Raw genomic sequence first — 45329 nt, forward strand, 5'->3', positions numbered from 1 at the left:
AATTCAATGAAGAAGATAATAATTTTACTATAGAAGGCATAAAGGTTGGGTTTAAAGATAAAAGGGTGGAAAAAGTTAAAAAAGTCCAGGTGAGTATAAATGAAAATGATAATAATTCAGAAGAAGATGAACTATCAAAGAATATAAGAAATTATTTAAGTGAAGAATTGGAACTTTCAAAGGATATAATTTCAGTAAATAAAATGTGAGGAGGGAAAATATGAATTTAAAAAAACTATTGGAGAAAATCAAGGAAGACTTTGAGAAGAAGGGTTCTAAAAATATAAAAGCAAATCTACTTATAGTTTTTTTAATAGGTGTTTTAATACTAGTTACTTCTAGTTTCTTTAAAAGTAGTAGTACTATAGGAAAAGAAGAAGCAGAAGATAATAAAGAAATAGAAGAAGTTCAGGGAGAAGTATCTATAAAAGATATTAATAGAAATAAAGAAAAGCAATTAGGAATAGAATTAAAGCAAATACTAGAAAAAACAGAAGGCATAGGAAATGTAGATGTTATGTTGTATTTTTCAGAAGGTGAGGAACAAGTGCCGGCCTTTAACATAAACGACTCCACTAATTCAACAGAAGAAACGGATAATGAAGGTGGGAGAAGAAAAACAACACAAAAAAATAATGGGAATACAGTAGTTACCACCAATAAAGGAGAGAAGACAGAACCTTTAATACTAAAAACTAAAAAGCCTGAAATAACTGGTGTGCTAATAGTAGCAGAAGGGGCTGAGAATAAATTAACAGAGTATAGAATTAAAAAGGCGGTTATAAATTTATTTAATATACCAGAAAATAAGGTAAATGTATATCCTATGAAAAAATAGTATATATTTTAAATTAAAAGCATATAATTTTGTAGAAGAATAGATAGGGGGAATTTTCATGAATAAAAAACAAGCTGCAATTATTACGACTTTAGTAGCTCTTATAGTTTGTATGGGACTTCTAGCAACTTGGCTTAATAATCCACTTTATGTACAAGAAGGTGGAGATAAACCTGCAATAACTTTTAAAAATGTTGGCAATAAGAAAAAAGAAGTGGAGACTGGTAATTACTTTGCAGAAGCTAAATTAGTAAGAGACAATAAGCATAATAGTACATTACAAAATTTTAAGAGTATAATGGAAGACAAGAACATATCTCAAGAACAAAGGGATAAAACTGCTAATAAGTATGCATCTTTAGCTCTAGCAGTTAGCCAAGAAAATAAAGTAGAGTTAACACTTCAAGCTAAAGGCTATGAGGATGCAGTTTGTCTTATAGGAGACAATAGGGCCAATGTAGTAGTAAAGGCTAAGGATAAATTAACAGATAAGCAATTAAAAGAAATTCAAAGTGTAGTTGTAAATGAATGTAAAATAAAAGATGTTGAAATTCATACAAAGGAATAGCTAGATTAATTGTAAAAGAAAATGGTATTTGATATAATATATGATAAGATATAGAAAAACCTTTTACTAGTGTAGAAGACGATGAACTAGGGGGTAGAAAGTATGGAAAAAAACACAAAAAAAGATGTGGATATGGGTATAGTGAAAATATCAGATGAAGTGGTAGGAGTAATAGCAGGTCTTGCAACTACAGAAATTGAAGGAATAGCTGGCATGAGTGCAGGTCCTGTAGAGGGAATAACTCAAATTCTAACAGGAAAGAAAAATCTATCAAAGGGAGTTAAAGTAACTGTTGGAGAAAATAGTGCAACTATAGATTTATATCTAGTAGTAGAGTATGGTATAAATATTCCAGAAGTTGCATTAGGAGTTCAAGAAAATGTTAAAAAAGCGGTAGAATCCATGACAGGTTTAAATGTATCAGATATAAATATTCATGTTCAAAATGTAATTATTCCAAAATTAGAACAAGATTCCATAGAAGAACCTGAAGAGTAAAAAAACCACCCTCTGATTTCAGAGGGTGTTTCCATTTTGTAAATAAATTAGTATAATGGATAAAGTGAAACTTAGTTTAGATGGATTTTTTGACGCTATCTGAGCTTTAGATAATAATCTTAAAATGAAGGAAAAATAGGAGGAAAACTATGAAAAGAAAGAAATCTAGAGAAATGACAATGCAATTACTATTTGAAATGATGATAAAGAAAGAAAACTATGTGGAAATAATAAATACTTTAAAGGAAGCCTTAACAGAAGAAGAGGATATAAATAGTATTTTAGGCGAGAAAAAAGAAATGGATGAGGAAAGAATAGATTTAGACGAAGTGGATTTAGAGTATTTAATACATACATTAAAAGGTGTAGAAGAAAATTCTAAGGTTTTAGATGAACATATTGAAAAATACTTAAAAAACTGGACACTAAATAGATTAGCTAAAGTTGATTTAGCTATATTAAGATTATGTTCATATGAAATTTTATTTAGTAATGAAGTACCAGATAATGTGGCAATAAACGAGGGAGTGGAATTAGCTAAAAAGTATGGAGATGACAAATCACCAGCCTTTATAAATGCTGTTCTAGATAAAATTGCGAAACAAATGTAATAGGAGGCACTAACAATGGCAGTAGCTATAGATGGAAAAAGAGTTTCAGAAGAGTTAAGAAAAGAGTTGAAGAACTTCATTGATGAAAGAGTAGAAAAAGGTTTAAAGGTACCTTGTGTATCAAGTATATTAATAGGAAATGATAAAGGCTCTCTTTTTTACATAAAAAATCAAAGGAGAATATGTAAAGAAATAGGAATAGAGTTTAAAAATATAGTTTTAGAGGAAAATATAGAAGAAGATAAAATAATAGAAGTAATAGAAGATTTAAATAAAGATGAAAATGTACATGGAATTATACTTCAAATGCCTCTTCCAAAGACATTAGATGAGGAGAAAATAGTAAATAAGATATGCCCATCTAAGGATATAGATGGTCTAACAGATATAAATGCAGGAAGATTTTATAAAGGAGAAAAATGTTTTATACCATGTACAGCTCAGGGAATAATAGAAATAATAAAAAGTACCAAGGAAAGCATATCTGGTAAAAAGGCAGTAGTTTTGGGAAGAAGCGTTATAGTTGGAAAGCCTGTAGCTCAACTTTTAGTAAATGAAGATGCTACAGTTACCATTTGTCATTCAAAAACAAAGGATATAAAATCTCTATGTAAAGAAGCTGATATAATTGTTTCAGCTATGGGTATACCTAAATTTGTTAAGGAAGATTTTATAAAAGATGGTGCCATAGTAATAGATGTAGGTTTCTCAGTATTAGATGGCAAAATGGTGGGAGATATAGATTACGATAATGTATTTAAAAAAGCTGGATTTATAACACCAGTTCCAGGAGGTGTAGGTTCAGTAACTCCAACAATGCTTATAAAAAATTTATGTGAGGTTTTTAAATAATGTATATAAAGGTTCTTTCTGTAACGGATATAAATAATTACATAAAAAACACCATGGATAATGATTTTATATTAAATAATGCGTCTATAAGAGGAGAGATATCTAATTTTAAAATTCATTCCTCAGGACATGTTTATTTTTCTATGAAGGATCAGTGGAGTAAAATAAACTGTGTAATGTTTAGAAGTGCAGCAAAAGGGTTAAAATTCTTACCAGAGGATGGAATGAAAATTATTGCAAATGGAAGAATTTCTGCCTATGTAAAGGACGGATCTTATCAACTTTATTGTGATAAATTGGAATTAGAGGGTTTAGGAGAATTATATATAGCCTTTGAAAAACTAAAAAATAAATTAGAAAAAGAGGGGCTTTTCAAAGAGGAATGCAAAAAAAGCTTACCACAATATGCTAAAAAGATAGGAGTAATAACTTCTGAGACAGGAGCAGCTATAAGGGATATAATAAATGTAGCCACTAGAAGAAATAAAAATTGTGAAATTCTAATTTATCCCTCCTTAGTTCAAGGAACTAATGCTAGTTCTGATATAATTAAAGGTATAAAAGAATTAAATAAAGTAAAGGATTTAGATGTTATAATTTTAGCACGTGGTGGAGGTTCTATAGAAGAACTATGGGTTTTTAATGATGAAGAGTTAGCAAGAGAGATTTTTAAATCTAAAGTACCAATAATTACAGGGGTAGGTCATGAAACTGACTTTACCATAGCAGACTTTGTAAGTGATAAAAGAGCTCCTACACCTTCTGCTGCTGCAGAAATAGCTATAAAAGATTTGCAGGAGTTAAATAGTAGACTGGAAAACTATAAAAACGCATTAAACTATTATGTTTTAAATAATTTAAAAGAAAAATACAACAAATTAGATAGGCTTAAACTTTCTATGGAGGGAAATAGTCCAGAAAGGATTATAATAAATGAATATAATAAAATTGATTTTATTATAAATAAACTAAATTCATATATAAAAATAGAAGTAGATAAGAGGAAAGAAGAATTATCAAGAATGTCAATTTTACTTTCCTCTAATAATCCGTTAAATATATTAAATAAGGGTTATTCTGTCATTCAAGATGGAACAGGAAAAGTCATAAATACCATTAAAGAACTGGATAAAGAGAAGAAAGTAACTATTAATTTAAAGGATGGGAAAAAAGAATACCAAATTCAGTGAACAACTTTAATTAATGAACAATGAAGGATGATTTTCTTCCACAATTATTCATTGTTCATTATTAGTTATTCATTAACAAAAGGGAGTGTTATTGTGGCCGCAAAAAAGGATAACTATGAAGGATTAATAAAAGAATTAGAAGAAGTAGTTACCCAAATGGAGAATGGGGAACTTTCATTAGATAAATCTATGGACCTATATGAAAAGGGAATAAAACTCAGCAATAAAATTTACAAAATATTAAACGATGCAGAGGGAAAGATAAAAATATTTACAGAAGAAGGAGAGAAAAACTTTTTACAAGAGGAAAAGAAATAATAGTTTATAATAGGAGGTTAAGTTTTTGAATTTAAATTCATATAAAGATGAAGTAGACACATGGTTAAAAGAATACTTTAAAGATAAGGGAACTTATAATAAAAGTGTGTATGAAGCTATGTCCTATAGTGTAAATATAGGGGGAAAGAGAATACGACCTATATTAGCACTAATTACGTATAAAATATACAATAAAAACTACAAAGAAGCCCTTTCAATAGCTTGTGCAATAGAAATGATACACACTTATTCATTGATACATGATGACTTACCATGTATGGATGATGATGATTTAAGAAGAGGCAAGCCAACTAATCATAAAGTTTTTGGAGATGGATTAGCAGTTTTAGCAGGAGATGGATTATTAAATGAGGCATTTAATATTATATTGAAAAACGGTTGCCAAAAAGGTATGACATGGGTTGAAGCTGGATACGAAATAGGAAAAGCTTCCGGAGTTGAGGGAATGATTGGAGGTCAAGTGGTAGATGTTTTAAATACAAACAAAAGTATAGAAATTGAAGAACTTGATTATATCCATGAAAAAAAGACTGCGGCTTTAATAACAGCGTCTATAATGACAGGGGCAATTCTTGGTGAAGCCAATGAAAAAGATACAACTATTTTAAAGGAATTTGGTAAAAAATTAGGTTTGGCTTTTCAAATAAAAGATGATATCTTAGATATTGAAAGTGATACAAGAAAGCTAGGGAAAACCATAGGAAAAGATAAAGAACAAAATAAAAATACTTTTGTTAAATTTTATGGATTAGAAAAATGCAAAAAAATGTGTAAAGACTTAACAAGTAGTTGCATAGAATTATTACAAAACATGAATAAAGACACTAAAGAATTAGAAGAAATCACTTTATATTTGTTAAATAGAGATTTTTGATAGAATATAAACTTTTTTATTAATTGACTTTAATTTAAAAATAGGTTAGAATTATGAACCATTGATTATAAGTTTTATATTCAAATTTAATTTTGACTGTAAGTGAAATTTATGATATTTTTCTAATAGGAAAAGGTGGCACAGTATTCTAGTCAGGTAAGTATTTCTTGAAGGCGGGGCTAAAAATCCGCCAAAGGGCATATCGATGAAGCTTCTGGTGCTGGCTTATGACGCCCAGTTATGGGCTGGTGCTGGGAGTAAGAAGGATGGGGCGGCCGCAATGGCATGCGCAACTGACCCTACCTTCATGGAGACCATTAATTGTGTTTTAGGTTAGTCGCCTATTGTACGATAATGGATTAAACCTGTATTGTGGTTAAAAGCTATGTGCAGTGTAGCCTGCCTTGAGTGATGTAGGGAGAGGTAATATCAACTTTAACCTTTGGCCAAAGGTTAAAGCTCTTGGTTACTGAAACCTACATTGCAAAAGAGGCTAGAGATATACCTAACTGTCGAGGAAATCTCCTAGACTGTTCCATTTTGTATGAAGTGAATTAAGGATTATAGTGCGGACTAAGTGGTAATCCAGTCCTACTTATTGGTAACAAAGTAGATAGGGTATTAAAGGGAAACCGTCAAAATGGCGACATTTTGGTTACTCTATGGGAAAGCCTACTGGACCTAAGCCGTAAGGTTTACTTAATTTACTGCCACTTTTTTCTGGAAAATTTATGGAGGAGCTAATTGGATAAGATAGTTAAGTCGAATAATAAAGAAAAGAAAAATGGTAAAAAGAATTCTAATAGTAAATGGATAGTTACTATTATATTTTGGACAATATTAATATCTGGAGGGGTAAGCCTTCTATCTGATATGCTACTAAGAAATGTAAATATATTAGTAGCTTTTATTATATTAATTTTTATTATTTCAATAGGTATAATTTTTGATATAATAGGGGTAGCGGTAACAGCTGCTGAAGAAAGACCTTTTCACTCTAAGGCTTCTAAAAAAGTTCCAGGTGCTAAGATAGCTGTTAAGCTTATAAGAAATGCAGATAAGGTATCAAACTTTTGCAATGACGTAGTAGGTGACGTTTGTGGAATAATAAGTGGTACTACAGGAGCTGTGATAGTTTCCAAGATTATAAAACAGACAGCTGGGTTAAATGTGACTTTAACCACTGCTATTATTGGATCTTTAATTGCAGCTTTAACTATAGGTGGCAAAGCCTGGGGTAAAAGTTTTGCAATAAAACAAAGCGAAATTATAATTGACAAGGTATCTAGAATAATTTATATTGTGAAAAAGGAACGATGATAATGATTAATACTCTTGATAGGTACAAAGATGTTTATGATATAAAAAATATGTCTTTAGATGAACTAAATTTATTATCTAGAGAATTAAGAAATTTTATAATAGAAAGTGTTTCTCAAAATGGAGGACATCTTGCTTCAAATCTAGGTGTAGTAGAATTAACTTTAAGTTTATATAATGTATTTGATTTTTCTTATGATAAATTAATTTGGGATGTAGGACATCAGTGTTATGTACATAAAATACTCACAGGAAGACGTAGTGGCTTCCAAAACCTTAGAAAAATAAATGGATTAAGTGGTTTTCCAAAGAGGTGCGAAAGTAAATTTGATCATTTTGAAACAGGTCATAGTAGTACCTCTATTTCTAGTGCTCTAGGTATGGCAAGAGCTAGAGATTTAAAAGGAGAAAACTATAATGTAGTTGCTGTAATAGGAGATGGAGCTTTAACAGGGGGAATGGCTTTAGAAGCCTTAAATGATGTTGGAGATAATAAAACAAAATTAACAATAATTTTAAACGACAATCAAATGTCCATAGGTAAAAATGTAGGTGGATTATCTACATATTTAAGTAGTTTAAGAATAGATCCAAATTATAATAAATTTAAAAGAGATGTGGAGGGAATTATAAAAAAAATTCCTAATATTGGAAAGGGAGTGGCTAAAAACTTAGAAAGAGTTAAAGATGGAGTAAAACAAGTACTTGTACCTGGAATGCTTTTTGAAAATATGGGTATAAAGTATTTTGGACCTATAGATGGACATAACATAAAACAGTTAAGTAAGGTAATGGATAAAGCTAAAAATATGAAAGAACCTGTGATTATTCATGTTGTAACTACTAAGGGGAAAGGATATAAATTTGCAGAGCAGAATCCAGATAAATTTCATGGAATAGGTTCTTTTGATTACATGACAGGTTGCTCTAAAAAAAGTAAAGGGGTTACATATTCTAAAGCTTTTGGAAAAGCTATGGTAAGTATTGCATCTAAAGATAAAAGGGTAGTTGCTATAACTGCTGCCATGAAGGATGGAACGGGATTAAATGAGTTTTCAAATAAATTTAAAAATAGAATCTTCGATGTAGGTATTGCAGAGCAACATGCCGTTACTATGGCAGCAGGCATGGCAACAGCAGGATTAAGACCAGTCTTTTCAGTGTATTCTACATTTTTACAAAGAGCCTACGACCAAGTATTACATGATGTATGCATACAAAACTTACCCGTAGTTTTTGCCATAGATAGGGCTGGATTAGTTGGAGAAGATGGAGAAACTCATCAAGGAGTTTTTGATATGTCCTATTTATCTCATATGCCTAACATGACTATAATGGCTCCTAAATGTGTAGAGGAATTAGAATTTATGTTAAATTGGGCATTAAGCCAAGAGTCGCCTATAGCTATAAGATATCCCAAAGGTGAAAGTAGACTAAATTTAAAGCCTATTAAAAATTTTCAAAAAGGTAAATGGGAGGTTTTAGAAGATAAAGGCAAAATTTCCATTATTGCTACGGGCAGAATGGTGGAAAAGGCATTCAATGTGAAAGAAACTTTAAAGGAACGAAATATAGATATAGGTTTAATTAATGCTACATTTGTTAAACCTATTGATAAAGAGATGTTAAATAAAATAATAGATGAAGAAAAAACTATAATAACTTTAGAAGATAATGTGATCTTAGGAGGATTTGGAAACTCGGTATTGAATTATGTAAGAGATACAAATTCTAATATAAAGGTTGTTAACTTAGGATTTAAAGATGAATTCATACCACATGGAAAAGTAGATGATTTATTTAAAATGTATGGTTTGGATGAAGAAGCTATACTAAAAGAAGTTATGAAATTAATGTAAGTTATTTTAAAGGAGACAATTATGGCAGAGAAAAAACTTAGACTAGATTTATTATTAGTAGAAAAAGAAATTTTTACATCTAGAGAAAGAGCTAGATCTAGTATAATGGCAGGAGAAATATTCGTAGATGGAATTAGAAAAGATAAATGTGGAGAAAAAATTAATGTAGATGCAAAAATTGAATTTAAAGGAGATACAATGCCCTATGTAAGCAGGGGAGGATATAAATTAGAAAAGGCAATAAAAGACTTTAATGTAGATTTAAAGGATAAAGTTTGTTTAGATATAGGAGCATCTACTGGAGGTTTTACCGATTGTATGCTTCAAAATCATGCTAAAAAAGTATACTCCATAGATGTAGGATATGGTCAATTAGCATGGAAACTTAGAACGAATCCTAAAGTAGTCTGTATGGAAAGAACAAATTTTAGACATATAAAATTTGAACATATAGGAGAATATGCTGATTTTGCAAGTATTGATGTGTCTTTTATTTCTCTTGAAAAAATAATTCCAGCGGCTATTAATATATTAAATGATAAAGGAGAAATAGTTGCATTAATAAAGCCGCAATTTGAAGCAGGAAGAGAAAAAGTAGGTAAAAAAGGAGTAGTTAGAGAAAAATCTACGCATATAGAAGTAATAGAAAAGATTGTGGATTTTGCTAAAACATTGGATTTGAAAATAAAAGGTATAAATTATTCGCCTATTAAAGGTCCAGAAGGTAATATCGAGTATTTACTTTATATTACCAAGGATGAAAAGTATAATGAAATATTTTCTAAGGAATTAATAAATGATATAGTGGAGGTATCACATAAGGACTTAGATGAAAGGTAGATAATATTATGAGATATATAGGGATAAATGTTAATACTGGTAAGGACGTGGAGGGTAGACTTTTAAAAAAAATAGTAGAGGCAATAGAAGATAACTGTAAAGATGTAGAAGTTAAGATTTATAAAGATTCTATAGGTCTTGAAAAGAAGGAAACAGAAAATTTAGAGGTTGTAATTGTATTAGGTGGAGATGGAACAATTCTTAAAGCTTCTAAATATTTAGCTAAATATAATGTGCCTATTTTAGGAATAAATATAGGAAATTTAGGTTTTTTGACGGAAACTGAAAGCTCTAACTTTATTTTCTCTATTAGAAACTATTTTAAAGGTAAATATTATATAGAGGAAAGAAATATGGTGCAGTGTACTACTGAATATAAAGGCATAAAAAAAGAGTTTCATGGTTTAAATGATATAGTAGTTACAAAAGGTGATGTAGGCAAAACTGCTAAATATGATCTATATATAGATGGAAATTTTTATACTAAATTAAGCTCTGATGGTGTTATAGTATCTACATCTACAGGATCTACAGCCTATTCCTTGTCTGCTGGTGGTCCCATAATTTATCCCACACTAGATGCTTTATGTCTAACACCTATCTGCGGTCATTCTTTGAGAATCAGAAGTATTGTGCTAAATCATAAAAGTATAATAAAAATAATTTCACAAAGTGAAAATGTAATTTTAACAGTAGATGGAGAAGAAATTAATTTTTTAGAAAATGTAAAAGAGTTTTTAATAACATCCTCTCCTTATAAATGTAAACTAATAAAATTAGAAGGAGAACATAGGGATTATTATAGTATATTAAGAAATAAATTATACCTATAAGAATGAGAAGGTGATGCTATGAAAGTAACTCGTCATGAAAAAATACTAGAACTAATTGAAAGAAAAGATATAGAAACTCAAGAAGAATTAGCAGAAGAACTTAGAAAAAGCGGTATAGAAATAACCCAAGCAACGGTTTCTAGAGATATAAAAGAATTAAAACTTATAAAAGTATTAGGAGAACAGGGAAAATATAAATATGCAGCTATAGTAAAAAATGAAAATGATTTATCAGATAAACTTGCAAATATATTTTCTCATTCTGTAGTAAGTGTGGAGAATATAAATAATTTTGTTGTAGTAAAAACGTTGTCAGGCTCTGGAAATGCAGCAGCAGAAGCAATAGATTCTTTAAATTTTAAAGAAATTGCAGGCACCATAGCAGGGGATAATACTATTTTTATTATGGCAAGAACTTCAGAACAAGCCTTTGAAATAGTTAAAAAAATGAAAAGAGTTATAAGAGAACGGGGGGTTTAGAGCGGTGCTTCTACAACTAAATATAAAAAATTTTGCATTAATAGAAGAGCTTAGTATTTCCTTTGAAAGAGGATTTAATGTGCTTTCAGGTGAAACTGGAGCTGGAAAATCTATTATAATAGATGCAATTAACTATGTTTTAGGTGGAAAATTTAACAAGGAACTAATAAGGACAGGGGAAAATAAAACCTTTGTAGAAGCTATCTTTACCTTGGAAAACGAAATGTCCAAAGAAGAACTTATAGATCAAAATATAGAGTATGAAGATTGGATAATAGTAAGTAGGGAGAGTTTTCAATCTGGTAAGAGTATAACAAAAGTAAATGGAAGAAGTATATTAATTTCTCAATTAAAAAAAATAACAGAAACTTTATTAGATATACATGGGCAACATGAGAATCAAAATCTATTAGACTCTTCAAATCACATAAATTATCTAGATTATTTTCAAGAAAAAAAAATAAAAAAGTCTTTAAAAGAATATAATTTAATTTATGAAAAGATTAAAGACATAGAAAAAAAAATAAAGGAACTTTCTGGTCAAAATAGTGATAGGGAAAAAATAGTGGATTTTTTAAAATTTCAAATAGAGGAAATAAATGGTGCAAATTTAAAAGAAGAGGAAGAAAAGGAATTAGAAGAGAAATTTAAATTATTATCTAATTCTGAGAAGTTTACTAAAGTATTAAACTATAGTTATGAAGTGTTAAAAAATGGAGAAGAAAATGGTAATTCTGTAATAGACACTTTAGATTTAGTTATAAGAGAATTAGCTTCCATAGAGAAGGATATGAATCATATAGAAAAGGTAAATAAATCCCTAGAGAATATATATTATGTTTTAGAGGAGAATATAAATGAGATAAGAAATTTAAAGGATAATATATATTATGATGAAGAAGAACTTAATATTATAAATAGTAGACTTTATCAAATAGGAGCATTGAAGAAGAAGTATGCACCAACTATCTTTGAAATATTAGAATACAAAGATAAATTAGAAAAACAATATGAGGAACTTGTACATAGTGAAAAAATAATTGAAGAGTTAAATAAAAAAAGAACAATTTTAATAAAAGATATAAAAAAAATAGCTTTAGAACTTCATGCAATTAGAGAAGAAGGAGCAATAGATTTAGAACAAAAAGTAAAAAAAGAGCTAGATTATATAGGTTTAGAAAAAAGCACTTTTAGAGTATCAGTAGAGTTAAGAGAAGAATTTAAGGAACAAGGCATGGATGGAGTGCAATTTTTAATATCTACAAACCCAGGTGAACCATTAAAACCGCTAGAAAAAATTGTGTCTGGAGGAGAACTATCTAGGATAATGCTAGCACTTAAAACTGTATTTGTTGATAAGGATAAAATACCATCTGTAATATTTGATGAAATAGATACAGGAATAAGTGGAAGGGTAGCTCAGAGTGTAGCAGAAAAAATGTATTCTATATCTCAAAAACATCAAGTATTCTGTGTAACGCATCTTCCACAAATATCTTGTTTTTCAGATACTCATTATTTAGTAAGTAAAAAAGTTAAAGAAAATAAAACATATACAATTATAGAAAAATTAGATAGTAGTGGTAAGAATGAAGAATTAGCAAAAATGATTGGAGGATCAGAGGTAACAGATTTAACTTTAAAGCATGCTGAAGAAATGATATTTATAGCAAATAAAAAGAAGGAAAGCTTAAAAATTTAAAAAAATAATAGTATAAAAAATCTATAATGCCTCTATATGGTATTATAGATTTTTAATTTACAAATAGTGTACGACATATGGCATAAATTTAGTTTATACAAGTAATTCTTGACGTGTTATGAAAACATTTTATAGCATAATAAGATAGTATAAGGGCAACTTAAAATTAAATAAATAAAACAGGAGGTTAAAAAGTATGAAGAGAAATAAAGTTAAAATTGGATATTCTTTTTTATTATCCATCCTGTTAATAAGCTTAATCGCCCTTTCTATACGTTTTTCTATGCCTTCTACGGTTTTTATACGAGAAGGAGATGTCTTTAGTAATAATAAAGTTTCAAAATTAGTAAATACTACTTATATAAGTAATAATAATGATTCTAAAGATAAAAATTTAAATGTAAATTTATTTGGACTATTAAAGATAAAATCCATTTCTGTGAATAAGGTACCATCAGAATTATCTGTGTACCCTGGAGGACAGCCTATAGGAGTTAAATTAAATACTGAAGGAGTATTAGTTATAGGACTAAGTGATTTGGAAGGGGAAAAAGGGAAAATTACATGTCCTGCAACTTTAGCAGGCATAGAATTAGGAGACAGTATATTAGAAATTAACAATGAAAAGATAGAAAATGGAGAAAAAATTTCATCTATAATAAGTAAAAGCAATGGAGAAACATTAAAAATTAAAATAGAAAGAAAAGGTAAAATAGTAGAAAAAGAAATGAAAGCTAAACAAAATAAAGATGGAGATTACAAAATAGGTCTTTGGGTAAGAGATTCAACTACTGGAGTGGGAACTTTAACTTTCTATGATGATAAAACAAAAAACTTTGCAGCTTTAGGTCATCCTATTACTGACATAGATACAGGTGTTACATTAAATGTAGATACTGGAGAAATTGTACCTTCATCTATAATATCCATTAAAAAAGGTGTAAAAGGAAATCCTGGAGAATTAAAAGGTATATTTTTAGAGAATAAAAGCTCTATAGGTAATATAAAAAGTAATACTGAATGCGGTATATTTGGTAATATAAATAATAATACAATTTATGATTATAATAAAAAAATGAAAGTTGCTCTAAGAGATGAAATAAAAGAAGGTCCTGCCCATATTTTAACCACAATACAAGGAGAAAGACCTAAAAAATATAGCATTAATATAGAAAAACTTCTGCCACAGGGAGAAGTGGGTCCTAAAAGTATGCTTATAAAAGTTACGGATAAAGAATTATTAGATAAAACAGGTGGAATAGTTCAAGGAATGAGTGGAAGTCCTATTATACAAAATAATAAAATAGTAGGTGCGGTTACTCACGTATTAATAAATAAGCCTGATACTGGATATGGTATATATATTGAGTGGATGTTAAAGGATGCTGAAATAATTAGTAATTAATAGAATAAAATAATTAAATAGTAAAAAGAGACTTTACTTACAAAAAGTCCTTTTTACTATTTATAAATCCCTTTTATCCTAATAATGTAAAAAAATTTCTTAAATAAAAAGGATTTAACTTTGTTTTGTCGAAATAGTTAGTTGTTAGGATATGGAATAATTTTGTGAAGGGGAGTATATTTATGGAAAATTCAAAAATTAGCATAGTTATTGCAGATGATAATAAGGAATTTTGCAACATATTAAAGGATTATCTCTCAAATCAAAAAGACATCGAAGTAGTAGGTATTGGAAAAGATGGAGTAGAGGCAATAAAATTAATAGAAGAAAAGAAACCAGATTTAGTAGTATTGGATATAATAATGCCACATTTAGATGGATTGGGAGTTTTAGAAAAATTAAATTCAATAGCTACAGATTATATGCCGAGAGTTATAATACTTTCCGCTGTAGGACAAGATAAGATAACTCAGAGAGCAATAAATTTAGGAGCGGATTATTATGTGGTAAAACCTTTTGATATGGAGATTTTCGTAAAAAGAATAAGACAAATGTTCAACAACACTATATCAGGGGAATCTGTTAGAATAAACAATATTCCCGCAACACAAAGCATGACATTACAGAACACTAATAAAGAGGAGTCTTTTGATTTAGAAACAGAAATAACTAATGTAATACATGAAATTGGAGTTCCTGCGCATATAAAAGGATATATGTACTTAAGAGAAGCTATTACTATGGTGGTAAAGGATATGGAACTTTTATCAGCGGTGACTAAAGAATTATATCCTTCTATAGCTAAGAAATATAATACCACCGCTAGTAGAGTTGAAAGAGCAATAAGACATGCTATCGAAGTAGCTTGGTCAAGGGGTCAAGTAGAGACTATTAATAAAATATTTGGATATACTATTCATAATGATAAAGGTAAACCCACAAATTCAGAATTCATAGCTATGGTAGCTGATAAATTAAGACTTAAAAATAAAGTAAGTTAGAGTAGGCGTACCAATGGTTTGAGAGATTTATGTATATACTGTGGGGGCAACAAATACATTTTCAAATCAACAAACATATTTAAGTGTTTAACCTCTAATGTTTATAAAAATATTGGAGGTTTTTCTTATGCTAAAAAACAATATTAATTATGCCATTGACGATTTTATGTTTTATTGTCAGCAGAAAGATTTAAGACCTAAAACTATAGCGAGCTATGAATCTACTTTAAGATTATTTGCTAGATATTTAGAAGATACATTTAGCATTAATAATGTAAAAGACATAACAGAAGAAATGTGTAAAGATTATATTACTTATACAAAGGAAAGAGGTAAATATACTTTTGTAGCAGATAAAAATACTACTTTTATTAATCAACCTTCAAATAGAGAAGATTATGGTAAAAAGATTAGCACTACTACAGTTAATAATTATATAAGAAACTTAAAAGTATTTTTTAATTGGTGCATAGAAGAAAGAATTACAAATGTAAATAATATGCAAAGAATTAAACAGTTTAAGAATAATAGAATTTCAAAAGACCAATTAACAGATGAAGAATTTAAGAGATTAGTTAGATATTTGGATACTACAAAATACCACGAATTTAGAGATTATGTAATTATACAACTAATAATAGACACAGGTATGCGTATAGGAGAAACTTTGGCTTTAACAATAGATAATGTAGATTTAGATAGGAGAGCTATATTAATACAAGCAGAAATAAATAAAGGCAGAAAGGATAGATATGTATTTTATAGTTACACCATGTCCAGACTACTAAAAAGATGGATACAGTATAAAGATAGATATGTAGAATCGGATTTGCTGTTTTGTGTTAAAAGAGGAACCCAACTACAAATTAGTAACTTTGAAAAGAATTTTAGTAAATACATAAAAAGAGCAAGAATAGATAAAAAGATAAGCCCACATACCTTAAGGAATAACTATGCTAGACGTTTTTTATTAGCTGGAGGGTCGATTTTCGATTTATCTAGAATTTTAGGACATAGTTCTGTTACTGTTACAGAAAAAGCATACGCCGATTTAACTACAGAAGATATAAGAAAGAATTACCAACTTTTTAGTCCCTTAGAAAATATTGCAAAGGGAGGTAGAAGATAATGGCTAAAAAAAGATTTTGGGAACATACAAAAACATACATTAAAGATATATTTTTAAGAAAAATCCTGCAAGCTAATCTATCTCCACAGGCAACAAAATTATTATTAATCCTTATGGGACATAAGAATAGCAATACAGGGCTGTGTAACCCTTCACAAGCACTTCTAAGCAAAGAAATGAATAGAAGTGTTAGAAGTATACAAAGATACTTGCAAGAGCTTGTACAAGCCGGAATAATAGCGATAGAACGTATTGGTAAAATGATTACTAATAAATATTTTCTGTTAGTAGATAAAGAATTGGAAGAATTTAAAGAACAATATGCAGATGCAAAGGAAACTACAAATAATATTAAAAATAAATGTAAATCTTATGCAAATAATTATAAAGATAGTAAGAAAAAAGATAGTTGGAATTATGAAGGGCAAAGGGATGCTAGTTATTATACGGATTTAGCAAAACGGCTATTAGGACATGTTTAGCAAAGTCCTTTAAGGACTTATGTCAAAAGAAATAAGCACCTGTGAGAGCCAGTAACTCTTACAAGTGCAGACAATTAAATATCTATCTATCTTATAACACACTTATATTATATACAATTTTTAAAAAAATATCAATGTAAGTGCTTTTGTCATGTTTAAATTTAAAAAGAAAATCATTATCAATTAATATTTGTGTTTTGTTATTAGTGTTTATTGTTATAAGGTAGTAGGTTGAACCTACTACCTACAAGAATATCTGTAAGAGAATATAAATATTTTCTTTTTATATCCAGTTATACAGAGTGATACGACAAAGATGCGATATTGATACGACAAGCTTGGCAAAAAGTGATATGACAAGGATGCTACCCAAATATATATAACTTATTAATATACATAAATTAATAAAATTATACATATACATATAGTTTTTAAAGATTATATGTAGGTGGGTGATTAAAAAGTCTGTACTTAATAAAAAAGGTGAGACTAATATTCAGTATTTTAAGAAAAACATGGATTATATTGATTTAAAATCTAGTGTCCTAGAGCAGGACACTAACCGTAACACATTGAAAACACCATCAAGTGGTACAATATCAAGTATATCTACATAGAAAGTTAAAAGTCCTGTTTTTGACATGGTGATTAAAATGTCTGCTTATAACAAAAAAGGTGATTAATTTGTCTGTAGTATATATAGGAACGATTGTTCTTTAGTGATTTCTGTAAGGTTATAAGATTCAAACACAGACCTTTTAATCACCAATACTTTTTCTACACGCATAACAAAATAAGCCATATAACGGCTTTAAAATAATTAAATAAGTAATTATACCTAAAGAGGATAAAAACACGTCTATGGTCGTTTAAAGTGCATTTAAGTGTGTGTTTTAAAGATTAAGATAAAGAAAAGAAGGACTAAGGGTAATATTGCCCTTAGTCCTTCTTTATTTCTAATATATCCTGTATATGTAGGTTATTATCTAATTCATAGAAAGCGTTGAATATTTTTTCTAAGTCATCTACATTAATTCTTTTAATTGTTTCATAGTAATAATTTTGAATCGTTGCTGGTCTAATACCAGTTACATCACAGAGCCATTTCTGACTCTTTTTATATTTTCCCAAAAGGTCAGATACTTTTATTTTTAACTTCATAACATCACCTCCACGGTACTATTATATTATATAGAGGTAGAATTATCAATGTTTTTTAAAGTAATTATACTTTAAAGGTTGACATACTACTGTAGGGGTAGTATAATTAAAATTATAGGAAGGAGGTGAAATAAAGATGAGTATAAAAGTGTTACAAAAGTTTCTAGTTTTTGCTAAAGAATTTGAGATAGAAATAACAACAGAAAACTTAAAGAAGTTTAAAAAAATAATATAAAAAAACAAAAATGGAGGATGGGAAAATGAGAAACTTAGAAAATGTAATAAATAACTATAAAGAATTTAACAAAAATGAAAGGGAACAACTGCAGCAGATTATTCATTTTGATGGATTAACAGATGTTAAGAAAAGAGACATAATAAGAGAAATCGTATTAGAAGAAGGGCTAGGACAAGATATAACAGCACAAGAGGTACAAGACAACCTAAACAATAAAGAGATGGTTAAATGGCTATTAGATAGGTTATTTGTTACAGACATATGTAATTTAGCAATAGATAAATTTATAACAAAAGCTAAAAGTGGAAAAATAAATATTAATAAATTTTTAAATATGCACAAAGAACAACCAAAAAGAAACTATTGGCAATTAATATCATTGAATTATTAGGAATTGTAAGAAATGGAAAGTTAAACTTAGATAAATTCTTTAGACAACACAAAAAGACCTCAAATGCACAAATTTGAAGTTTGATAAATAACTGTAAAATGTAGTATAATTAAAGAATATATGTATTTATCCAAAGGCAAATAAACTATGCAAATACATAGTTTTAAATCGGGGACAAGCTGGAATTTATTTCCCTTCTGCATTTTTATATACACAACTCTATTAAATAAATATTTAATGTAGTTAGAGTATAACAAAGGTGCGGAAAAAAGTCAATAAAAAAAAATAAAATTAATGGAAGGTGGAATTATTATGTTAGTAACAAGCAGAAAGAATCTCGGCGAGCTCAAAATTGAACCTGTCGGCGAAACAACTGATTTCACTATGGTTGAAAGTATTATTAATTATAAAAAGCCAATTATTAACATTGTTGATAAATTTATTGACAAAGATAGAGAATTAGATAAAGAACATATTATAAATCTAATAATAGGAATAATAGAAGAACACATTGAAAATTTTTCAGGAGATTTCTTTGAAAACGAGGAAGATGAAACAATTAAATATAAAATTCAAAACGGTGATATTTTAGATGTGTTTTACAATAATATTTATAAAGAAATACAACTTCCAATTTTAATAGATATTTTTAAGTTCATAGATATTAATTCAAGATATGAATTATTTAAAAATGTATATTTAGACACAATTATAAACGTAGATTTAAATAAGGTACTTAATGAACTTAAAACATTAAAAACAAAAACTGATATAGAATATTTAAATTCTATAGTTGACGAAGAAGGAAATTTAAAAATTTATCGTGGGGAAGGTTCGCTATCACAACGCTTAGAAGATGGTGCTGTTTATAGCTGGAGTTTAGAAAAGGAAGTTGCTAGAAAATTTGCTAATAGATTTAGTAAAGCAGGTATTATTTATACAGGTAAGATTAAAGTTTTTAATGTATCTGCCTACATAACCGAAAGGAATGAAAATGAAATTGTAGCTTTATTAAAAGATATTAAAATAATTAATAAAGAAGAATCAATAAGTAATTTATTTAAGTAAGATAAATAAAACCAATTAACCAATACTTAAAGCAAAAATTTCATGGCGGACATACCATTTTATAATTTCTAAACATTCATTTTGAATGATTAGAACTCTAGTTTGCCTATAACCAATAGTTACAAGCAAGATTTTCATACGAAAAATATTCGGATGAACGAAAATCGTCTATCCGAAAATACAAGAGTGGAATTTTCCACGGTTGCAAATACATCAATTTTGGATTCATGGCACGTGGGAGTTCAACTCCTACGTTGCAAAAACAATACTAACTCCCAAATGGGTGTGAGCGACACCTTCAAAAGGGGGGCGTCCTAAAAACGGACATCCTTTATTTATGAAATTCCTTTAAGGAATTCACATTGTTGTCGTTCTTAACGACATCCTTTTTCTTATCATTTTGAGTGATATGAGAGGGGGTAAATAAGGGGTTTTCCCCAAAAATGACGATTAGAGTTATTCCTTTTGAAAGGAAATGGCTTTCAGGTTTCACGGCGAAACCACGTAACCAAAGGAATTTCGGTTGCTAAAAACCTAGTATCCCAGAAACATGGTTTCCGTCTTACGAAAATCATTCGGAAGAGATTTTACATAAGAAATTAAAATGTTGACACTTTTCCGATATTCCCTTTATATATTATTATATAGGGAGGATTGGAAAAGTGCCAACAACAAAAATAATAAAATGGAGGTTTTATAATAATGAATATTAAAAACTTAAAAACAGGAATGGTGCTAAAAAACTACAAAGAATTATGTGAAACATTAGAGGAGAAAGTCAAAAGTGGAAAATCTAAAAGGTTACAACTTAAAGATTGGGAAAGATATTTTGAGTGGGAGAAAGAAGGCTATAAATTTATTATTACAGAAATATACGATAAACCTAAAAAGAAGATTGATGGTAGAAAAGTTGGTAATACAGGTAAAAATCCCAACTCATATGGAAATGCCAAAGCAGAATACATAGGAAACATACAAAAATTAGTGTTAGATTTACTTGCACAAGATACTAACGATTTAAGCTACGGAAGAGTATTCCTAAGCAAAAACCAACTATTAAGAGCATTAAAAATGATAAATGATAATTATGCGTTCTGTAAACAAAGAATACATAAATTAAGTAAATTTATAAAAATTGATAAAGAAACTGTAGAAGAGTGGTATGACAGTACAAGCAGTATGTTAGAAAGAAATTTAGAAGTCGCATTAAAAGAATTGGAAAAACAATCTTTAATATTTTGGAGTAGAGAGATAACAGTTGCAGAAGCACAATCAGTTGCGGAGATGGAGAATTTAGGGGAAATAATAAAAACAACAAAAACAGATGTTTATGGAGAAGAAATTTTAAATTATGAATACTATGCAGATAATACAGTTATATTAAAACATAGAGAAGCTACAGATAAAGAAAAAAGGTTTATATTGCGTACAGAAAGAGAAGTATTGAAAGAAATGCAATGTAAGAACAAAGCAGAAGTAATATTAAAAGGTGTATGGAGTAATTTTATAGAAAAAGTAAACAATACAATACTAAAAGAATTAAATATAGCATTTTACTATAAATCTTACAAAATATTATTTAATGGAGAACATATTTCAGAAGCAATTGATGATTTTGAAATATTTGAATTAGATTATTATGCAAGAATAGAAGAACAACAGCAATTAAATAAATGTGTAGACGATAAAATATATACTAATGCAAAACGTAGACATCAGAAAGCTAAAAATGAAAATATACTTGGTAAAATACATAAAGATGCAAAAATAAATAGAAGAGCAGCAGAAGATTATATAAAAAATAATAAAGAATTAAACAAAAATTTAATAGATGCAAAAGCAAGAGATATAAAAGATTTAGTTAAAAAAACAAAAACTGGAGAATTATCTAGAGAAGATATAAAAGTAATAGAAAGCTTATAATTCTTTGCAAAATCTTATTCGGTAAACCATATCGGCAAACCATACCGTTACATTCGATACAATCCAAACTCTGTAACTATTGGTATATAAGGGTTTAAAAAATAGAATAGTAATAAGAAATCGGGGCGAAGAAATAAGAAATGGGAGAAAGCAAACAATTTTAATGTTTTTTGTATTGCAAGAGCTAAAAATTAAGCCCTTGTAAAAAAATATTTGGTAAAAATCTAATCGGTCAGGTATTATAAAAAAGGGAGGAATGGGATATGAGTAATAATAATGTAAAAATAAATTTAGAGGAAGGAATATATGTACCTTCTATAGAAGCTTGTTGGTTGTATAAAGAAAATAAAGAGGAAGGAAATTATACAGTACAAGAAAAATATTTAGATAAATTACTAAAAGGAAAGTTGGATTTTTCATTTGAATTAGTAGAAAACAAAGAGTTAATAAATAATATAGAAATTAAAGAAAAGGATGGAGAATATTACACTTTAGATATTGTAAATGTAAAATTTAATAATGTATTTAAAAGTAAAAAAGAAAAGAAAACAACTAAGGAATTAAGATTTTGGACTTATACAAAAGGTTTTAAATTTAATAATAAAAAATTTAGCAATTGGAAAAGAAGTGGAGGAAAAGCTAGAACTGGAGAATGTTTATTTATTATAGATAATATAAAAGATAAATGTTTAGATTGGGCGAGAATGGGATTAGAGTTTAATGGAAAGGTAGATATAGCAAGCATTAGAGCCTACGAGAGCTTACCTTTATCTTCTATTATAGGCACTCTAGAAATAGATCCTTCTAATATACTTGTTATAGACGATTTTAACAGCAAGTTTAATTGGAAAATGAGCAAAACAGAATTAATAAATAAAGAATTAGTTACTAAAGTAGGAATGGTGGAAGAAAATAATTCAATTTGGGATGGACAAGGACTTTTGGATGTAACAATTTTTAACAGTAATAAATTAAAAGGAAAAGGAATGGCTTTATTAAGAAATAGATTTTTTAAATGTTGTGCTTTTAATACTAATATACAACAGTTTTACATAGATTATTGTTCAAAAAATAATATAGATTATAATACATATGCAATAGAAGATGTTTATGGAAATAAAATGTTAGTTAAAGATATTAGATTTATTACTACTCCAAATTCAATTAAAATTAAGAAATTTAATAATGAAATATTAAAAATGGAAGGGTATAAAGATTTTGGAGAAGGAGCATGGTTACAATATTGGAAAGATAATGTAAGTAGTACGTTTGGTATATGTAAAACAGAAAAGCCTTCCAGGTTTGAAAATGGTAAATATAACAGATTAAGCTACCAAATGTTTAATACAATTCCATTTTTAAGAAAAGAAGTTACAGAAATTACTGCTAGAGAAGTTAATTACATAGAAAAATTAAAAGATGATTTAGATTTCTTTTTAGAAGAAGCAAACATAGATCCAAATGTAGAAACCATTATAGAAGGTGGAGAGTATATAGAAATAGGGGAAAACATAGACGTTACAGGTGCATTTACGGAAATGGTTAAGAAAAATGCAGATTTCCAAAAGACACAAGTTTTTAAAGAGTATAGAAGAAGTTTTATATCTGCTAAAATAAGAGAATTAAGACGCGGCAAAATAAGAATAGAAGGGGATTATTGTACATTATGTAGCAACCCCATAGAAATGCTATATACAACAGTAGGAGACTTTAAAGGACAAGCAATAACATTGGTAGATAATCAAATTTATTGTACTAGATTTGCCAATAAAGAAAATGTGGTAGGCTTTAGGAATCCCCACATATGCAGAGGAAATATAGCTAATTTAATTAATGCAAAAAATGATTTAATAGAAAAATACATAAACTGTACAAATAATATAGTTGTTATAAATAGCATAAAATATCCGATATTAACGATTTTGCAAGGTGCTGATATGGATTCTGATACAATGTTAATTACAAACAATAAAACTGTTGTAGAGGCTTGTGCAAGGCTAGATTGGGACAAGACACCTATTCCAATAAATTTCGTGGAAAATACAGGTAAAAATAATGCAAAAATGACAGGAGAAAATATGTGCAATATAGATATTGTTATAGCACAAAACTTTATTGGAGAAGATATTAATTTATCGCAAGAATTGAACTCTTTACTTAATAATTTAGAAAACAATAACAAATTAACAGAAGAATTAAGAGAAGATATATATAGTAAAATAAGTAAATGTAGTAGCATAAGTTGTGTGGAGATCGACAAAGCTAAAAAACAATTTAAAGATTTAAATGTAACTAAAGAATTAGAAAAATGCACAGAAGGAATGGAGGTATCCGAAGAAGATAATAGAAGATTAAAACCTTATTTCTTTAAATTTTGTGGAGATAACAAAGTGCAAAAGAAAAGAAGAAAAAATAATAAAGCACATAGAAAAGAACTAGATAAAAAAACTACAGAACAATTTGCAAAAGATAAAGGAATAGATATAAAAGATGTAAATGTAAAGGATAAAGAATTGGTAAAATTGTTAAAGAAAAATGATAAAATGCAAAAGGAATGGGAAGAAGCAGAATTTATAAAAATGGATACGCAAATGGATTGGTTGCAAGAAGAATTAGACAAGATTAAAGATGCAAATAGAATTGGAACAGTACAAGTAATACAATTGCTAAAAAAGAATAAGCATAAAGCAGATAAAGAAATTGTTGAAGAAGAAGCAGAATTTATAAAGGATTTAAATGTAAAAATAAAAGGATATAAATTAGATTTAGATGCAGATTATGTAGAAAGACAAGAAAAAATAAAGATGGCAAAGCAGGAAACAATAGAGGAAATAAAAAAAATAAAAATAACGAAAACAAATATGTATGGAATCTTAAAAGAATGTTTAAATTCTGTAAAAAAGAATGGAAAAATAAATAAAAAAACTGGAATAGAAAGTATTGCATTAGAAATATTATTTGCAACTTTTGGAACAGGGTTATTAGATATGTTTTTAGAAAAATAATGGGGCGATTCTCCATTAAAATAATGGATATAACCATTGATATGACTACGTTATAGCCATTATTGCTAAGTGGGACAATAGGAGGGAAGAAAGTAGATAGTAAGTCGAAATTTTCTCTTAAGCTAGTTTAGAGTTGTTAAAATCGGAACAACGTTAAAAATACCGATTATTTACAGAAAAGGGGCAGAAATTAATCTGCCTTCTTTATATATTTTTTATATAAAAGTATTATAAAATTTAAATATAACATACTATTATATGTATGTCAATAGATTAATTAAAAATAATTTAAAAATGGAGGAGATAAAATGACGATGATACAAAAAGAAAATTTAGAAAAGATTTTGAGGGAATTTAATGACAGAGAATTAGGTGGAGGATATTTATATTTTATACATAAAGACGAATTGTTGCAACTGGATTTATGCGATTATTCTACTTGTGTTGTTTGCAATGTAGAAGACATTTTAAATGTAGAATTTATTACAGAAGATGAAGGAATATATTTAGGATTAAAGCAAATAAATGAATATGTAGATCATGCTTGGATTTATGAAAATGGGGTAGAAATGTAATACATATTAGATATTTAGAAAAGGATATTACTTTTGTAGTATCTTTTTCTTTTTATATACCCTTTATTATTTAAACATAGTAAAGGTTAGTGGATAAAAGTTAATCCTCATCCTTTTTTAAAAATTAAATATAGAATTAGTAGATTTTCTACTACGCAGTTTTGGATTGGTTCTGCGATAGAAAAGACCGTCCCATACAATTTTTATATGTCTGTAGGAGAACTCCACATTCTCCATTGTTGGTGTATTGGGCTAGATTAATTTCTAGTCCTTTTATTATATTAACAATTATGTGGAATTTTGCTATAGGTATATAACGGATTAGTTATACACCAACAAAAATAAAAAAGGTGGAGGGAATTTTATGAAAAACAATTTATTAACAAAAATGACAGAGTTTGAAGGACAAAAGGTGGAAATAATAATAGAGGAGAATGTATTGTTTGAGTTGTATAGTACAGGAATGGCTTTAGGATATATCAAAAAGAATAATATTGGTAAAATATATCCTCAAAAAGATAGAATAGATAAAATCATTAAAAATGCTGAAATAACACCTTGTGTACATGGTGTACACACTTATTTAACAGAAGATATGCTATATGATTTTATGTTAGAAAGTAGAACGGAAAAGTGTAAGAAATTTAGAAAATGGGTAACTAATGAAGTGCTACCACAAATAAGACAAAATGGAATGTATATAAGTGATAATGCTACTATAGAACAAAAAGAATATAACTACAATATGTTAGATATTACTTTTAAAAATTGTAGTATAGAACAATTGGAAGATAAATATAAAGAGTGTATGGAATTTCATAAAGAAAATAAAACTAGAATATTATATAAGGCTAATACGAAGAAAAGAAAAGATGCTACACATACACATTCAGATTCTAAAATTAAAATAATGGAAAAGATTATTAAAACTTTAGAAGATAGAAATAAAACATTGATTGGTAATAATAAATTTGGTTTAGTATCAGAAATTGATGATGTAATTAAAATGATTAAAGATGATATTAAATTACAAAACAATTTAAGTAATAGAGGAAAATTAGGTGGTAAAACTAGAAAAATAAATGAATTGACTAATGAGTTAGAAAAGGTGTGTCCCAGGAGAAGCTAGTTTTATAACATTAGATGTACATGGATTTTCAAACAACTACCTCTACGAACATATAAATAATGTTGGAGTGGTTAAGACAAATGCTTACAAAAATTGGATAAGATATTTTCCTAGAGAAGAAATACCTTCTAAAGAAGATTATGAAATTTGGGAAGGTATGGATATTAGAAACTTTGATAAGGCTACAATAGACATGATATTTAATAGATGTCTAGAAGTAGATGACAATATTGTAGAATCCGTACGTAGTGAAAAAGTGGGAAGTTGTGATACTTGGGAAGAAGGTAAAATTAGTTTTTGTATAAGAAATTTATAAACTAAGTACATATTTTTTTATTAGCTTAAAAATACATATAATTATCTAACTATACTATAACATATACATAAGTCAATGTCAAGGAAAAAATTAAAAATTAAATTGCAAGGGCTGAATTTTTAGCCTTTGCGTAAGGAGGATGGGAATTATGATAAAGCAAAATTTAGTGGGAGTTTATGGGATTGAGGACGTGGCTATAGGAAATATTTATGTAGGACAAAGTACGGATATAGCTAAAAGATGGAGCAATCATAGTGCTTTTTTAAAAAATGGTGAACATAATTATGTAGAATTACAAAAGGCTTACAATAAAGATTGCAATAGAATTAAATATACAATATTGGAAGAATGTACAGAGGAAATGTTAACCGAAAGAGAAGATTGGTGGATAAAACACGTACAGAGAGTGAATGGTTGGAATCTTATTAATAAGCAGAAATTTGGCGGAAAACATGGAACAAAAGTAAGAGATACAACAAAAATGAAGGCTGCACAAAAGGGAGAAAAGAATGGTAATTGTAGATTAAGAAAAGAAGATGTAATAGAAATTAAGAAATATCTTAAAAAAGGTGTTACACAAAAAGAATTGGCAAGACAATACAATGTTAGCGAAACGCACATAAGCAATATTGCTAATGGAAAGAGATGGAAGAATGTATAACAGGAGGAATGTAAAATGGATAATATAGAATTAGAAATAAGGGAAAAGAGATTACTAGAGGAATTAGATAAATATAGTAGTAAATTAAATAAAAAATTATTAGAAAAATTGGAGGAGAGAAAAATGGATAGAGAAATTAAAATTGTAAATAGGGGAAAAGTAGCATATTTATATACGCATGGGGTTTTTGAAGATAGAATAGAAAAGATAAATAGAAATGGACAAGAGATGTGGGCTTTTGTGTATAAGAATACAGAAGAGTTACAAGAGTTATTAGAAAAGTTTGATAAAAATGTAGAGCTAAAACAGTATAATGCTGCATTTAAGCATATCGCTTTAGCAATTAAAAAATGTAAGGCACAAGAATAATACATATAGAAATATGCAAGGAGGAATTAGTATGGAATTCCTATTAAAAATAGGTAATATTTATAAAATAATAACAGGAAGTGTAATAATGTATGCTTTTGTATTATTTTTTATAAAGGAACTAGAAGATAGAAAGTCAAGAAATAAATAGGAGGAAACAGAGTATATCTGTAGAATATAATATCTATTGTAGTATTTTAATATATTACAAAATATTATATTTGGGGAGTGGAGGTAATATGCCTTTGTTTAATAATTTAAACGACTTAATGAAACATATGAAAAATAATGTTGAAGATATTATGGAAGGTAAAATTATTGAATATGAATGTCCTCATTGTAAAGAAAAAACAAAAATAAAAATTTTAAAAGGTAGCAAAGGTGAATGTTTAAAATGTAAAAGTAAAATTAGTATTGAATTTAAGGTAAAATAAAAATCATTAAAAGAGTATCTAAAAGGTACTCTTTTTTAATGCGTACTATAGTGGTAGGGCAAAAATAGATACTATATGCAGTGCTAAAAATGTGGCGATGTATCATGTGAAAAAAGAGGTGATATTATGTTAAATAGGGAAAAAATAAAAGCTATGGAATTGTTGCTAAATGGTGAAACTATAACAGATACAGCGAAGATAGTTGGTGTTGAAAGAAAAACAATCTACAGATGGATGGAAAAGAAGGAATGGAAGGATAACTGGAACAAATGTATACAGGGGATAAAAACCGAGGGGAATAATAGAATAATTAAAAATTTAGATAAATATGTTACAGAATTGGAAAAGATAGCTCTAACAAGCGACTCTGATAAAATTAGAGCAGATGCATTAACATATTTAGTAAACAGAATACTAGGTACTCCAACTGCTAAGGTGCAAGATATTACAGATAAAGAGGACAAGAAAGAGGACTTTGTTAATTTAGATAATATAGTAGAAGATATTAAAAAAGATGATAATGTAGTAGAGTTACCTAAAAAGAAAGCTAAATAATAAGACGTTAAAAGTTTGGTTTTAATGTACCTAAAACGGTGATTTATGGTACGCTTATTTAATTAACGTATTTATCACGTTTCTAACTATTAAGAATGTTTCATAAAGCGTACCAATATCTATTTACATTATGGAACGTTTATGGTATATTGTTAATATAAGATATATGAAAGGAACGTGATAATATGTTAATAGGATATTGTAGAGTAAGTACAGAGGAACAAAGTTTAAATAGACAAATAGACGCTTTAGTTAAATATGGAGTAGATGAAAGAAGTATATATAAAGAAAAGATAACAGGTACTAAAAGAGATAGAGAACAATTAAATAAAATGTTAAATGAGTTAAAAGAAAATGATATTGTAATAGTAGCTGATTTAACAAGAATTAGTAGAAGTACAAAAGACTTATTAGAAATAGTAGAAAAGATAAAAGATAAAGGTGCTAGTATTAAATCTATTAAGGACACATGGTTAGATACTACTACAGATAATCCTTATAATAGTTTCTTACTAACTGTCATGGCGGGATTAAGCCAATTGGAAAGAGACTTAATAAGTCAAAGAACTAAAGAAGGTTTAGCTTCTGCTAAGGCTAGAGGTCGAGAAGGTGGAAGACCTAACAAGAGAAATAAAAAGGCTGATGTAGTAGAGTTAATGTTAAGAGAAGGTTATAAGATTAAAGATATAGTAGATAAGACAGGACTAGGAAGAACAACTATATATAGAATTAAAAGAGATTTAGAAGGTAGATAAATAATATCTATCTTCTTTTTTATTATACCCGCCCCTATTCTAAATTTAGAAATAGGAAAGTGGCGTTGTTAAGCTCTATAAAATTTTATTATATTTTTTAACTTCAAGTCAATTAGGAGGTGGTACAAATAATATATTACGATAATAAAGATTTTACACAAGCCGAATATAATACCTACATATTATATAAATATTTATCTAAACATTATTCTAAAGATATAGCAACTAAGATTATTAAACAAAATCAGAAGAAACTTGACCAAATATGTATAGCTCTAGGTGAAAAAGATATAGCATTTTTCTGTTTGTATTTCTTACAGGATATATTTGTTGTTAAAGATACAAACGAAGCTAGAAATTTATCTAAAGACCACTACCACCTTTGGGATATTGCAAATAAAACTTTTACAGATGATATATTTGATAAAGTTAATATTATTTGTCCCAGGGGTTTTGCAAAAACAACTATATTTGATTTAGCTATTTCTATTTGGTTAATATGCTATAGAAAATCTAAATTTACTCTTATAGGTGCTAAAAAAGACGATGATGCTACCCAGTTTGTTGATTCCATTAAAAAGGTATTTAAAGAAAATAAATTTATAATAGATAACTTTGGGGAATTAATAAATAATAGAAAATTTAAAGTTAATGCAAATGAAATTGAATTTACTAATGGAATGTATATAAGAGCAGTAGGGTCTAGTAGTTCTGTAAGAGGTGCTAACTTTAAAGGAATAAGACCAACAGTAGTAATTGCTGACGATTATCAGGACGAGAAAGACATATTAACAGAAGATGCTAGAGAGAAAAAATATGATAAATGGTGTAAAGAAATAGAAAAGGTAGGAGATACAGCAGTTTATCGTAATGGAAAAAAGGTTAAAAGTGCTACTAAAATAATATCTATTGGAACTGTATTACACTCACAATGTTTAATTTCTAGATTAGCACAAAATAAAGATTATTATACATATTTAAGACAAGCAATAATATTAGAAAAAGGACAAACAGTAGAAGATATACTTGAATCTGATTTATGGCTTGAATGTAAAAAAATATATTTTAATGATAAGATTGATAATCCAAAAGAAGAAGCAAAAGAGTTTTATAAACAAAATTATGAAGAAATGAAATTTCATGTACTTTGGGAAGAAAAATGGGATTGTTTTGAAGATATAGCAATAGCATATTGGGAAAATAGACAAGCTTTTATGTCGGAAATGATGAATAACGCTACAAGTATAGGAGAAAAGTGGTTTAAGAGTAATGTGGTACAAACTACAGAAGAAATAGAAGACCATAATTTTATTAAAACTATACTTACAGTTGACCCTGCTGGTATAAAAAATAAAAAACGTGGGGACTATTTTGCCTTTGTAGTTGAATCTTTAGCAGATAATGATTTCAAATATGTCCGTAAGGGTGAAATATTACACTTTGTGTCTTTTGAAGAATACATAAAGCATATATGTAATACATTAAAGAAATTTGAGGATATAACACATATAGCTATAGAAAAAAATACATATATGGGATTAGATTTAGATAAGCTAAAAGAGTTTATTGCTAGTGATGAAGAGTTATGTAATAGACAATTTGAATTTATAAACGAATTACAAAGGAAAAATAAAGATGAAAAAATTTCTACTATTATAGATAGTATTAATAATGGAAGAATTATATTTGATAAAGAAAGAGTTATGCCAGAGGCATTAAATCAATTAATGGAGTTTCAGGGACAGTTATACACACCACATGATGACTTTGTGGATTGTGTTGCAGAAGCTAGTAATAGATTAGATACTATTGAAGTCGTATCAAATTTACAAATATTAGATAGAAGATTATTTTTCTAAGAAAGAGGTGAAAAGATGGATATAGAATTATTAAAAAAGTGCTATGAGGATTATAAATTAAATAAAACTACATATAACAAAATGTATGAATATTATAAGGGCAATACCGATGCTATTAAAAATTATAAAATGGTAACTGAAAGAAGTAATAATAAGATTAATGTAAACTACATTAAAAAGTTGATAAATGAAGAAGTTAGTTATAGTGTTGGAAATGATGTAACCTACATATCCAAAAGTGGAAATGAAAACATAGTTAATGACATAGATTATTATTTAGATCATTGGAGTGAAGGACATGACAGTAGTTTAGCTAAAAATATGCTTATATATTCACTTGCTTATGAATTATATTATGTAGATAGAGAGGGACAATTTTCAAGTAAAGTAATAAATCCTGAAAATGGATATGCTGTTATTGATGATTTTGGTAATATACAATATTTTCTACATATGTTCAAGTTAAAATTTAAAGATGAAATACATATTGATGTATATAATAGTAACCTTATTTATCATTTTGATGAGGAATTTAAGGAAATTAATAAACCTACACCACATATATTTGGACAAGTTCCAGTTGGATTAGCACAATTAAGTGAAGAAGGTAAGGATAACACTATTTACAAGGATATAAAAGGATTACAAGACGCTTACGAAACAAACTTATCTGATATAAGTAATGAAATATCTGATTTTAGAAATGCATATTTAGTATTAACTGGGGTGCAAATTCCAGAAGAAGATATTCCTAAAATGAAAGAATTAGGTGTATTACAAGCTAAGGATAAAAACAGTAAAATTGAATGGCTTATAAAAAATATTAATGATACATTTATCCAAAATACACTTGAAACAATAGAAGATAAAATTTATCAAATAACAAGCCATATAAATCACAATGAAAAAATGCAGAGCAATACGTCTAGCTTAGCTTTAAGAAGTAGATTAATATCTTTGGAGGAAAAGTGCAAATTAAATCAAAAATCAATCGCTGATTGTATAAAAACTAGACTTAAATTTTTATTTGTATATCTTAGAGTGCTTAAAAATATAAAGTATGATTTTAGAGATATAAAGATTAAATTTACACCAAACATTCCACAAGATGATTTGATGATAGCTCAAGTAATAGCACAATTGGGTGATAAGTTAAGTACTGAAACAGCATTAAGCTTACTAAGCTTCATTGAAAATCCTAAAAATGAATTAGAAAAATTAAAAGCTGAAAGCGAAGAAAATAACATAGGTGAAAATCTATTAGAAGAAGCTGATATATATGAATAAGTTATATAAGGATTTATATTTACAATTTGAACAAGAAAGTTATAATCTAGCCGATAAAAAATCTAAAGATATTTATAAACAGCAGAAGAAAGACAAAGAAGAATTATTAAATAAAATAGCTAGAGTGATTTTAACTTATACTGTGGTAGAAGAAGTTTTGTCTATTGGAGATAAAGACAAGAAAACTCTAGCTAAAGAATTTAATAGTATTATAAGCGGTATTTGTACTGATCAATACAAAATTGAAAAAAGTATAACTAAAGATATTCTATCTATAGTTTCTAAAGATAAATATTGTGAAGATGGATATTTACTTAATATTGGTATAGACTTTAATTTAAAAAAATTAACTGATAAACAAATTGAAAAAATAGTTAATGACAAAATTAAAGATGAAATTTGGAGTAATAGGTTATGGAAGAATAAAAAGAAATTAGAGAAAGAGTTAAAGAAAGAAGTTGGTACCTTTCTAAAAGGAAAAACAAATGTTAATAAGATAGAAAAAAATATAAAAAATAAGTTTAACCAAAATGCCTATAATACTAAAAGATTAATTGAAACCGAGGTGTGTAGATGCCAGAGTACTGTAAATGATGTCTTTGCCAAAGAGTACGGGATAGAAAAACAAATGTTTATAGCTACTTTGGACAAGCGAACTTCTAATATCTGTAGAAGTTATGATGGACAGGAATTTAATGTAGACGACACGAAGAAACCAATACCACCATTGCACCCGTTGTGCAGGTCAGTTTTAATAAATATACCTTCTGATAATTGGAAACCTAAAGTTAGGAAGGATAATATAACAAAAGAATATGTACCATTTATAAATTATAACGAATGGGCAAAAAAACAAGACATTTAGTAGATGTCTTGTTTTTATTATAAATATAAATTTGTCTTAGGGGATATTTAATCGTCTAAGGGAAAGAGGAGAGTTGATAATATGTTAAAGAAAGATTTATTAGAGTTAATTAAAGATATAGATGACAATGAAAGCATTGACGAAATATTAAAAGGCACAGATTTTGCAAAGTCTATGCTAAGTATAGATAATTTTAAAAATTTAGTTGCAACTAATAAAGATTTTAAAGGATTTTTGGATAGTGAAAAAGATAAACACTATGGTAAAGCTTTAGAAACATGGAAACAAAACAATTTAGAAAAAATAATAAATGAAGAAATTAGAAAAAGAAATCCTGCTAGGGATGAAAAAGATATAGCTTTAGAAGAATTACAAAGAAAAATTGAAGCTATGGAGGAAGAAAAACAATATGAAAAATTAAAAAATATAGCCTTAAAACAAGCTACTGAAAAAAAGTTGCCAACAGAAATAGTAGATTATTTTATAGGTAAAGATGAAGAAGTTACACTTAATAATTTAAATAAATTTGAAGATGTTTTTAATAAGCAATTAGAAACAGTAGTACAAGAGAGATTAAAAGGTTCTTCTTATACACCACCTAAAAATAATGGCAATAATATAGACACATATGATAATTTACTTAAAAATGCTGATAATATGACACCAGAACAAATAGCAGAACAATTTTCAAAACTAGATAAATAATTCTAGTTTATTTTTTATGTCTTTTTGGAATTTGCAGACGTTAAAGAACAAATTAAGAATAAGAAAAATATAAAGAGAGGTAATGAATTATGGCAATAGAAAACTTTAAGAAAACATTATGGGAAGGGGCTTTACTACACAATTTTCACAATGTAAGTATAGCTGATGTGATAACAACTAAACCAACAAATAAAGATGGTAACAAAATAATATTTAATAGGGTAGGAGCAGGTTCTGTAAAAGATTATACAGGTTCTATTAGCTGGGACGAAATATCTACAACTCCTATAGAAATGACATTTACACAAAAGAAATATTTTGCTTTTGCATTAGAAGATGTAGACAAGGTGCAATTAGTAGCTGATATAATGAAATCTACAACAGAGGAACATTCTTCTGTATTAGCTGAAACAGTAGATAATTATATCTTAGACAAAGCTGTTAAGGGTGTTAAAACAGGTAATAAAATAGGTTCTTCTACTACTAAAAAGAATGTAAATAAAACAAATATATATGATTATATAGTTGATTTAGGTACAATTTTATCTAAGAATAAAGCACCAAAAACAGACAGATTTGTAGTAGTTAATTCTGAAATTTTAGGACTATTATCTAAAGATGATAGATTTACTAGAAATCCAGAAGTTTTGGCTAATGGTGTGGTTGCTAATGCTAAAATAAATGGTATGACGGTTGTGGAAACAGAAGAATTACCAGTTAACACCGTATTAGCATTGCACAAGTCATCTTTAGGATATGATAAACAAATTTCTGAAATAGAAGCTATGAGATTACAAAATGCTTTCTCTGATGGTATTAGAGGATTAGCTGTATATGATGGTGTGGTTCTTAGAGAAGATGCTATGGCAGTTTTATATTACACCTTAGATGCACCAAGTGCTTAATAATTGAGGGGTAACTCAACCCCTCTTATTTTAATAATGAGGGGGAATGATAAATGTTAAAAGATATAAAAATATTATTAAATATAAATGATAATTCTAAAGATTCTATTTTAAATATTTACATAAGAAAAGCTACAACTCTAATACAAAACTATCTTAACAATTACAACTTTAAAAGTGATTATATTCAAGCTAATTTTAAGGATGCAATAATAGATATAGTTGTTAGTGCTTATAACTTTAAAGATAATAAAAATATTAAATCTAAAACTCAAGGGGCTAGAAGTATAACATATGCAGATAATACTGCTTTTACAATAACTGATAGCGTTGCTAATTTACTTCCCATGCCATACGTAAAAATGTATTAAGGGAGGGATTAGGAGTGTTTTATAAGCATACTATGTCCCTTTGGAATAAGGGAAAGAAGTATTTAGATAAGATTAAGCAAGTACACTATAAAGAAACAGAATTAGTAACTAACTTTAAATGCGACATACAACCCCTAACACAGGAAAAAGCACTAGGGATATATGGTATAACACAGGCATGTAGTCATGTTATATATATGGACTTAGTGCCTTTTTTGATAGTTAATGAACAGGTACTCAAGAGAAATGGCAATACTTATGAGATAGTTAAGGTTGTAGAATGGGAAGAGGAAGAAGACCCAGACTTTAATTATAAGGAAGTGGTTATAAATGAAATACATTAATAATATTAAGCAAGTCAAACAAGCTATTAATAAAGCCATGGAAGGTAGTTTAAATGAATTAGGTATAACTGCTACTACAAACACCCAAGCGGTTACACCAGTTAATACAGGTAAATTAAGACGGAGTATAACCCATAAAGTAGATAGTCAGGATTTAAAGGTATATATAGGTACTAATGTTCCTTATGCTATAAGTGTACACGAAGGAACTAGTAGACAGAAGTCTAACCCCTTTATGAGCCTTGGAATTAAGCAAACTCAATCCTCGGTAGTGAACATCATAAAGAAAAACTTTAGTAATGTGAGCAAATAAATATGGTAGAGTTAATGACTTATGTTAGCAAGTTGCTAAGTTTTTGTTGTGATAACGTATATTTTGAAGACTTAGAGCGGGACACAGAGGGAGTTATTAATATTGATGATATAAACTTATCCTATGAGTTAGAAAGTGGTTCTATGGACGCACATGGATTTCAAGAGCATATATCGTTAGTTATTAATGTGTGGGGGAGAAATGACCAAATTATACCTATGGAGGATATGGTTAAGTTAATAGATAAACAATTATTAAAAAGACAATGGAATTGTGATGGAAGGTTATATGTAATAGATAGAGATGTGGTATATAGGAACAATATTAAAGACCCAGATAGACGAATAAGACGCATAAAGCTAAATTATATAGTACAAATAATATAACAAAGGGAGTGTTAATTTATGGCAATGAGCGGATTAAGCAAGGATACAAATAAAAGATTGATATTTGACGCAGGTGCGTTCTTTATTAATTATGATATAGAAAATGACACTTTAGATACGGCTATGAAGAAATGTATAGGAGCAACTAGTGGAGGAGGAAACTTCGAAGCAGTACCAGAATTTAGAGACATAGAGATAGATGGTGTTAAAGGTAAGACTAAGGGTTCTACTGTATTAGACGGTTGGGACGTATCCATGACGGCTAACGTAGTAGAGTTTAAGCCAGATACATTTAGATATGCTTTTGGTGCAACAGATAGTGAAGAAATAAAGATTGAGGACTTTGATTATACTAAGATTAGAGGTAAGAATAGAATAACTCACTGTGATTATTTAGATAATATAACATTCATGGGTAATATAACAGGTTCTAGTAGACCTATAATTATCCAAGTGTTTAATGTATTAAATGAAGAAGGTTTATCTATAGATGTAGTTGATAAGGATAACGCAGTAGCAGAATTAAAGTTTCATGGTTCGTACGACCCTGATAATATGGATAATCCACCATTCGCTATATACTATCCTAAATTAGATATAAACGATACTTGTGAATTACCAAAACCGCCACCAGAAGAAAAATAAGACCGATTCTAGTAAAAAAATATAATTATAAAGGGAGTGTTTATTAATGGATATTAAAGGGAAACATTTATTTGCATTAGCAAGAATAGGAAAGAATATAGATATGGAAGAATTAATAAAAGTAGGTAAAGACAAAACTATGGATGCACAGGCTAAAGGAATAGTAATAATAAAAGCAGTTATGGAATTAATGGGAGAGTATGAAAAGGAACTTACAGAACTCATAGCTGACATTAAGGGAGTTAAGGCTAAAGAAATAGCTGAACAACCTATAGAAGATCTAGTAAAGGATATAGAAGAAATAATAAATAATGAACAGATACAGGGTTTTATGAAAACTACCAAATAAATGAGACTTTTATTATGGACAACTTGTTAAAGAGGTATGGAGGTAATCTATCTTATGTAGAGAATTTACCCAGTACCTCTTTTATTAATTTGGTAGAAGAATGTATAAATGGAGAGGTTAGGGACAATCTATTTAAGCAATATTTAGCTATATTACCTATGTATATGGGTAGTAAAGAAAAACCACCTACGTTTAATGATTACTATAAGAAATTAGTACCCAATGAATTTAGTTTTACTGCAGGTTCAAAATCAACTATCCATAATAAGGATAGAGGCAAAAAAGGTTTTAATATAGCTAAAATGATACTAAATAACACTAACCCTAGAAGTGAGGTGGCGAGCGATTAAACTATTTGAATTATTTTGTTCTATTGGACTAGACGATAAAGTCACAAAGCCATTGGAGGATGTAGGTAAAAAAGGCGAAGAAGTAGCTAAGGGGTTAGGTAATAAATTTGGAACTTTAGGTAAAGTTGTTGCAGGTGCATTTACTGTTAAGGCAATGGTAAATTTTGAAAAGAAGATTATAGGCGTATATAGTACCTATGATGATCAAATGCGTAAGATACAAGCGGTTACGGGAGCAACAGGTGAAGAATATGCTAAGTTACAATCAAAAGCAGAAGCATTGGGGTCATCCACTCGTTTTAGTGCTACAGAAGCAGGAGAAGGAATGGAAGCCTTGGCTAGAGCAGGTTGGAAAACAGATGAAGTATTAGCAGGTATAGGGGAAACTCTAACCTTTGCTACGGCTAATAGTATAGATTTAGGTAATGCTTCAAGTATAGTTGCTAATGGACTATCTATGTTTGGTATGAAAGCAGAGGAAGCAGGTAGATTTACGGATGTATTATCTGCTACTGCATCAGCTAGTAACACAGATATAGGATTATTAGGGGAAACTCTAAAATATTCTGGTGCATTAGCGGGTGGATTAGGATATAAGATAGAAGATTTATCAGTAGCTATGGGACTAATGGCTAATAAGAGTATTGTAGGGTCTCAAGCTGGTACCACATTAAAAAATGCAATATTAAGACTTAATAATCCAGTTGGTCAAGGTGCTAAGGATATAAAGAAATTAGGTATATCTATGACAGATGCATCTGGTAAAGTTAAGCCATTTAATGAATTATTGGTACATTTAAGAGATAAGTTCAGTACATTAGGTGACGCTCAAAAGGCACAATATATATCTACTATATTTGGTACAGAGGCAGTAGCAGGTATGACCGCAGTTCTTAATGCAAGTCAAGAGAAATTTGATGACTTAACTGAATCTATTAATAATTCTAATGGTATAACACAGAAAATGGCAGATACTATGGATGGCGGTCTAGGTGGAGCATTGGCAAGTGTTAGTTCAGCATGGGAAGGTTTGCTGATTAAGCTGGGTAAGATGCAAGACGGGCTATTAGTTGATACCTTTAATGGACTTGCAAAAGTATTACAAGGAATACCTAATGAAATAGAATATATAAGTAATAAAATACAAGAATTAACACAGTTTTATAGAGATCATAAGGCTATAATAGATACATTGGCTATAGGTCTAGGAACAATGGCTACAGGCTTCTTATTAGTCAGTAGTAAGGCTAAGATAGCAGAGAAGGGCGTCATGGCGTTCATGAAGGGTACTAAACTATTAAAAGGTATTCCTAGTATAATGAGCGGTGTAGGTAAAGCATTTACTTTCTTATTATCACCAGCAGGTATGGTTACAGTAGCTATTGCAGGTATAGCTATGGGTGCATTTCTAATCTATAAGAATTGGGATAGGATTTCCGCATGGTTTGCTAATGAATGGGAATATATAAGTAACTTATTTACTAATGGGTATAATAGCTTTATTCAATGGTGTACTAATATAGGTACTGCGATTTCTGAATGGTTCAGCAACTTAATGGAAAGTATAGCTAACTTCTTAGCTCCAATAGGTGAATTTATCATGAATATCTTTAAAGGATTCCTATTAGGTATGAGATTTTTAATAGAATCAGCCATGACCATATTAATAGCTATAATACAAGTACCACTTAATATCATCAAAGGAATTATTTCCGCCATATGGAATGGTATTAGTAGCGGTATAAGTGGAGCTTTTAATTGGATTAAAGGTATATTCTCTAGTATATTTGGTTGGATAACTAATATCATAAGTGAACAAGTTGATCGCCAAGATTCTTCTTGGAACAAGATTAAGAATATTATAGTAACTGTATGGAACTTTATTAGTGGATTTATAACTACTATAGTTACAGGAATTAAGAATGTTATTACTACAGTATGGGAGAGTATTAAGCTTGTAACCACTACTGTATTTAATGCTATAAAGGGAGTAGTAACAACCGTATGGAACGCCATAAAAGGGGTTATTACAGGCGTAGTCAATGGAGTTAAAGCTATTATAACAACTACATGGAATGTTATTAAGAATGTGACTAGTACCGTATTTAACGCTATTAAAGGCGTTGTAACTAATATATGGAATGGAATTAAGACCGTTATCAGTAATGTGGTTAATGGAGTTAAAGAGAAGGTATTAGGCGTATGGAATGGAATAAAAGAAACTACAGGTAATATATTTACTTCTCTAGCAACTAAAGTAGGAACTATATGGAATAACATTAAAGAAAAGATAACTAAGCCAATGACAGTAGCAAAAGACGCAGTTAAGACCGCTTTAGATAAGATATTTGGTTTCTTCAAGAATCTTAAATTACCAGAGATTAAAATACCAAGACCTAAGCTACCAGTATTTACTTTAGAAGGTAAGTTTAGTTTAAAGGAAATGACAGTGCCTAAGCTTGGCGTTAAATGGATGCATGAGGGAGGTATATTCACTAAGCCAACAGTATTCCCTAATGGTATAGGTGTTGGAGATAGGAACAATGGTCGAGGCAGTGCTATGGAAGCGGTATTACCTATTGAAAAGCTTAAAGGTATGATTAGAGAAGAAATGGAAAACATGAAGCAGGATGTCATTATTAATGTAGATGGTAGAGTAATAGCCCAAGCTACAGTTCCATTCTTAGGTACAGAAATGGAATATAGAAGAAGGAGGTAGTATATGCATAATTTTGTATTTATTCAATCAGATGGCGTAGGATATAATAGTAAAGACTTTAATATAGTTATCAATAAGAAACCTTCTTTAATTAAACCTAAAAAAGATATTGAACACGTGGAGGTAGTGGGTAGAAACGGAAGTCTAACCATAGATAGGAAGGGTTATTTTGACATTCCCCTTCCCTATACTTGTACCATTCTGCCCTCTGATACGTGTTGTGATTGCAATAATACCAACAGTATAATAGACAATAGTGAGCTTATAAATGAGTGGCTAGAAGGTTCTGGAACGTTAATCATGTCCCATTTGCCACAATATGAATATAAAGTTAAAGATGTTCAATTTGAGGGTATAGACATTGATGGAAGTACAGGACATTTTGAAGTTGTGTTTATATGTGAGCCTTTTAGATATTTACCATTAGAAACTATTAATTTAACCAAAGGAACTCATGAAATTATCAATCCCTCTAGGCTAGAATCACAACCTATATTAACAGTATATGGCACAGGAACAGTGTCTGTAGTAATCAATAATAAAGCAATTAAAGTAGATAATGTATCTGAATATGTAACAATAGATAGTGTTATGTTTGAGTGTTATGAAGAAAATAAAAATCTTAATAACTACATGACAGGTGATTATCCTGTGTTTAAGAGAGGTAAAAACATTATAAAACTAGAATCTAATGGAACAGTAGAAGTACAATGGAAATATAAATAGGAGGTGTATACATGCTTAAAGTTTATGATAAGTTAGCAACAGAGTTTAGTTCAAATGGATTAGCCATATTAAATAACACTATAAGATGTGATGTAGAAGAAGAATTAAATGGATATTATGGACTAGAACTAATACACCCCTATAATAGTAAAAGTAAACACTTAAAAAAAGATAATATACTAAAAGTATCTACACCCCAAGGGCTTCAATTATTTAGAATAGATAGAGTAGTAAAAACTTTATCTAATATAGAAGTATATGCTAAGCATATATTTTATGATTTAAAAGATAATTTTTTAGAAGATTGTAGACCTAAAAACATGGGAGCAGATGAAGCTATAAAATATATATTCAGTAATATGCAGTATCCTACAAAGTTTAAGGCTAGTTCAAATTTAAACACAGAATCTACTGCATATTATATTAGAAAAAATCCAATTGAAATACTATTAGGTGATTCAGAAACCTCATTTAACAGTAGGTGGGGAGGAGAATTATATAGAGATAACTATATTGTAAAAATGTTAGAGAAAATAGGACAAGACACAGGGGTTCATATACAATATGGTAAGAATTTAACTGGTTTAGAGGCTCATGTTGACGAGGAAGAAGTTGCTACTAGAGTTATGCCAACAGGATTAACCGAAAGTGATAGTTCACTGTTATTACCAGAGAAATATATTGATAGCCCGTTAATCAATGAATATCCACATCCAAAGATAAAACATATTCATATGGGAGAGTATAAAGTCAATTCAGATAGGACACAAGGAGCAGTGTTGACTAAAGATGAGGTTTACCAATTATTAAGAGATAAAGTAGACCACATGTTCAAAATGGGGTTAGATAAACCTATTATTAATTACACTGTAGATTTTATAGAGTTAAGCAAAACAGAAGAATATAAGCACTACAAACAATTGGAAGAGCTTCATATAGGGGATAAACTTAAAGTTACGCATAAGGAATTAGGGATTGACACAGAACAAAGAGTTGTTAAGTATATATGGGATGCTTTAAATGAAGAATATATAGAATTAGAATTAGGTATGATACAGAAATCTATAGAAATGACCTTAACTAAAGTAACTAAAAAAGCCGATACATTAGAAGAGGAACTACAGTATACTAGAGAAGATACCTACAATAATTTTGTTGATACTAATAATACTATAAAAGAAACTGCTAAAGATATACGATATGAAATGAAGGTTGGGGATGAATATTTAAATAGTTACATCACACAAACCGCTAGAGAAATTCGAACCGAAGTAAACGACGTTGACAATAAATTACATTCAGAGATAGTACAGACCGCTGATAAGATAATGACATATGTTGTTGACGAGAATGAAAATATGAACTCAAGAATCACCCAAACCGCAAAAGAGATAAGGCTAGAAGTAAATGATGTTGACAATAAGCTTCAATCTGAAATAGTTCAAACCGCAGATGAAATAAAACTTATGGTATCAGATACAGAAAAAGAGCTTAATAGCAAGATAGAAATAACAGCTGATAAGATAGAAAGTAAAGTGCAAGATAACTATAGAGATTTAAGTTCTTGGATTTCCCAAGAGGCGGATAAAATAGAAATGGTAGTTGATGGTAGAGGAGATATCAGAGCTGCAAAAATAGCATTAGCCATAAGCGAAGATTATTCGGCTATAAGTATGATTGCCGATAGAATAGAGATTAAGCCACATAGTGGAATTATAGAATTTCCTTATGGACAAGATATAGATTGCCGTGGTGGAGACATAAGAATAAGAAATTCCTCTAATAACTATCTAAAAATTAGTGGGGATTTTGACTTTTATAATAGAGGAAGTATATTAGCTTCTATAACACCAAGTGGTATCTATTTTAAAGGAAGGAGGGTGAAATTAGAAGGTGAAGCCTAAGTCTTTTAATTTAGTTTACTTAGATACTAAAGAAAAAATAATTAATACTTTAAATGAAGTAGGATTGCCAGTTGTAGCAATGCAAAGCATGATAAATGAGATAAAGCAAATAATTGATATAAATGCTAAAGAAATAATACATAAAGAAAGAGGTGAAATGAATGGAGAAGAAGTTTGATTTACTTATAGATACGAAAAGAACTGGTTTTAATACTGTAAGGGGTTTAAAGGAAGGGGATAATAATTCTGTTTTAAATATTACATTGGTGCAGAATAGTATTCCCTTTGACTTAACTGGTTTAACTGTAAGGATAAACTATAAAAGACCAGATAACAAATTATTTCTCCAAATGGTTGATGTAATTAATCCAACAGAGGGAGAAATAAAAGTAAATATACTTACTAAAGTATTAGAAACAGTTGGAGAAGTAAAAGCAGATTTAAGTATTTTTGATAAGGATAATAGAAAAATAACTTCTGTAACTTTTAATATGTTTGTAGATGCTAGTATTTACAGAAATGATTATATAGAACCAGAAGATTTAGATTTAATACAATCTGTATATACAGAAGAAGAAAAGAGAATAAGGCAAGAAAAAGCAAGAGAAAAGAATGAAGATATAAGAAAAGAAAATGAGATAGCTAGAGAAATAGAAGAGAATAAGAGAGTTAAAACTGAAAAAATAAGACAAGAGAATGAAAACAAAAGAGTGGAATCTGAAAATATAAGGGCTGATACTGAAAGTATTAGAAAATCTAATGAAACCAATAGAGATGAAGCTGAAAAAATCAGACAGGTTAATGAGAAAACTAGACTTGAAAATGAAAAAGCAAGAGAAAAGAATGAAACTAAAAGAATAGAATCTGAAAATAAAAGAGAGACACAAGAAGTCGCTAGGCAACAAGGATATACTAATATGAAAAATACTATAGATAGTTTTGATATATGTGAGGAATATAACCCTAAAAAAGAATATAAAAAGTACAATAGAGTAACATTCAATGGTAGTTCGTATGAATCTTTAAAAGATTCTAAAGGAATAGACCCCACTAATACAGAACATTGGATATGTATTGCCAAAAAAGGTAAAGATGGTGATGGAACAGGGGATATGCTTAAAGAAGTTTACGACAAAAATAATAATGGTATAGTGGATAGAGCAGAAGTTGCAGACAGTGTAGAATGGTCAGGAATAAAGAACAAGCCTCTTACAGATAAGGAATTAGAAAATACTAAAGGAACTATATCTGCTAAAAGCGATACAGGCGAGGTCACAACACCTCACGATAGGCAGGTAAATTGTTCATACAGATGTAAAAGCGCTGGTTCTCACACTGTCATTTCTAGTAGTATAGCATCATCGGCAAATCGTAATCGAAGTTTTATCGTGAACAGTTCAAGCTGCTCGACGGATTTTGAGGCAAGTGCAATAATATCAAGCAGTAAATGTATAACAAATGGCAAAAGTATAATAGTTGCAAGTGAGTGCGTAAAGGATGATGGACTGCAAACAATCGTTGGAGGGTATGGATATGGCGAACCTTCTACCAAAAATAAAAAGTGGGAGATATCTTCTTACTCTGGTACAATAAAGGCGACAGGTGCAATTACTGGAAACAGCACTTTCGCAGACTTTGCTGAGTATTTTGAAAGTACTAATGGTAAGGCGATCCCTACTGGAATTATAGTAACATTAGATGGGGATAAAATAAGACCTTGTAGGCAAGGAGAAGAAATGTTAGGAGTGATTTCCGAAACTGCTGGAGTGTTACTTAATGCATGTGGCTTTCACTGGCAAGATAGATATTTAAAAAATGAATTTGGTGGATTGGTGTACGAGAAGAAATATGACGAAGAAACTAAACAATATATAAAAGTGTTCAAAGAAAATTTAGAGCATGACATGAAAGAAGAATATATAGCTAGAGAAGATAGAGAAGAGTGGAATGTGGTAGGGCTTACGGGACAAGTTTATGTAAGAATAGATGAAACAGTTGTAACAGGGGATTTTATAAAATCTGATAATTTAGGTAGAGCTACTAAAGATGATAATCCTACCTATACAAGATGGAGGGTTATGGAAGTTACAACAGAATACAGTGATAGTAAGGGTTATGGGGTAGCATTGGTGTTTATAAAATAGTAACACAATAGAAAAATAATGCGAAGTAGCCAAGACTTTTAAGAAGTCTTTTTTTT

At 29.0% G+C, this 45329-nt stretch carries 49 protein-coding genes (1 of these 49 only partly in view); 48 read left to right on the plus strand and 1 reads right to left on the minus strand.

The window, feature by feature from the left end; translation table 11 throughout:
• The 19 genes from spoIIIAF to B5D21_RS02080 form a co-directional block, all read left to right on the plus strand.
• On the plus strand, window positions 1-209 hold the 3' end of the coding sequence (gene spoIIIAF / locus B5D21_RS01985) for a stage III sporulation protein AF (RefSeq protein ID WP_011099791.1). Its footprint begins 373 nt before the window's first position; only the last 209 of its 582 coding nucleotides appear in the window; its start codon lies off the left edge, out of view; the stop codon is at window positions 207-209.
• An 11-nt stretch (window positions 210-220) separates the two neighbouring features.
• Window positions 221-838 (plus strand): stage III sporulation protein AG, encoded by a 618-nt coding sequence (gene spoIIIAG / locus B5D21_RS01990; protein WP_035109611.1) that lies wholly within the window; start codon window positions 221-223, stop codon window positions 836-838.
• A gap of 58 nt (window positions 839-896) precedes the next feature.
• Window positions 897-1406, plus strand: a complete 510-nt coding sequence (locus tag B5D21_RS01995) for a SpoIIIAH-like family protein (RefSeq protein WP_011099789.1) — start codon at window positions 897-899, stop codon at window positions 1404-1406.
• Window positions 1407-1508: 102 nt separating this feature from the next.
• Complete coding sequence (locus B5D21_RS02000; RefSeq protein ID WP_011099788.1) at window positions 1509-1904, plus strand: Asp23/Gls24 family envelope stress response protein; 396 nt, start codon at window positions 1509-1511, stop codon at window positions 1902-1904.
• Between the two features lie 149 nt (window positions 1905-2053).
• Entirely contained in the window at window positions 2054-2515 is a 462-nt protein-coding gene (gene nusB, locus B5D21_RS02005) for a transcription antitermination factor NusB (protein ID WP_011099787.1), read from the plus strand.
• Window positions 2516-2530: 15 nt separating this feature from the next.
• Complete coding sequence (locus tag B5D21_RS02010; protein WP_035109615.1) at window positions 2531-3367, plus strand: bifunctional methylenetetrahydrofolate dehydrogenase/methenyltetrahydrofolate cyclohydrolase; 837 nt, start codon at window positions 2531-2533, stop codon at window positions 3365-3367.
• Window positions 3367-4557, plus strand: a complete 1191-nt coding sequence (xseA, locus tag B5D21_RS02015) for an exodeoxyribonuclease VII large subunit (RefSeq protein WP_011099785.1) — start codon at window positions 3367-3369, stop codon at window positions 4555-4557. The genes B5D21_RS02010 and xseA overlap by 1 nt, the downstream gene beginning before the upstream one ends.
• Before the next feature lie 93 nt (window positions 4558-4650).
• Complete coding sequence (locus tag B5D21_RS02020; RefSeq protein WP_035109619.1) at window positions 4651-4875, plus strand: exodeoxyribonuclease VII small subunit; 225 nt, start codon at window positions 4651-4653, stop codon at window positions 4873-4875.
• A gap of 25 nt (window positions 4876-4900) precedes the next feature.
• Window positions 4901-5770: a polyprenyl synthetase family protein gene (locus B5D21_RS02025; RefSeq protein WP_035109621.1), complete on the plus strand. Its 870-nt coding sequence runs from the start codon at window positions 4901-4903 to the stop codon at window positions 5768-5770.
• Between the two features lie 744 nt (window positions 5771-6514).
• The gene (locus tag B5D21_RS02035; RefSeq protein WP_011099783.1) at window positions 6515-7090 is read left to right on the plus strand and encodes a hypothetical protein; all 576 of its coding nucleotides are present in this window, start codon (window positions 6515-6517) and stop codon (window positions 7088-7090) included.
• 2 nt (window positions 7091-7092) lie between these two features.
• Window positions 7093-8949, plus strand: coding sequence for a 1-deoxy-D-xylulose-5-phosphate synthase (dxs, locus tag B5D21_RS02040; protein ID WP_035109622.1), 1857 nt, complete (start codon window positions 7093-7095; stop codon window positions 8947-8949).
• A gap of 21 nt (window positions 8950-8970) precedes the next feature.
• Entirely contained in the window at window positions 8971-9789 is an 819-nt protein-coding gene (locus B5D21_RS02045; RefSeq protein WP_011099781.1) for a TlyA family RNA methyltransferase, read from the plus strand.
• Between the two features lie 8 nt (window positions 9790-9797).
• Window positions 9798-10622, plus strand: coding sequence for an NAD(+)/NADH kinase (locus B5D21_RS02050; RefSeq protein ID WP_011099780.1), 825 nt, complete (start codon window positions 9798-9800; stop codon window positions 10620-10622).
• Between the two features lie 18 nt (window positions 10623-10640).
• Window positions 10641-11102, plus strand: coding sequence for an arginine repressor (locus B5D21_RS02055; protein ID WP_011099779.1), 462 nt, complete (start codon window positions 10641-10643; stop codon window positions 11100-11102).
• 4 nt (window positions 11103-11106) lie between these two features.
• A complete protein-coding gene (gene recN / locus B5D21_RS02060) occupies window positions 11107-12804 on the plus strand; it encodes a DNA repair protein RecN (protein WP_011099778.1) in 1698 nt (565 codons plus the stop codon).
• A 196-nt stretch (window positions 12805-13000) separates the two neighbouring features.
• Entirely contained in the window at window positions 13001-14209 is a 1209-nt protein-coding gene (gene spoIVB / locus B5D21_RS02065; RefSeq protein WP_011099777.1) for a SpoIVB peptidase, read from the plus strand.
• Window positions 14210-14391: 182 nt separating this feature from the next.
• Window positions 14392-15210: a sporulation transcription factor Spo0A gene (gene spo0A, locus B5D21_RS02070; RefSeq protein ID WP_035109624.1), complete on the plus strand. Its 819-nt coding sequence runs from the start codon at window positions 14392-14394 to the stop codon at window positions 15208-15210.
• A 127-nt stretch (window positions 15211-15337) separates the two neighbouring features.
• Window positions 15338-16339, plus strand: coding sequence for a tyrosine-type recombinase/integrase (locus B5D21_RS02075; protein ID WP_035125119.1), 1002 nt, complete (start codon window positions 15338-15340; stop codon window positions 16337-16339).
• The gene (locus B5D21_RS02080) at window positions 16339-16821 is read left to right on the plus strand and encodes a helix-turn-helix domain-containing protein (RefSeq protein WP_011099774.1); all 483 of its coding nucleotides are present in this window, start codon (window positions 16339-16341) and stop codon (window positions 16819-16821) included. The genes B5D21_RS02075 and B5D21_RS02080 overlap by 1 nt, the downstream gene beginning before the upstream one ends.
• A 939-nt stretch (window positions 16822-17760) precedes the next feature.
• Here B5D21_RS02080 and B5D21_RS02085 read toward each other — a convergent pair.
• Window positions 17761-17982: a helix-turn-helix domain-containing protein gene (locus B5D21_RS02085; protein WP_023439201.1), complete on the minus strand. Its 222-nt coding sequence runs from the start codon at window positions 17980-17982 to the stop codon at window positions 17761-17763.
• 260 nt (window positions 17983-18242) lie between these two features.
• Here B5D21_RS02085 and B5D21_RS02090 point away from each other — a divergent pair, with 260 nt between their 5' ends.
• The 29 genes from B5D21_RS02090 to B5D21_RS14010 all read left to right on the plus strand — a co-directional run bounded on the left by B5D21_RS02090 (window position 18243) and on the right by B5D21_RS14010 (window position 45273).
• Entirely contained in the window at window positions 18243-18611 is a 369-nt protein-coding gene (locus B5D21_RS02090) for a hypothetical protein (RefSeq protein WP_035125122.1), read from the plus strand.
• Window positions 18612-18923: 312 nt separating this feature from the next.
• Complete coding sequence (locus B5D21_RS02095) at window positions 18924-19679, plus strand: hypothetical protein (protein WP_035125125.1); 756 nt, start codon at window positions 18924-18926, stop codon at window positions 19677-19679.
• Between the two features lie 702 nt (window positions 19680-20381).
• Window positions 20382-21602: a hypothetical protein gene (locus B5D21_RS02100; RefSeq protein WP_035125127.1), complete on the plus strand. Its 1221-nt coding sequence runs from the start codon at window positions 20382-20384 to the stop codon at window positions 21600-21602.
• A 263-nt stretch (window positions 21603-21865) separates the two neighbouring features.
• Complete coding sequence (locus tag B5D21_RS02105; RefSeq protein ID WP_011099770.1) at window positions 21866-24607, plus strand: hypothetical protein; 2742 nt, start codon at window positions 21866-21868, stop codon at window positions 24605-24607.
• Window positions 24608-24915: 308 nt separating this feature from the next.
• Window positions 24916-25182 carry a hypothetical protein gene (locus B5D21_RS02110; RefSeq protein ID WP_035125131.1) on the plus strand — a complete coding sequence of 89 codons (267 nt, stop codon included), beginning with the start codon at window positions 24916-24918 and terminating at the stop codon, window positions 25180-25182.
• A gap of 364 nt (window positions 25183-25546) precedes the next feature.
• On the plus strand, window positions 25547-26311 hold the full coding sequence (locus tag B5D21_RS02115) for a BRO-N domain-containing protein (protein ID WP_011099769.1): 765 nt from the start codon (window positions 25547-25549) through the stop codon (window positions 26309-26311).
• Between the two features lie 67 nt (window positions 26312-26378).
• Complete coding sequence (locus tag B5D21_RS02120; RefSeq protein WP_035125134.1) at window positions 26379-26627, plus strand: hypothetical protein; 249 nt, start codon at window positions 26379-26381, stop codon at window positions 26625-26627.
• A gap of 148 nt (window positions 26628-26775) precedes the next feature.
• On the plus strand, window positions 26776-27288 hold the full coding sequence (locus B5D21_RS02125; protein ID WP_242651197.1) for a GIY-YIG nuclease family protein: 513 nt from the start codon (window positions 26776-26778) through the stop codon (window positions 27286-27288).
• A 15-nt stretch (window positions 27289-27303) separates the two neighbouring features.
• The gene (locus B5D21_RS02130) at window positions 27304-27657 is read left to right on the plus strand and encodes a DUF5659 domain-containing protein (protein ID WP_242651194.1); all 354 of its coding nucleotides are present in this window, start codon (window positions 27304-27306) and stop codon (window positions 27655-27657) included.
• Window positions 27658-27902: 245 nt separating this feature from the next.
• A complete protein-coding gene (locus B5D21_RS02135; protein ID WP_128993703.1) occupies window positions 27903-28091 on the plus strand; it encodes a hypothetical protein in 189 nt (62 codons plus the stop codon).
• A 126-nt stretch (window positions 28092-28217) separates the two neighbouring features.
• Window positions 28218-28646, plus strand: a complete 429-nt coding sequence (locus tag B5D21_RS02140; protein ID WP_011099767.1) for a helix-turn-helix domain-containing protein — start codon at window positions 28218-28220, stop codon at window positions 28644-28646.
• A 185-nt stretch (window positions 28647-28831) separates the two neighbouring features.
• The gene (locus B5D21_RS02145) at window positions 28832-29401 is read left to right on the plus strand and encodes a recombinase family protein (RefSeq protein WP_035125138.1); all 570 of its coding nucleotides are present in this window, start codon (window positions 28832-28834) and stop codon (window positions 29399-29401) included.
• Between the two features lie 128 nt (window positions 29402-29529).
• Entirely contained in the window at window positions 29530-31260 is a 1731-nt protein-coding gene (locus B5D21_RS02150; protein ID WP_035125243.1) for a hypothetical protein, read from the plus strand.
• Between the two features lie 15 nt (window positions 31261-31275).
• Window positions 31276-32547, plus strand: coding sequence for a phage portal protein (locus B5D21_RS02155; RefSeq protein WP_011099764.1), 1272 nt, complete (start codon window positions 31276-31278; stop codon window positions 32545-32547).
• Window positions 32540-33412: a minor capsid protein gene (locus B5D21_RS02160; protein WP_011099763.1), complete on the plus strand. Its 873-nt coding sequence runs from the start codon at window positions 32540-32542 to the stop codon at window positions 33410-33412. The genes B5D21_RS02155 and B5D21_RS02160 overlap by 8 nt, the downstream gene beginning before the upstream one ends.
• Before the next feature lie 81 nt (window positions 33413-33493).
• Window positions 33494-34117 (plus strand): DUF4355 domain-containing protein, encoded by a 624-nt coding sequence (locus tag B5D21_RS02165; protein WP_011099762.1) that lies wholly within the window; start codon window positions 33494-33496, stop codon window positions 34115-34117.
• Between the two features lie 89 nt (window positions 34118-34206).
• Window positions 34207-35022, plus strand: coding sequence for a phage capsid protein (locus tag B5D21_RS02170; protein WP_011099761.1), 816 nt, complete (start codon window positions 34207-34209; stop codon window positions 35020-35022).
• Window positions 35023-35075: 53 nt separating this feature from the next.
• The gene (locus B5D21_RS02175) at window positions 35076-35393 is read left to right on the plus strand and encodes a phage head-tail connector protein (RefSeq protein WP_011099760.1); all 318 of its coding nucleotides are present in this window, start codon (window positions 35076-35078) and stop codon (window positions 35391-35393) included.
• 14 nt (window positions 35394-35407) lie between these two features.
• On the plus strand, window positions 35408-35737 hold the full coding sequence (locus B5D21_RS02180; RefSeq protein ID WP_011099759.1) for a hypothetical protein: 330 nt from the start codon (window positions 35408-35410) through the stop codon (window positions 35735-35737).
• The gene (locus B5D21_RS02185) at window positions 35724-36050 is read left to right on the plus strand and encodes an HK97-gp10 family putative phage morphogenesis protein (RefSeq protein WP_035125141.1); all 327 of its coding nucleotides are present in this window, start codon (window positions 35724-35726) and stop codon (window positions 36048-36050) included. The genes B5D21_RS02180 and B5D21_RS02185 overlap by 14 nt, the downstream gene beginning before the upstream one ends.
• 2 nt (window positions 36051-36052) lie before the next feature.
• Window positions 36053-36436 (plus strand): hypothetical protein, encoded by a 384-nt coding sequence (locus B5D21_RS02190; protein WP_035125143.1) that lies wholly within the window; start codon window positions 36053-36055, stop codon window positions 36434-36436.
• 18 nt (window positions 36437-36454) lie between these two features.
• On the plus strand, window positions 36455-37081 hold the full coding sequence (locus B5D21_RS02195) for a hypothetical protein (RefSeq protein WP_011099758.1): 627 nt from the start codon (window positions 36455-36457) through the stop codon (window positions 37079-37081).
• 46 nt (window positions 37082-37127) lie between these two features.
• A complete protein-coding gene (locus B5D21_RS02200; protein WP_035125146.1) occupies window positions 37128-37430 on the plus strand; it encodes a hypothetical protein in 303 nt (100 codons plus the stop codon).
• Between the two features lie 14 nt (window positions 37431-37444).
• Window positions 37445-37780, plus strand: coding sequence for a hypothetical protein (locus B5D21_RS02205; protein WP_011099756.1), 336 nt, complete (start codon window positions 37445-37447; stop codon window positions 37778-37780).
• The gene (locus B5D21_RS02210; protein WP_011099754.1) at window positions 37761-40499 is read left to right on the plus strand and encodes a phage tail tape measure protein; all 2739 of its coding nucleotides are present in this window, start codon (window positions 37761-37763) and stop codon (window positions 40497-40499) included. The genes B5D21_RS02205 and B5D21_RS02210 overlap by 20 nt, the downstream gene beginning before the upstream one ends.
• Before the next feature lie 3 nt (window positions 40500-40502).
• On the plus strand, window positions 40503-41225 hold the full coding sequence (locus tag B5D21_RS02215) for a hypothetical protein (RefSeq protein WP_011099753.1): 723 nt from the start codon (window positions 40503-40505) through the stop codon (window positions 41223-41225).
• A gap of 11 nt (window positions 41226-41236) precedes the next feature.
• The gene (locus B5D21_RS02220; RefSeq protein ID WP_011099752.1) at window positions 41237-43129 is read left to right on the plus strand and encodes a phage tail spike protein; all 1893 of its coding nucleotides are present in this window, start codon (window positions 41237-41239) and stop codon (window positions 43127-43129) included.
• Entirely contained in the window at window positions 43119-43307 is a 189-nt protein-coding gene (locus B5D21_RS02225; RefSeq protein WP_035125149.1) for a hypothetical protein, read from the plus strand. The genes B5D21_RS02220 and B5D21_RS02225 overlap by 11 nt, the downstream gene beginning before the upstream one ends.
• Window positions 43291-45273, plus strand: coding sequence for a peptidase G2 autoproteolytic cleavage domain-containing protein (locus B5D21_RS14010; RefSeq protein WP_159444393.1), 1983 nt, complete (start codon window positions 43291-43293; stop codon window positions 45271-45273). Before B5D21_RS02225 ends, B5D21_RS14010 begins: the two co-directional genes overlap by 17 nt.
• Window positions 45274-45329 lie beyond the last annotated feature (56 nt).

The sequence above is a fragment of the Clostridium tetani genome (genome assembly GCF_900167265.1).
GTDB lineage: Bacteria > Bacillota > Clostridia > Clostridiales > Clostridiaceae > Clostridium_G > Clostridium_G tetani.

Bases quoted from the DNA above. Each gene is read 5' to 3' on its own strand.
- B5D21_RS14010 (WP_159444393.1), top strand. From the start codon at position 43,291: ATGGAGAAGAAGTTTGATTTACTTATAGATACGAAAAGAACTGGTTTT.
- B5D21_RS02085 (WP_023439201.1), bottom strand. From the start codon at position 17,982: ATGAAGTTAAAAATAAAAGTATCTGACCTTTTGGGAAAATATAAAAAG.
- B5D21_RS02200 (WP_035125146.1), top strand. From the start codon at position 37,128: ATGGATATTAAAGGGAAACATTTATTTGCATTAGCAAGAATAGGAAAG.
- B5D21_RS02190 (WP_035125143.1), top strand. From the start codon at position 36,053: ATGGTAGAGTTAATGACTTATGTTAGCAAGTTGCTAAGTTTTTGTTGT.
- B5D21_RS02170 (WP_011099761.1), top strand. From the start codon at position 34,207: ATGGCAATAGAAAACTTTAAGAAAACATTATGGGAAGGGGCTTTACTA.
- spo0A (WP_035109624.1), top strand. From the start codon at position 14,392: ATGGAAAATTCAAAAATTAGCATAGTTATTGCAGATGATAATAAGGAA.
- B5D21_RS02095 (WP_035125125.1), top strand. From the start codon at position 18,924: ATGTTAGTAACAAGCAGAAAGAATCTCGGCGAGCTCAAAATTGAACCT.
- B5D21_RS02145 (WP_035125138.1), top strand. From the start codon at position 28,832: ATGTTAATAGGATATTGTAGAGTAAGTACAGAGGAACAAAGTTTAAAT.
- B5D21_RS02165 (WP_011099762.1), top strand. From the start codon at position 33,494: ATGTTAAAGAAAGATTTATTAGAGTTAATTAAAGATATAGATGACAAT.
- B5D21_RS02195 (WP_011099758.1), top strand. From the start codon at position 36,455: ATGGCAATGAGCGGATTAAGCAAGGATACAAATAAAAGATTGATATTT.
- spoIIIAG (WP_035109611.1), top strand. From the start codon at position 221: ATGAATTTAAAAAAACTATTGGAGAAAATCAAGGAAGACTTTGAGAAG.
- B5D21_RS02115 (WP_011099769.1), top strand. From the start codon at position 25,547: ATGAAAAACAATTTATTAACAAAAATGACAGAGTTTGAAGGACAAAAG.
- B5D21_RS02160 (WP_011099763.1), top strand. From the start codon at position 32,540: ATGAATAAGTTATATAAGGATTTATATTTACAATTTGAACAAGAAAGT.
- B5D21_RS02080 (WP_011099774.1), top strand. From the start codon at position 16,339: ATGGCTAAAAAAAGATTTTGGGAACATACAAAAACATACATTAAAGAT.
- B5D21_RS02220 (WP_011099752.1), top strand. From the start codon at position 41,237: ATGCTTAAAGTTTATGATAAGTTAGCAACAGAGTTTAGTTCAAATGGA.
- B5D21_RS02215 (WP_011099753.1), top strand. From the start codon at position 40,503: ATGCATAATTTTGTATTTATTCAATCAGATGGCGTAGGATATAATAGT.
- B5D21_RS02110 (WP_035125131.1), top strand. From the start codon at position 24,916: ATGACGATGATACAAAAAGAAAATTTAGAAAAGATTTTGAGGGAATTT.
- B5D21_RS01995 (WP_011099789.1), top strand. From the start codon at position 897: ATGAATAAAAAACAAGCTGCAATTATTACGACTTTAGTAGCTCTTATA.
- B5D21_RS02140 (WP_011099767.1), top strand. From the start codon at position 28,218: ATGTTAAATAGGGAAAAAATAAAAGCTATGGAATTGTTGCTAAATGGT.
- B5D21_RS02125 (WP_242651197.1), top strand. From the start codon at position 26,776: ATGATAAAGCAAAATTTAGTGGGAGTTTATGGGATTGAGGACGTGGCT.
- B5D21_RS02175 (WP_011099760.1), top strand. From the start codon at position 35,076: ATGTTAAAAGATATAAAAATATTATTAAATATAAATGATAATTCTAAA.
- dxs (WP_035109622.1), top strand. From the start codon at position 7,093: ATGATTAATACTCTTGATAGGTACAAAGATGTTTATGATATAAAAAAT.
- B5D21_RS02205 (WP_011099756.1), top strand. From the start codon at position 37,445: ATGGACAACTTGTTAAAGAGGTATGGAGGTAATCTATCTTATGTAGAG.
- B5D21_RS02010 (WP_035109615.1), top strand. From the start codon at position 2,531: ATGGCAGTAGCTATAGATGGAAAAAGAGTTTCAGAAGAGTTAAGAAAA.
- B5D21_RS02045 (WP_011099781.1), top strand. From the start codon at position 8,971: ATGGCAGAGAAAAAACTTAGACTAGATTTATTATTAGTAGAAAAAGAA.
- B5D21_RS02055 (WP_011099779.1), top strand. From the start codon at position 10,641: ATGAAAGTAACTCGTCATGAAAAAATACTAGAACTAATTGAAAGAAAA.
- B5D21_RS02075 (WP_035125119.1), top strand. From the start codon at position 15,338: ATGCTAAAAAACAATATTAATTATGCCATTGACGATTTTATGTTTTAT.
- B5D21_RS02090 (WP_035125122.1), top strand. From the start codon at position 18,243: ATGAGAAACTTAGAAAATGTAATAAATAACTATAAAGAATTTAACAAA.
- B5D21_RS02050 (WP_011099780.1), top strand. From the start codon at position 9,798: ATGAGATATATAGGGATAAATGTTAATACTGGTAAGGACGTGGAGGGT.
- B5D21_RS02105 (WP_011099770.1), top strand. From the start codon at position 21,866: ATGAGTAATAATAATGTAAAAATAAATTTAGAGGAAGGAATATATGTA.
- B5D21_RS02130 (WP_242651194.1), top strand. From the start codon at position 27,304: ATGGATAATATAGAATTAGAAATAAGGGAAAAGAGATTACTAGAGGAA.
- B5D21_RS02155 (WP_011099764.1), top strand. From the start codon at position 31,276: ATGGATATAGAATTATTAAAAAAGTGCTATGAGGATTATAAATTAAAT.
- spoIVB (WP_011099777.1), top strand. From the start codon at position 13,001: ATGAAGAGAAATAAAGTTAAAATTGGATATTCTTTTTTATTATCCATC.
- xseA (WP_011099785.1), top strand. From the start codon at position 3,367: ATGTATATAAAGGTTCTTTCTGTAACGGATATAAATAATTACATAAAA.
- B5D21_RS02100 (WP_035125127.1), top strand. From the start codon at position 20,382: ATGAATATTAAAAACTTAAAAACAGGAATGGTGCTAAAAAACTACAAA.
- nusB (WP_011099787.1), top strand. From the start codon at position 2,054: ATGAAAAGAAAGAAATCTAGAGAAATGACAATGCAATTACTATTTGAA.
- B5D21_RS02000 (WP_011099788.1), top strand. From the start codon at position 1,509: ATGGAAAAAAACACAAAAAAAGATGTGGATATGGGTATAGTGAAAATA.
- B5D21_RS02185 (WP_035125141.1), top strand. From the start codon at position 35,724: ATGAAATACATTAATAATATTAAGCAAGTCAAACAAGCTATTAATAAA.